The 57,671-nt window shown below is 40.0% G+C and carries 47 protein-coding genes, 1 tRNA gene and 2 pseudogenes (1 of these 50 only partly in view); 44 read left to right on the top strand and 6 right to left on the bottom strand.

The genetic code is table 11. The features are described from left to right. The 10 genes from HMPREF9625_RS02670 to HMPREF9625_RS02615 form a co-directional block, all read left to right on the top strand. On the top strand, positions 1–1,752 hold the 3' portion of the coding sequence (locus HMPREF9625_RS02670) for an efflux RND transporter permease subunit (RefSeq protein WP_009535463.1). Its footprint begins 333 nt before the window's first position; 1,752 of the gene's 2,085 nt are visible here — the last part of the coding sequence; its start codon lies beyond the left edge, outside the window; the stop codon is at positions 1,750–1,752. A 415-nt stretch (positions 1,753–2,167) separates the two neighbouring features. Further along, positions 2,168–4,144, top strand: a complete 1,977-nt coding sequence (locus HMPREF9625_RS02665) for a methyl-accepting chemotaxis protein (protein ID WP_009535462.1) — start codon at positions 2,168–2,170, stop codon at positions 4,142–4,144. Between the two features lie 331 nt (positions 4,145–4,475). After that, positions 4,476–5,045 carry an aminoacyl-tRNA hydrolase gene (gene pth / locus HMPREF9625_RS02655; protein ID WP_009535461.1) on the top strand — a complete coding sequence of 190 codons (570 nt, stop codon included), beginning with the start codon at positions 4,476–4,478 and terminating at the stop codon, positions 5,043–5,045. Positions 5,046–5,392: 347 nt separating this feature from the next. Next, positions 5,393–8,761, top strand: coding sequence for a transcription-repair coupling factor (gene mfd, locus HMPREF9625_RS02650; RefSeq protein ID WP_009535460.1), 3,369 nt, complete (start codon positions 5,393–5,395; stop codon positions 8,759–8,761). Positions 8,762–9,121: 360 nt separating this feature from the next. Next, positions 9,122–9,394, top strand: coding sequence for a non-specific DNA-binding protein Hbs (locus tag HMPREF9625_RS02645; protein WP_009535459.1), 273 nt, complete (start codon positions 9,122–9,124; stop codon positions 9,392–9,394). Between the two features lie 3 nt (positions 9,395–9,397). After that, the gene (locus HMPREF9625_RS02640) at positions 9,398–9,637 is read left to right on the top strand and encodes an RNA-binding S4 domain-containing protein (protein ID WP_009535458.1); all 240 of its coding nucleotides are present in this window, start codon (positions 9,398–9,400) and stop codon (positions 9,635–9,637) included. After that, positions 9,634–9,942 (top strand): septum formation initiator family protein, encoded by a 309-nt coding sequence (locus tag HMPREF9625_RS02635; RefSeq protein WP_009535457.1) that lies wholly within the window; start codon positions 9,634–9,636, stop codon positions 9,940–9,942. Before HMPREF9625_RS02640 ends, HMPREF9625_RS02635 begins: the two co-directional genes overlap by 4 nt. A gap of 59 nt (positions 9,943–10,001) precedes the next feature. After that, positions 10,002–11,021 carry a tRNA lysidine(34) synthetase TilS gene (tilS, locus tag HMPREF9625_RS02630; protein WP_009535456.1) on the top strand — a complete coding sequence of 340 codons (1,020 nt, stop codon included), beginning with the start codon at positions 10,002–10,004 and terminating at the stop codon, positions 11,019–11,021. A 209-nt stretch (positions 11,022–11,230) separates the two neighbouring features. Then, the gene (hpt, locus tag HMPREF9625_RS02620; RefSeq protein ID WP_009535455.1) at positions 11,231–11,761 is read left to right on the top strand and encodes a hypoxanthine phosphoribosyltransferase; all 531 of its coding nucleotides are present in this window, start codon (positions 11,231–11,233) and stop codon (positions 11,759–11,761) included. A 16-nt stretch (positions 11,762–11,777) separates the two neighbouring features. Next, the gene (locus HMPREF9625_RS02615; RefSeq protein ID WP_009535454.1) at positions 11,778–13,856 is read left to right on the top strand and encodes a glycoside hydrolase family 13 protein; all 2,079 of its coding nucleotides are present in this window, start codon (positions 11,778–11,780) and stop codon (positions 13,854–13,856) included. A 188-nt stretch (positions 13,857–14,044) separates the two neighbouring features. Here HMPREF9625_RS02615 and HMPREF9625_RS02610 read toward each other — a convergent pair whose 3' ends face one another. From HMPREF9625_RS02610 to HMPREF9625_RS02590, 5 genes are all read right to left on the bottom strand, one after another. Continuing rightward, on the bottom strand, positions 14,045–14,293 hold the full coding sequence (locus tag HMPREF9625_RS02610; protein ID WP_009535453.1) for an HPr family phosphocarrier protein: 249 nt from the start codon (positions 14,291–14,293) through the stop codon (positions 14,045–14,047). Positions 14,294–14,449: 156 nt separating this feature from the next. Then, on the bottom strand, positions 14,450–16,039 hold the full coding sequence (locus HMPREF9625_RS02605) for a D-alanyl-D-alanine carboxypeptidase family protein (RefSeq protein ID WP_009535452.1): 1,590 nt from the start codon (positions 16,037–16,039) through the stop codon (positions 14,450–14,452). A gap of 6 nt (positions 16,040–16,045) precedes the next feature. Next, positions 16,046–18,196, bottom strand: a complete 2,151-nt coding sequence (locus HMPREF9625_RS02600) for a sensor histidine kinase (protein WP_009535451.1) — start codon at positions 18,194–18,196, stop codon at positions 16,046–16,048. A gap of 1 nt (position 18,197) precedes the next feature. Then, the gene (locus HMPREF9625_RS02595; RefSeq protein WP_009535450.1) at positions 18,198–18,911 is read right to left on the bottom strand and encodes a response regulator transcription factor; all 714 of its coding nucleotides are present in this window, start codon (positions 18,909–18,911) and stop codon (positions 18,198–18,200) included. A 243-nt stretch (positions 18,912–19,154) separates the two neighbouring features. Next, a tRNA-Lys gene (locus HMPREF9625_RS02590) sits at positions 19,155–19,227 on the bottom strand. Positions 19,228–19,514: 287 nt separating this feature from the next. Here HMPREF9625_RS02590 and HMPREF9625_RS02585 point away from each other — a divergent pair. Next, positions 19,515–21,497, top strand: a complete 1,983-nt coding sequence (locus tag HMPREF9625_RS02585) for a C69 family dipeptidase (protein ID WP_009535449.1) — start codon at positions 19,515–19,517, stop codon at positions 21,495–21,497. Between the two features lie 105 nt (positions 21,498–21,602). Here HMPREF9625_RS02585 and murI read toward each other — a convergent pair whose 3' ends face one another. Further along, the gene (murI, locus tag HMPREF9625_RS02580; RefSeq protein ID WP_009538094.1) at positions 21,603–22,448 is read right to left on the bottom strand and encodes a glutamate racemase; all 846 of its coding nucleotides are present in this window, start codon (positions 22,446–22,448) and stop codon (positions 21,603–21,605) included. A gap of 112 nt (positions 22,449–22,560) precedes the next feature. On the opposite strand from murI, the gene hprK reads away from it, so the two are divergent. The 33 genes and pseudogenes from hprK (at position 22,561) to HMPREF9625_RS10995 (ending at position 57,628) form a co-directional block, all read left to right on the top strand. Next, complete coding sequence (hprK, locus tag HMPREF9625_RS02575) at positions 22,561–23,502, top strand: HPr(Ser) kinase/phosphatase (protein ID WP_009535447.1); 942 nt, start codon at positions 22,561–22,563, stop codon at positions 23,500–23,502. Continuing rightward, entirely contained in the window at positions 23,503–24,405 is a 903-nt protein-coding gene (gene murB / locus HMPREF9625_RS02570) for a UDP-N-acetylmuramate dehydrogenase (RefSeq protein ID WP_009535446.1), read from the top strand. It begins immediately after the preceding gene. A gap of 101 nt (positions 24,406–24,506) precedes the next feature. Then, positions 24,507–25,403, top strand: a complete 897-nt coding sequence (rapZ, locus tag HMPREF9625_RS02565) for an RNase adapter RapZ (RefSeq protein ID WP_009535445.1) — start codon at positions 24,507–24,509, stop codon at positions 25,401–25,403. Between the two features lie 73 nt (positions 25,404–25,476). Then, on the top strand, positions 25,477–26,172 hold the full coding sequence (gene whiA / locus HMPREF9625_RS02560; protein WP_009535444.1) for a DNA-binding protein WhiA: 696 nt from the start codon (positions 25,477–25,479) through the stop codon (positions 26,170–26,172). A gap of 48 nt (positions 26,173–26,220) precedes the next feature. Beyond that, positions 26,221–26,481 carry an HPr family phosphocarrier protein gene (locus HMPREF9625_RS02555; protein WP_009535443.1) on the top strand — a complete coding sequence of 87 codons (261 nt, stop codon included), beginning with the start codon at positions 26,221–26,223 and terminating at the stop codon, positions 26,479–26,481. A gap of 168 nt (positions 26,482–26,649) precedes the next feature. Then, positions 26,650–30,129, top strand: coding sequence for a DNA polymerase III subunit alpha (locus HMPREF9625_RS02550; RefSeq protein ID WP_009535442.1), 3,480 nt, complete (start codon positions 26,650–26,652; stop codon positions 30,127–30,129). Positions 30,130–30,286: 157 nt separating this feature from the next. Beyond that, the gene (pfkA, locus tag HMPREF9625_RS02545) at positions 30,287–31,258 is read left to right on the top strand and encodes a 6-phosphofructokinase (protein WP_009535441.1); all 972 of its coding nucleotides are present in this window, start codon (positions 30,287–30,289) and stop codon (positions 31,256–31,258) included. Between the two features lie 64 nt (positions 31,259–31,322). Next, entirely contained in the window at positions 31,323–32,444 is a 1,122-nt protein-coding gene (dusB, locus tag HMPREF9625_RS02540; protein WP_009535440.1) for a tRNA dihydrouridine synthase DusB, read from the top strand. A gap of 273 nt (positions 32,445–32,717) precedes the next feature. Continuing rightward, a complete protein-coding gene (greA, locus tag HMPREF9625_RS02535) occupies positions 32,718–33,203 on the top strand; it encodes a transcription elongation factor GreA (protein WP_009535439.1) in 486 nt (161 codons plus the stop codon). A gap of 209 nt (positions 33,204–33,412) precedes the next feature. Further along, positions 33,413–35,365 (top strand): lysine--tRNA ligase, encoded by a 1,953-nt coding sequence (gene lysS, locus HMPREF9625_RS02530; RefSeq protein ID WP_009535438.1) that lies wholly within the window; start codon positions 33,413–33,415, stop codon positions 35,363–35,365. Between the two features lie 193 nt (positions 35,366–35,558). After that, positions 35,559–35,843: a CD1845 family protein gene (locus HMPREF9625_RS11465; protein ID WP_009535437.1), complete on the top strand. Its 285-nt coding sequence runs from the start codon at positions 35,559–35,561 to the stop codon at positions 35,841–35,843. 97 nt (positions 35,844–35,940) lie between these two features. Beyond that, positions 35,941–36,705 carry a replication initiator protein A gene (locus HMPREF9625_RS02520; RefSeq protein ID WP_009535436.1) on the top strand — a complete coding sequence of 255 codons (765 nt, stop codon included), beginning with the start codon at positions 35,941–35,943 and terminating at the stop codon, positions 36,703–36,705. Then, positions 36,705–37,553 (top strand): ATP-binding protein, encoded by an 849-nt coding sequence (locus tag HMPREF9625_RS02515; protein ID WP_009535435.1) that lies wholly within the window; start codon positions 36,705–36,707, stop codon positions 37,551–37,553. Before HMPREF9625_RS02520 ends, HMPREF9625_RS02515 begins: the two co-directional genes overlap by 1 nt. Further along, positions 37,550–38,035: a PcfB family protein gene (locus HMPREF9625_RS02510; protein ID WP_009535434.1), complete on the top strand. Its 486-nt coding sequence runs from the start codon at positions 37,550–37,552 to the stop codon at positions 38,033–38,035. The genes HMPREF9625_RS02515 and HMPREF9625_RS02510 overlap by 4 nt, the downstream gene beginning before the upstream one ends. Positions 38,036–38,590: 555 nt before the next feature. After that, on the top strand, positions 38,591–39,373 hold the full coding sequence (locus HMPREF9625_RS02505) for a hypothetical protein (RefSeq protein WP_009535433.1): 783 nt from the start codon (positions 38,591–38,593) through the stop codon (positions 39,371–39,373). Positions 39,374–40,032: 659 nt separating this feature from the next. Further along, positions 40,033–40,962, top strand: a pseudogene (locus HMPREF9625_RS02500) (type IV secretory system conjugative DNA transfer family protein); the annotation flags it as partial. 97 nt (positions 40,963–41,059) lie between these two features. Then, positions 41,060–42,922 carry a recombinase family protein gene (locus tag HMPREF9625_RS02495; protein WP_009535431.1) on the top strand — a complete coding sequence of 621 codons (1,863 nt, stop codon included), beginning with the start codon at positions 41,060–41,062 and terminating at the stop codon, positions 42,920–42,922. Between the two features lie 84 nt (positions 42,923–43,006). Continuing rightward, the gene (locus tag HMPREF9625_RS02490; protein WP_009535430.1) at positions 43,007–43,600 is read left to right on the top strand and encodes a TetR/AcrR family transcriptional regulator; all 594 of its coding nucleotides are present in this window, start codon (positions 43,007–43,009) and stop codon (positions 43,598–43,600) included. A 19-nt stretch (positions 43,601–43,619) separates the two neighbouring features. Then, positions 43,620–44,207 carry an MptD family putative ECF transporter S component gene (locus HMPREF9625_RS02485; RefSeq protein WP_009525612.1) on the top strand — a complete coding sequence of 196 codons (588 nt, stop codon included), beginning with the start codon at positions 43,620–43,622 and terminating at the stop codon, positions 44,205–44,207. 19 nt (positions 44,208–44,226) lie between these two features. Further along, positions 44,227–44,928 (top strand): energy-coupling factor transporter transmembrane component T, encoded by a 702-nt coding sequence (locus HMPREF9625_RS02480; RefSeq protein ID WP_009529547.1) that lies wholly within the window; start codon positions 44,227–44,229, stop codon positions 44,926–44,928. After that, complete coding sequence (locus HMPREF9625_RS02475) at positions 44,921–46,315, top strand: ATP-binding cassette domain-containing protein (protein WP_009535429.1); 1,395 nt, start codon at positions 44,921–44,923, stop codon at positions 46,313–46,315. The genes HMPREF9625_RS02480 and HMPREF9625_RS02475 overlap by 8 nt, the downstream gene beginning before the upstream one ends. Positions 46,316–46,339: 24 nt before the next feature. Beyond that, entirely contained in the window at positions 46,340–47,701 is a 1,362-nt protein-coding gene (locus tag HMPREF9625_RS02470) for an MATE family efflux transporter (protein WP_009535428.1), read from the top strand. A 280-nt stretch (positions 47,702–47,981) separates the two neighbouring features. Further along, a complete protein-coding gene (locus HMPREF9625_RS02465) occupies positions 47,982–48,398 on the top strand; it encodes a sigma factor-like helix-turn-helix DNA-binding protein (protein WP_009531671.1) in 417 nt (138 codons plus the stop codon). 86 nt (positions 48,399–48,484) lie between these two features. After that, positions 48,485–48,859, top strand: coding sequence for a hypothetical protein (locus HMPREF9625_RS02460; RefSeq protein ID WP_009531598.1), 375 nt, complete (start codon positions 48,485–48,487; stop codon positions 48,857–48,859). 315 nt (positions 48,860–49,174) lie between these two features. Then, complete coding sequence (mobQ, locus tag HMPREF9625_RS02455) at positions 49,175–50,815, top strand: MobQ family relaxase (RefSeq protein WP_009535427.1); 1,641 nt, start codon at positions 49,175–49,177, stop codon at positions 50,813–50,815. An 80-nt stretch (positions 50,816–50,895) separates the two neighbouring features. After that, complete coding sequence (locus HMPREF9625_RS02450) at positions 50,896–51,609, top strand: hypothetical protein (protein ID WP_009538391.1); 714 nt, start codon at positions 50,896–50,898, stop codon at positions 51,607–51,609. Positions 51,610–51,784: 175 nt separating this feature from the next. After that, positions 51,785–52,900: a PDDEXK nuclease domain-containing protein gene (locus HMPREF9625_RS02445; protein WP_009535425.1), complete on the top strand. Its 1,116-nt coding sequence runs from the start codon at positions 51,785–51,787 to the stop codon at positions 52,898–52,900. Positions 52,901–52,988: 88 nt separating this feature from the next. Then, positions 52,989–53,174 carry a transposon-encoded TnpW family protein gene (locus tag HMPREF9625_RS02440; protein WP_009429691.1) on the top strand — a complete coding sequence of 62 codons (186 nt, stop codon included), beginning with the start codon at positions 52,989–52,991 and terminating at the stop codon, positions 53,172–53,174. A gap of 11 nt (positions 53,175–53,185) precedes the next feature. Next, positions 53,186–53,995: pseudogene (locus tag HMPREF9625_RS02435) on the top strand (VirD4-like conjugal transfer protein, CD1115 family); the annotation flags it as partial. A gap of 255 nt (positions 53,996–54,250) precedes the next feature. Then, a complete protein-coding gene (locus tag HMPREF9625_RS02430) occupies positions 54,251–55,492 on the top strand; it encodes a YkvI family membrane protein (RefSeq protein WP_009535423.1) in 1,242 nt (413 codons plus the stop codon). A gap of 205 nt (positions 55,493–55,697) precedes the next feature. Beyond that, the gene (locus HMPREF9625_RS02425) at positions 55,698–56,312 is read left to right on the top strand and encodes a superoxide dismutase (protein WP_009535422.1); all 615 of its coding nucleotides are present in this window, start codon (positions 55,698–55,700) and stop codon (positions 56,310–56,312) included. Positions 56,313–56,545: 233 nt separating this feature from the next. Further along, on the top strand, positions 56,546–56,746 hold the full coding sequence (locus HMPREF9625_RS02420) for a hypothetical protein (protein ID WP_009535421.1): 201 nt from the start codon (positions 56,546–56,548) through the stop codon (positions 56,744–56,746). A gap of 321 nt (positions 56,747–57,067) precedes the next feature. Further along, the gene (locus tag HMPREF9625_RS10995) at positions 57,068–57,628 is read left to right on the top strand and encodes a hypothetical protein (protein WP_009535420.1); all 561 of its coding nucleotides are present in this window, start codon (positions 57,068–57,070) and stop codon (positions 57,626–57,628) included. The last annotated feature ends 43 nt before the right edge of the window (positions 57,629–57,671 follow it).

Raw genomic sequence — 57,671 nt, 5'->3', positions numbered from 1 at the left:
ATGGAGGGAAAGACGGAGGACCTGGATTATAAGGACGGAAATGCTCTTTTTCATATCGTTTTTGTCAAGGGGGACAGTGACTTGGAGACAAAGGCCGCCGTACAGGAAATAGAGAATTTGCTGGGAGATAAGGCGGTCTATGCGGGACTTGCGGTACAAAGTAAGACCGTGGAAGAACAGGTAAGTGGGCAAATGGGCTTTATCCTCGGACTGGGAATTAGCTTCATTTTCCTGATTCTTCTTCTTATGACCAATTCCTATGGGGAACCGATTCTCTTCCTGCTGACTATCCTCGTTGCGGTAGGATTAAACAGAGGGACCAACGTCTTTCTCGGAAAAGTTTCCTTTATCACGAACAATGTGGCGGCAATTTTACAGATTGCCGTATCCATGGACTATGCCATTTTCCTCCTGCACTCCTTTGAACTTGGTCTTTCCAAGGGAATGGAGAAGGAAAAAGCCTTAAGCTTTGCGGTGGGGAAGTCATTAAATACCATTTTGGCTTCTTCTCTTACAACGGTCGGCGGTTTCCTTGCCCTGTGCGCAATGCAGTTCGGAATCGGTATGGACATGGGACTTGTACTGGCTAAGGGTGTCGTTTTAAGCCTTCTTACGGTTATCTTTTTTATGCCGGCGCTTCTTCTTAGGATGTGGAACTTTGTGGAGAAGACAAGACACAAGTCATTTCTCCCTTCCTTTCACAGCCTTTCGAATCTTGCCTACCATGTAAGCCCTCTGGTTTTAGCGTTAACGCTTCTTTTGGCGTTTCCCCTAAATATTATGCAGGGTATGAATCACTTCCGCTTCAGTAGTTCTGCGGTAGTTATGGGTGAGGGAACGAAGATTTCCGAAATGGCGGAGGAGATAGACTCTGTCTTTGGAGAAGAAAATCTTCTCATTGCGATTTATCCTTCCGGAAGAAACGATATGGAATCGGCTCTGGGAGGAACACTCAAGTCTCTTCCCTTTGTGAAGTCCGTGCAATCCTTAAGTGCGGCTCTTCCGGAGGGCGTTCCGGAGTTTATGACGCCGAAGTCCTCGCTTGATCTTGTGCGAAAGGACGGGTACAGTCGCATGGTCATCACCTTAAACCTTCCGGGAGAAAGTGAAGCCTCCTACAAGGCGGCGAATACGGTACGGCAGATTTTAAAAGACTATACGGGATCGGACAGCTATTTGGTAGGAGATACGACAGCTACGATGGATATGGAAAATATTCTCCGCGCCGATAATGCCCGGGTAAATACCATTTCGCTTATCATCATTTTCCTTGTCGTGATGCTCTCCTTTAAGTCGGCACTTTATGCTTTTGTTGCCATGGTTCCTATAGAAATGGCAATTATGACCAATATGTCTTTTTCTTATTTGGAAGGCAGTCAAATGATTTTCATCGGCTTTGTAGTGGTGTCCAGTATTCAGCTTGGCGCAACGGTGGACTATGCCATTTTGGCCCTGGACCACTTTAAAGAGGAGAGGGAAAAGAAGGAAAGAAAAGAAGCGATTTCCGCAGCAATTCGGAAGAGCCTCTCTTCCCTCCTCGTTTCCGGCTCTATTCTCACCGTAGTGGGCTATGTCATTTACTTTATTTCTTCCGTGCCGGCAATCGGACAACTTGGAAAGCTGATAGGAAGAGGGGCGCTTTGCTCTCTCTTCTATGTGGTATTTCTCCTTCCGGGACTCCTTCGCGTGCTGGACAAGGCTTTGATGCGAAAGGAAAAAATAAAGAAGAAAATAAAAACTGTAAAATCATAAAATAATGTAATTATTCACATAAAAGGGGCTGTAAAAAAATCAAAATAATAAAGGGATTCTTTGCAATATAGGTCTGAATGCGGGGTAGTCTGAGCCCGTCGGTACTTGCGAAAAACAAGAGAAACGCAGTTTTTCGCTTAGTATCCGTTACGAGGCGAAGCTAGCGAGAGCGTGCCCAAGTTCAGATCTATATTGCTTTAGAAAATTATTTTAATTTTTACAGCCCCTTTTATTTCCTTTTTTAAAAATAGGCTTAAGTAAATAAAAAATATGACGATAAACCAATAGAATTCTAATTCTTAACAAGTCTGACAGTAATATCTGCAATGTCTTTTTTACAATGGAGGACGATCTGTATTGCCTGCGGAATCTTGTTTAAAATACCATAGTTAGTCGAATTTGGAGAAGAAGTATTATGCATTTATCGTTGAAAAAAAGAATTATCTTATTTTTTTTGCTGGCAATGATGCTCATAGTAGCTTTTTTTGCGTCCTATTTTTACCATTCGACAAGAAAGATGCTTTCGGATTCCGAGCATAATCTGGAGTTGATTGTCAGCAATTCTATCACACAGGATATTCAAGACAATCTGGATTATACGGAAGCGAATGTTCGGGCAGTTGTGGAAAATGAAAAGGTACAGGAGCTTTTTGCCAATCGGGACAGAAACGGTTTATATGAGTACCTGCGTCCCTCTTATGAAAGTATGAAAGAAGAGTTTCCCCAGGCGCATTTTCACCTTCCGGATTCTACCTCCTTTCTTAGAATGAATAAACCGGAAAAGTTTGGAGACAGTTTGAAAAGCTTTCGATTTACAGTAAATGAAGCCAACAGCTCTAAAAAGACGGTAAAGGGAATCGAGAGTGGTGTTTCGGGATTCGGTTTTCGAGTAGTTATGCCCGTATTTTACAAAGGGGTACACTTGGGAAGCTTTGAGTTCGGGCGGGAAATGGAACACAGCTTTTTGGAAACTTTAAAGCAATCTTATAATGGAGACTTCAGCTTATACAAATTGGACGAAGAGGGATGTAAATTTGTATCTTCCACAGCTTCGGATGAGCCGGTAGACTTTCTTTTCCCGGAAAAGCTGAAAGAAATACAAAACGGAAACTCCATCTTCCTGACCTCGGACGACAAAAGTTATAATTACTACATTTTGCCCCTAAAGTCCTTTGACGGAAAGACTTTGGGATTTTTACAGTTTACAGAGGATAGAAGCGCGGTGGTAGAACAGGAAAAGAAGCTTATACACAGTCTTTTCGTGGTTGTCCTCATTATGCTTGCTGTTGTTCCGATTTTTGCAACGCTGTTTTTAACGATTGCCTTTCGACCGCTTCATACTTTGGTTAGAGACGCGGAAGTGATTGCCCAAGGAGACTTTACCAAAAACTTTGTAACGAATAGAAAAGACGAAATCGGCTTAATCAGTAAATCTTTGAATCACATCTCCGTCGGGCTAAGAGAGATGTTTCACGTAATTGGAGATACATCCTCGAATGTAATCAATGCTTCGGAAGAAATATCCGCTTCAGGCCAGGAAATGACTGCCTCGAACGAAGAGGTTTACCGAAATGTTCATGAAGTCAGTGAGATTGCGGCGGAGCAGCTGGCATCCGTGGATTCCGCGAAGGAGAGTGTTCAGTTTATGGTGGAGCGGATCTTCGAGCTGAATGAGAGTGTAAAAACAATTAACGCTTCCATGGATAGTGTCATCAATTCGACCAATGAAGGAACCGATGCCTCCGCACGGATTGAAGAAAAGATTTTGGATCTGCAGGAGACTTCCGAAAGAAACAATAGTAAGATAGAAAAATTAAGTGCAGGTTCGGTAAAAATCGAAGAAATCGTCCGAACCATACGGCGTATTGCCGAGGAAACCAATATCTTGGCGCTTAACGCTTCTATTGAAGCGGCTCGTGCCGGAGAAGCGGGAAGAGGCCTTGCTGTTGTAGCAAGTGAAGTTAGTAGATTGGCGGATCAATCCAAGATTGCCACAAACTCCATCGCCGTCCTGATTCGGGAAGTTCGCGAAAACATTGAAAGCGTAGTGTCTTCTTCCGTGGAAAATAATGAAAAGCTGGATGAAGGAGTTTTGGTTGTGCAGGAGTCCAAAGCAACTTTTGCTTCCATCAGCACGGAGGTGCAGACCATTGTGAAACAGGTTACGGACATCACGGAAAAAGTGAGCCGTATTCATGAGAAGATTGACATCTTACTGAGCGGATTTCAGGAAATCGTCGAGAAATCAGACAATACGATGATTCATATTGACAGCGTAAAAGAAATATCGGAGGCGCAGAAAACGGCTATGGATGAAATAGGACATTCCACTATGGCTTTGGAAAGTATGTCGGCGGAGCTCAAGGAAGCTGTATCGAAATTTAAGTACTAGAGAAATAAAGGATTGTAAAATGATTAGCTCGCATAATTGGTTTTCATGATGTACAGCTCCCAAAAGAAATACCGAGGTGAAAAGAAAAAGTTTGGGAAGAGAAAAGGGGACATGCAATATCCGCTTTTCTCTTTTTTTAATGAAGCACTTACGGAATGTGTAATGTCTTGTTTTTTTACAATGAGTATGAAGAGGAAGCAAGAATGTCTGTTTTAGGGAGACTATCGTTTGGATTGCCCTGAGAAAGAAAATATTTTATAATACTATTCTTTGAATATGGATATAGTTTACAGAAGTTGCGATAACAATAAGATTATAGAGGAAATAAAAGATGTGGTTGATAGCAGGACTCGGCAATCCGGAAAGAAAATATGACGGTACGAGACACAATGCCGGCTTTGCGGCGATAGATGCCCTTTTGGACGAACTGGGTGGAAAAGGACTGGAAAGCACGAAATTTCACGGCGCCTTTACGAAATTACGAATCGGAGCGGAGGAAGTGATTATTTTAAAGCCCCTCACCTATATGAACCTTTCCGGAGACAGTATTGCCCCTATGGCAAACTTCTACAAGATTCCTGCAGAGCAGGTTCTTGTGATTTCTGATGAAATAAGCCTCTCTCCGGGGAGTATTCGCATCCGGAAAAAAGGCTCGGCAGGGGGACATAACGGCCTAAAAAGCATCATTGCAAGACTAGGAACGGAGGACTTCCCGCGGATTCGTCTGGGAGTAGGGGATAAGGATGAAAACCGGGATTTGGCAGCCCATGTCCTCGGACATTTCTCTAAGGAAGAGGAGAAACGGATGGAAGAGGCTTATGCGGAGGTGGCCAAGGCCTGCATCTGTACCGTTACGGAGGGGATTGAAAAGGCCATGAACCTCTATAATAAAAAAATATAAATTGTTACAATATTGTATTAAAAAACAATGGAAATCTTGTTCATATTTTGCGAGTATTGAAACAGGGGCACGCTCTCGCTAACTTCGCCACGTAGTAGTACTAAGCTTCAAGCTTCGCAATGCTCGCTTTCAGCAAGTACTAACGGGCTCAGATTACCCCTTATTCCAATACCCGCAAAACTATGAAGAATTAGAAAGTTTCATGGATTTATTTATGCCCATGTCGAATCAATTTGTATTTTTTTATTAATAATCCTATTGCCAGAAAAAAGTATGAGCGAGAGCGTCTTTATGAAAGAGGATATAGGAGACGTTTCAGATCCAATTTTTTGAATTAGAGGTTCATAGTGCTAAACAATAATGAGGTCAACAAGGGAGAATCCGTATATACGAATCCGGTTGAGGAAACTTTGCTTTTTCAGTCCATGCGTGAAAGGCTGGACTTGGGAGGGCAAGTTTTTTATGCCGGAATAGTAGATAGTCTTAAACCGCTTCTTGCACTTCCTTTTGCAAAGAACTGGGCACTTTATCTTTGCAAAAACGAGGAGAGGGCGAAGGAGGTTTTGCAGGATTGTAAGGCTTTTTCGGAAAATGCCTATTATTATCCTCCGAAGGATTATCTGTTCTACAAGGCGGATACAAGGGGACATTATATCTTAAGGGAAAGGGGAGAGTGTCTCCGTCACCTCTTGGAAGAGGAAAGCGGGATTGTAGTGACCACCTTCTCTTCCCTCATGGAGAAAATGGAAGGAAAAAATGCCTTTCAAGTATCTCTTTTTACTGTGAAGATCGGGATGCATATCGAGCTTTCCGACTTGCAGGAAAAACTCTCGCAGATGGGGTACAAGAGAGTTGAGCAGATTGAGATGCGAGGGGAGTATTCTATTCGCGGAGGTATCGTGGATATCTTCTCCAACCAGATGGAAGATCCGGTTCGTATTGAGTTTTTCGGGGAAGAGGTAGACAGCATTCGTCACTTTTCTTTGGAGAGCCAGCGCTCTCTTTGGCAAATAGAAGAAGCAAAGCTCTACCCTGCAGGGGAGAGGGGCTTTTCTTCTTCTCTTAAGGCATTTTCCCTTTTGGATTATTTTCCGAAAGACGCAGTCGTTTTTCTGGATGAGCCGGCAAGGCTTTTGGAAGAGGCAGAGCGGGTAGAAGCGGAGTTTTTAAATTTTTTTGAAGCGAATACGGAGGAGGAAGAAAAGGTAGAGCTTTTTTCTCCGCAAACGCTCCTCACGGAAATTGGAGAAAGAGCCTTTGCTGCCTTCTCCACGCTCGGGACGGGACTCGATTCCTTAGTCGATGTAGCGGATGCCCGGAAATTTACAGAAAAAAGCGTAAGCAGTAAGGAAATTCCTTCTTATGGAAAACAGCCCGGTCTTTTTCAGGAGGATGTGAAACGACTTTTTAAGGAGAAATACAGGATTCTTCTCTATTCTCCCTCTGTGCTCCGTGCCTCCCGTCTTGCGGAACAGCTTCGAGAAGAAGGGATTTCCGCATACTGCCCCGATGAATTCAGCCTCCCTAAAGAGGGGGAGAAGAGTATACAGGTTTGTACAGGCTTTCTCCGGCATGGCTTTTCTCTTGAAGAAGAAAGGCTCTTTGTCCTTACGGAAGCGGAACTTTTCGGGCAGAGCCTTAGCCTAAAAAAGAAGAAAAAGAAAAAGAAGGTTGAAGGCGTGCGCATCGGTTCCTTGACGGAAATCGAAAAAGGCGACTATGTGGTGCACGAAAGCCACGGAATCGGTATTTATCAAGGAATAGAGCGTATCACAACAGACGGCGTGAGCAAGGATTTTATCAAGATTCTCTACGGAGACGGGGGAAATCTCTATTTACCTGTAACGAAGCTGGACGGCATAGAGAAGTATGCGGGAAAAGAGGCAAAAGTACCGAAGCTGAACCGCTTAAACGGCACGGAATGGCAGAAAACAAAGGCAAAAGTGCAGGGGGCGGTAAAGGAAATCGCAAGAGAGCTTTTAAGGCTATACGCGAAACGCCAAAACGAGGAAGGCTATGCCTTTTCTGAGGACACGGTATGGCAAAAGGAATTCGAGGAAGCCTTCCCCTATGAAGAGACGGGAGATCAGATTTTAGCCATTGAAGCCACGAAGGAAGACATGGAAAGCAGAAAAATCATGGATCGTCTGGTTTGTGGAGATGTGGGCTACGGAAAGACGGAGATTGCTCTTAGAGCCGCTTTTAAGGCGGTACAGGACTCGAAGCAGGTAGCTTACCTTTGCCCGACAACCATCCTTGCCCAGCAGATTTACAATAACTTCACGGAAAGAATGAAGGGCTTTCCGGTGGAGACTCGTCTCCTCTCCCGTTTTCAAAGCGGAAAGGAGCTGAAGAAGAGCCTCGAAGAGCTTTCTCACGGTAGAGCGGATATTGCGATAGGCACACACCGTCTTCTTTCGAAGGATGTACATTTTAAAAACCTGGGACTTCTCATTGTGGATGAGGAGCAACGCTTTGGCGTATCGGATAAGGAGCGGATTAAATCTTTAAAGGAAAATGTGGATGTTCTGACCCTTTCTGCAACTCCTATTCCTAGAACCCTCCATATGTCCTTAGTGGGAATTCGTGACCTTTCCGTCTTGGAAGAGCCGCCCCTTGACCGTCTGCCGATTCAAACCTATGTCATGGAGGAAAATGAAGCCTCCGTCCGGGAAGCGATAGAGCGGGAGCTTAGGCGAGACGGACAGGTTTACTATGTGCATAACAGGGTAAAGAGCATAGCGGATACGGCAATGCGCGTGCAGCATCTTGTTCCCTATGCAAGAGTTGCCTATGCTCATGGGCAGATGGGAGAGCGGGAACTTGAGAAAATCATGCTTTCCTTTATTTCCGGAGAAATTGATGTTCTGGTTTCCACAACCATTATTGAAACGGGGCTCGACATTCCAAACGCAAATACTTTGATCATTCAGGATGCGGATAAAATGGGACTTTCTCAGCTCTATCAGATTCGCGGGCGTGTAGGACGCTCGAGTCGTATTTCCTATGCATTTCTTCTGTATAAAAAGGGAAAAAGTCTTACGGAGGAATCGGAAAAGCGCTTAAAAGCCATCCGAGAATTTACGGAGTTGGGATCGGGAATTCGAATTGCCCTTAGGGATTTGGAGATTCGCGGTGCGGGAAATGTGCTCGGTGCAGAACAGCACGGACACATGGAGGCGGTGGGCTATGAGCTCTATACCAAGCTTCTTCGCCATGCAGTTTTATTGGAAAAGGGAGAAAAGACAGAGGAGGAAAGCATAGAGTGTCAGATTGATGTTGATCTCGATGCCTATATTCCGGAAAGCTATATTCCAAATGAAGAGCAGAAGCTTGAAGCTTATCAGAAGATTTCCACTATCGGAAGTGATGAGGAGGAAATAGATTTAAAGGATGAGCTGATAGACCGTTACGGGGATTTGCCGGATATGGTGGAAAATCTCTTCCGTGTAGCGATGTTAAAGCTTTCCCTCAGTAAGATCGGTGTTTTGGAATGTAAGATTAAGAGGGGTGAAATTCTGTTACAGTTTTCACCGAAAGCAAAATTGGATACCGCAAAAATTCCCGCTCTTGTACAGGATTCCAATGGGGAACTTCGTTTTCAAAATGGAGAAAAGCCTGCTCTTTTATATAAAAAGAAAAATCAAAGGGAGCTTCCGAATATTCGGGAAACAATGGATAAGGCAGGGGAAATCGCAACATTGCTTTCTCTTTGAACGTACTGACAGACAGTTCTCTTTACGCATGATAGCTTGCTGAGTTTGTACTTATTTGTCCGCTAAACAGACTTATTTTCATTTTTTAAGATAAAATTACCTTTTTTTACTTAAAAAACACAGGAAATCGGCATGAAATGTGCATGGTTCATTGACAGGAGAAAGTGGGAAAGCTATAATGCAGTCGTATAAGGGCGTTCGTCCCTATTATGAGCTGAACTATTCCTAGTTTCCGCTCCTTAACAAGAAGAGTCTGCGAGCTTTTGCAGTACTCGCAAACGAGATATCGCACGCTTTGCGAATGATACTCGTTATAAATTATAATACGCCGCCTGAGGCGGCAATCATGGAGGAAAAAAAATGAACAAGAATGAGTTGGTTTCCGCTGTAGCTAAGCAGGCAGAATTATCCAAGAAGGATGCAGGACTTGCAGTAGAGGCAGTATTTGAGGCTATTGCAGGTGCTCTTGAGAAGGGTGACAAGGTTCAGCTGATTGGCTTCGGAACATTTGATGTTTCTGAGAGAGCTGCAAGAGAAGGACACAATCCAAGAACCGGTGAGTCCATGAAGATTGCTGCTTCCAAGGCTCCGAGATTCAAGGCAGGTAAGGCTTTAAAGGAGCGTGTAAACTAAGCTATGCGCTTAGACAAATATCTTAAGGTATCTCGCCTGATAAAAAGACGGACAATAGCTAATGAAGCCTGCGATACCGGTCGAATATCTGTTAACGGCAAAGTGCAGAAAGCATCCTATGACGTGAAGATTGGAGACGTAATCGGTATCCGTTTTGGAGAAAAACAGGTGGAAGCAAAAGTTCTCTCCACCAAGGAACCAATACGAAAGGATGAAGCTGAAGAGCTATTCGAGTATCTATGAAGAAGCAAGGAAGAAAGAAAAGCGGAATGTTTGGAAACGGAGTTACCATTTTAGGACTGGTTCTGGTGGTAGCTCTCCTTGCTATTGTGATTTTTGTCAGAGGGAATACGCTACAAGAACAGAATAAAAACTATCTCGCCATGGAAGAAAGTCTCGAAGAAGAATTAAATAAAGAAAAGCAACGAGAAAAGAAACTGGATGAAGAAAGGGTTTATAGCAAAACCAAGGAATACATCATGGAAGAGGCGAGAGAGATTTTTGGTTTACAGATGCCTGATGAAATCATTGTAAAACCGGAAAATTAAGTACTTGGAAACGAAAGAGGATTCTTCTTCTTTCGTTTTTCTTTGCGAATAGAGGGAAAATGCAAAAGGGAATCGATACGGAATTATTTTTATATATAAAAAAATACAAGCTGATTCTTCCCGGAGAGCAGATTCTTCTGGCATTTTCCGGCGGTGGAGACTCCTTGTATCTTCTTTATCTTTTGAAAGAATTGCAGAAGCATATTGCATTTTCTTTGGAAGCTATGCATGTTCATCATGGGATTCGAGGTGAAAAAGCGGAACGGGATTTACAATTTTCAGAGAATAAGGCTAAAGAATGGGGAATTCCCTTTACTTCTGTACGGGTGGATGTTCCGGCTTTTTCTTCGGAGAACGGACTCGGTTTGGAAGAAGCGGGAAGAATTCTTCGTTATGAGGCCTTGGAAAAAAGAAGAGCGGAGTGGGAAGCAAAAACAGGAGTTTTGACAAAAATTGCTTTAGCACAACACATGGATGATCAAGCGGAAACGGTTATTCATAACCTTTTAAGAGGTTCCGGTATCTCCGGTTTGTCCGGAATGAAGAGGGAGGAAGGGCATCGTATCCGTCCGCTTTTATCTATAAGAAAACAAGATATTATTGGACGACTCCATGTATTGTCATTACAATACATGGAAGATGAGAGCAATGAAGATTTGCAATTTACCAGAAATTATATTCGAAACAGCCTGATTCCGGCTATGGAAAAAGTAAATACCAGGGCGGTTCAGCACCTTTCGAAAGAAGCGGAGCTGATGAACGAGCTGGAACTGTATCTGGAGAAAAAGGCTGCTGATTTTTTGCAATGCTTCGGGACAGAAGAGGAAGGGAAAATCGCGATTTCCATTTCGAATTTAAAGGAAGAGCCCGCTTTTTTACGGAGGGAAATATATCGCATGGCGGTAAGAAGACTGCAGGGAGAGATAAGAGACCTCTCGGGATCCCATCTTTATGCGTTAGACAGTTTGATATTCGCCGGAAGCGGAAAAAGAACGGAGCTTCCTAAGGGATATATAGGAGAAATTCGAAATAAGGTTCTCTATCTTCGAAAAAGAGATGGGAAAGTTCTTGATCTATGATAGATTGATTGCAGAGGCAGAAAGATATAAAACAGAAAGATATAAAACAGAAAGATATAAAACAGAAAGATATAAAACAGAAAGATATAAAACAGAATATATTTCCGGCAGATTAAGCTTGCAAACTGCGATAAAACTATATAATAGCAGTGATATGAGTGAAAGTTTTGAAGTATATACATAGTAGATTAAGTCATGGAGAAGAAAAGGTGAAAGAGAGATTGGAAGTCCTTTACTCTGAAAAAGAGATAGAGGAGAAGGTGAAGGAACTGGCAAAAATCATAGATGAGGACTATAAAGACAGACCTCTGCATCTGATTTGCATCTTAAAGGGTGCAGTTATGTTTATGTGTGAGCTGGCAAAGCGCTTGAAGAATCCGAATGTGACTATGGATTTTATGGCGGTAAGCAGCTATGGAGATGCGACGGAAAGTTCCGGCATCGTGAGGATTGTGAAGGATTTGGATGAACCTCTGGAAGGAAAAAATGTACTTCTGGTTGAAGATATTGTAGATACGGGAAGAACCCTGAGTCATTTGACTAAGTTATTGGGAGAGAGAAACCCGACTTCTTTGGAAATTTGCACTTTACTGGATAAGCCGGAAAGAAGAGAATGTGAAGTTAAAGTAAAGTACAAGGGATTTTTGATTCCGGATATTTTTATAGTGGGATACGGCATTGACTATCAGCAGCGTTACAGAGGACTTCCTTATTTGGCCGGAATTCACTTTGAGGAGTAAAGTGTAAGGAGGAATGATGGGAATCAATAGGGATGCCCTGTATAGTATAGGGAAGGGCTTCTACCGAGAACCGGAGGAGAGCCCCTCTTTTTCGACGGTTACCATACGCTTTCGGACCTTGAAGGAGGATGTGGACAGTGTATCTTTGGTTTTCATGGAAGAAGATTCCAAGCTATTCATGAAGATCGTGAGCAGTGACCGTTATTTTGATTATTACGAAATAGAGATAGAACTACAGGACAAGCCTTTTTACTACTATTTTCAGATACAAAAAGGAACGGAGTACCTGTCGTATAACCGTCTTGGTGTGACGGATGACTTGCAGCTGCAGTATGCCTTTTCCATTTTTCCGGATTTCTTTGTGCCGGATTGGGTTAAGGGTGCTGTCATGTATCAGATTTTTGTGGACCGCTTCTACAATGCCGACGGAAAGAACAATGTGGAGGACAGAGAATACATTTACCTCGCAAGGCCGGTAGAGGCCGTGGCGGATTGGAATGCAAAAGTGGAACCCTTTGATGTGCACCGCTTTTACGGAGGTGACTTGGAAGGGGTGTGGAAAAAGCTGGACTATCTGCAGTACCTTGGAGTAGAGATTTTGTATTTTAATCCTTTATTTGTTTCGCCCTCCAATCATAAATATGATACGCAGGATTACACTCACATCGATCCGCATCTTGGACGAATCGTAAAGGATGGAGGAGAAGTCCTGAAAGAGGGAGACAGGGAAAATAAGCATGCTACCCGATACAGTATTCGCAGTACGGATATAGAGAATCTGGAAGCCAGCGATGCACTCTTTAGAGACTTCGTGGAAGCTTGCCATAAAAGAGGGATGAAGGTCATTATTGATGGCGTATTCAATCACTGCGGATCCTTTCATCGCTATATGAACGCTTCCTTCTTCTATAAGACGGGAGAGGGGAATCCCTATCCTCTGGGAGCATACGAAAGCTATGACAGCCCATATAGAGAGTATTTTCATTTCCTAAAAAAAGATCCTGCGGATTGGCCGAACAATGATGCGTATGAGAAGTGGTGGGGAAATGACACCCTTCCTAAATTGAATTATGAAAATGCGCTTTCATTAGAGGAGGAGATTCTCTCTGTAGCAAGAAAATGGGTAAGCGCACCCTATTTTTGCGACGGATGGAGGCTGGACGTGGCTGCCGACCTCGGACACAGCGAGGAATACAACCATTATTTCTGGAAGAAGTTCCGTAAGGCCGTTAAGGAAGCCAATCCGAATGCGGTTATTCTTGCGGAGCATTATGGAGATCCCAGTGCCTGGCTTAGGGGCGAGGAATGGGACAGCATCATGAATTATGACGCGTTTATGGAGCCGGTAAGCTGGTTTTTAACCGGAATGGAAAAGCACTCGGACAGAGAGATGCCGGAGCTCTTTGGAGACGGAACCCTCTTCTTTAATACCATGCGCTACAATATGGCAAAGATGCCGGAGAACGCCATAGAAGCCAGTATGAATCAGCTTTCGAATCACGACCATTCCCGTTTTATGACGAGGACCAATAGAAGAGTCGGGAGAATTAAGGCGGGCTTGGATGATGCGGCAACAGGAATTGATCCAGCTTTGTTTCGTCTTGGAGCCATGCTTCTTATGACTTGGCCGGGGGCTCCGACTCTGTTCTACGGGGATGAGGTTGGTGTCTGCGGTTGGACAGAGCCGGATTGCCGTCGTCCCTATCCGTGGGGGGAGGAAGACATGGAGCTTCTGGACTATCACAGATACTTGCTTTTTCATAGAAAAAATATGCCTGCCCTCCGAAATGGTGCCCTTATGCTTTTGCAGGCAGGAAAGAATTATGTAGTCTTTGCCAGAGGAAGTGAAACGCAGGTTGCCATCATCGTGATATATACCGGAGACGGTGACTGTACTCTTTCGATTCCGGTATGGAGGGCATCCGTTACGGATAAGATGCTGATGAAACGTGTTCTGAAGACGGACTATAGAGGCTATAATGCCGGCCAGACCAGAAGATTCCCCAAAAACGGGCATATTGACTGTCGTATGTGGGCAAAGACGGGCAAGATCTATATAGTGGATTTAGTGGAAGTGAATCGGTATATGAAATGAGATTCTGTGTGCTCTAAGAGCGCGATACCTGTTTAGAAAACCCGGTTTTCATCAACAAGTTTGTCCTATAACTCAAAAAGGAGCTGTAAAAATCAAAATAATTATTCTGATTTTTTACAGCTCCTTTTTTGTTGGAGCGGTTTTTTACAGTCCCTTTACATTGCCCGAAGGGCAAAATTGGTTTCTTTTTAGGAGGCTTTGGAAGCACTCTTTACTACATACTCCCCTAACTTCTCTTCAACCAAATGCATATACTCCTTCGGAGCACTTAAATCGCATACATTGCCAATACCGAGGAAAAGTACACCCAAGAAAGACTTTGCATCGACGATGCGACTTCCGCGGCCTAAATTCAAATCAAAAGAAAAGCTGCTTGTCTTATTGACAAAATCATTGACTGCTTCTGAATCCGGAATTGAAATTTTCACTGTCTCCATCTTTATTCCTCCATTTCTCCTTAATTTTTTATCTACTCTATAATCATAATTTAAGTTATTTTTTATGTCTACGAAGCAAGATGATACTCCGATATGAAGGAATAAGCAAGAACTTTTCTCTAAAAAAAGAATAAAGCTTTTATATAAAATCCATATCTAATTTCTGTTTTTCTTTTCTCTACGCTTTTTTTCCAGCAGCAAATCTCGTCTTGCCTTTTGGTCCCGACTGAGGTCTTTGGTGTGCTTAAGCATACGTTTTCTTCTTCTTGCACGGTACAGTTCTTCTCTTCTTTGGAAGAGGTAAACGCCGATAAACCCGAGCACGACAAGGACGGATAGAGCGAGCAGGATTTTTAGAAGATTCAGAATCGGTTTTTGAATAATAATTTTTCCGGCCTTCTTGTCAAATATAACAGGAGCATTGCTCTGTCTCTCCGTGCTGCTATCGACTGTCTCTTCCGTGCTTTTTTCTTCTTTTTTCAACTCCACGGAAATTCGTTTCGGGATGCTTTCTTCTTTTTTTAGAGATGTTTGGGAAAGACTGCTCTTGTCTTTACTGCTTTCCTCGTCTTCCAAATAGATATAAGCGGTACCTACAGTGCGATCTTCAAAATGATAGACAAGTTTTGCGACTTTTCCCTCCTCCTTTTCCTCCTCTGTTAAATCATAGCTTAATTCGGAGGCGACATCCTGGAAGGGAATCTCTTTCGGAAGACAAACCTGATCTGTGCTGCCGATTGTAAAATGCAAGGCTTTTGATAAAGGAATACCGTCTACATTCCACTTGTTCTCCAAAGCAAGAAGACGATTGTCATTTTTCTCTACAGGGTAGGAATTAAAGCAGGAAAAACCGAAATCAAAGAGCTTCTTGGTATCCTTATACTGTGTGTTGTGCCCGTTTAAGATGGCGCAAATCAGGGTTGTATCCCCTCTTTTGCAAGCGGTGAGCAAGGTGTTTCCGGCAAGCATTGTATAACCCGTTTTTCCGGCAAATACACCCTCGTAATACTCCTTGTAACTTTTACGCATCATTTTGTGATGGGCATAAATGGTATTTTCCTTTGCTTCCGCATCCGGATACTTACTGATGGGAGCATGGGTGTATGCCTGTGTGGCATCAATCTGTAAAAAAATGGGATTCCGTATTGCATATTGCAGAATCTTTGCCATATCCATGGCACTGGTGTAATGCTCCTCATTGTTCAGTCCGGATGGATTGGTAAAATGAGAATCCGTGCAACCGATTTCTTTTGCCTTCTCATTCATCATCTCGGCAAATTTTGCATTGGAGCCGGCAACATATTCAGCTAGGGCGTTTGCACAGTCATTTGCAGAGTGGAGGAGCAGACAGTAAAGACAGTCCCTTACACTCAATTTATCTCCGGGAACGGCACCGATTACCGTAGAATTGACCTCCAGATTGTCCTTTGTTGCGGCAGAGGAAAAACTGATCTTTGTCTCGAGATTCTCTACATTTTCAAGTACTACTATTGCTGTTAAGACCTTGGTGATGGAAGCGGGAAAGTACTTATTGTGCTCATTTTTAGCATAAAGTACGGTACCGGAATTGGCATCCAAAAGAACAGCCCCCTCCGCCTCAATGGCTTCCGGACAAGAAGGCCAGCTGTCCGCAAAGGACAGGATTGGGGTAAAGAGGCTTAGAATGAGGATCAACACTAAAAACACTGAAATAGAAGCGAATCTGAATCTCTTTTGTTTTTTTACTTTTTTAAACAGTCTCAGCATAAAAAGCTATTCTCCTTCTTCCTTTTCCACGAGCGGGAAGAGTAGAGATACCTTATAGAGGTCTCCGTCGATATCGATAATCATCTTACCGGACATAAGCTTGGTAAGACTCTTTGCAATAGAAAGTCCTAAGCCGGAGCCTTCCGTACTGCGCGAAACATCTCCACGCACAAAACGCTCCGTAAGTTCATCCGGGGAGATATTTAGAGGGGCCTCCGAAATATTTTTCATAATGAAAGCCGCTTCTTTCTCCCGCTTTTCCAGAGTGATATAGACTCTGCTTCCAAGAAGTGCATATTTTGCACAGTTGTTAAAGAGGTTTTCCAGAACGCGGAACAGTTGTCTTCCGTCCGCCATAATCATGATATCTTCTTCCGGTACCGAAGTAAGAATAGTAAGAGAACGTTTTTCCAGCTTCTCTTGGAACTCTCCTAAGGTTTGAAGAAGTATTTCACTATAGTTAATGGGATGCAGCTCCAGACTGACATTACCGGAGCTGGCTTTGCTGGCTTCCACCAGATCTTCCGTCAGGTTCTTCAGACGGCTGGCCTTCTGTTCCAAAACTTCGATATATCCTCGTACCCTTTCATCTCCGATATTTTCCCGCTTTAACAGGTCTACATAGCTGATGATGCTGGTAAGAGGTGTCTTTAAATCATGAGAGACATTGGTAATCAGGTCCGCCTTTAAACGCTCAGCCTTAACCTGCTCATTTACCGCATCGTGCAAACCCCTACTGATGAAGTAGGTGTAGTAGTCGATGGAAACGGTAATAAAGAGTAAAAGGGTGGCAAAAAGCAGATGCAATAGGCTTCTTCTGTTAATAAAGCAATAGGCGTTGTACAGAATCAAGCCTAAAGCAAGCAAGTTGGGAAACACAAACAGCAGGTAGGAAAAGGTCTTTGATCTTGTGAACTGGCTTGCGGTGATATAGGTTTCCATGAGCTTTAGGATTCTTCTCAGATAGGAGCAATGAAAGAGCATGGATTTCTTGTACTGCCGCACCAGGGAAAGAAATAAGGGCAGGAGTAAGAGATATCGAATTGCAAACAGGCTTAAAGAACTAAAAAAAGCCGGTTCGGGGAAGTTTCCTACAACCAGCAGAAGACTTTCGAAAAAATACTTTGTAAGGATCTGCGTGAAATAAAACCAAACAATCCCAAGCATAAGAGTCAGTTCTACAGGAGTTTTATCAAAGGGGTAGAGTTGGAGGCCGTTTTTTTCTCCGCGTCCGGTGTGGGCAAGGAGCATAACAAAGCTCGTTAAAACGGCAAAGATACTGAAAATAAAGAGAAATAGTCCCACAAAGGTAAGCTGCCTTCTGGTGCTGTATTCCATATAGGCTGCTTTGTACTCATCCTCGTGCGGGAAGCGGGTATCTACTCCGGCGGAGAAAACGTAAGTTCCATCCCGATACGGGTCCCTTGCTTCCAAAAGAGGCACAAGATTGGAGGGCGCTGTTTTCAGATTGCTTTTGATTTCCAAGGTATCGGAATCGGTATAGAGGTATTTTCCCAGAGTCTGAATCTGCTTTTCGGTTATTCCTTCCGCATTGGTATAACAGGTGGAATTTCCCTCACTGGAATAGGCTATGTAAAAGGAAAAGTTGGAGCCTTTGTCAAAGTAGCGGGAGCGAATAGCATAGTATTTTGCAAGATAGCCCAAAGCTTCTTTGGCTAAGCGCCCAAGACTCATAAAGCCGTCTGCGGGCGTTGCGGGCTGATAGTCGGGAAGATAGGCACGATAAATAACCCGGACCATATGCTCCTTCTCGTCCTGCTCTTTTGTGACGGTGGCCGGACCATCTTCCAGGATTTCATTTTTTTCATTCAAATAATAGCCCATGGAGCGGGCGTATTTAATCAAATAATCCAAACTGTAGGAACGGGTGGCACCGTTTGTTTCACTCTGCGCAATGGTATGATTTAAGTCAAGAGTTCCCCTTGTTTCAAAAATGTCCCGTAAATCAATGTAATCAAAGATATCATTGACACTTTCCGAAATAGCACTGTCAAAGTCGGAGGAGGAGAGATAGTTTTTCTCCTTTAAGAAGGACACCGCGTCTCTTCCCCTTGGTGCAAAATGCAGGATGACCAAACTGCAGAGCAGAAGAAAAAGGGAGAAGAGGTGTAAGAAAGGGATGAAAAACTTTTTCATTTTATTCCTCGGTCTTTCCTTGTTTTTCGATCTTATAGCCGACTCCCCAAACGACCTTTAAGTACTTGGGCTTTCTGGAGTCAATTTCAATTTTTTCCCGAATATGACGGATATGTACGGCAACGGTATTGTCTGCACCGATGGCTTCCTCATTCCAAATGGAGGTGTAGATTTCGTCGATGGAGAATACCTTCCCGGCATTTTTAACAAGAAGAAGCAGAATATTGTATTCGATTGGAGTCAGCTTAACCTGCTCCCCGTCTACACTTACCTCTTTGGTGTCATCATTTATCAATAAACCGCCACAACTGTAAACAGCATCGCCTTTTGTCGTTTCGTTCATATTGCCAAGCTGTGTGTAGCGTCTTAGCTGAGACTTTACTCTTGCGACAAGCTCCAGGGGGTTAAAGGGCTTTGTGATGTAGTCGTCCGCACCGATGTTTAAGCCCAGAATTTTATCCGTGTCCTCACTTTTTGCACTGAGAATAATGATGGGAACGGAGCTCTTTTCCCGAATCTTTAAGGTGGTACGAATCCCGTCCAGTCCAGGCATCATTACATCCAAAATAAGGAGATCGAGAGCTTCTTTCTCCATGATTTTTAAAGCATCAAAGCCGTCATAGGCTTTGAGAACATGGAAGCCTTCACCGGTTAGGTAAATGGAAATGGCTTCCACAATCTGTTTATCATCATCACAAACCAATATATTTTGCATAAGCACTCCTTTAATATAGAGAAATACTAAAAATTTCGCCATTCTGTCATAGTATAACAAAGCTTTTAGGAAAGCGGAAGAAATGGAGAAAGTATTCAGAAAAAAATAAGAGGAATGTGATAAGTTGCCCCTGTTTCAAGACTGCAAAATATATTCAAATTTATTCTTGATAATAGCCTGATAAGTAGAAGGTGAATTAGGTAAAGAAAAAACGATGTCACTTTGTGACATCGTTTTTTGTACTGCGCCCTCAGGGACTCGAACCCTGGACAAATAGATTAAGAGTCTACTGCTCTACCAGCTGAGCTAAGGGCGCGTATGCCGTAGCACCCGTATACTATACAAAGATTCATTTTTATTGTCAAGCAAAAATTTGCAAATATTTTTTCTCCACAGTTTGCCTGTCTAAGAAGAGAAACAGACTGCTATTTTGCGGGAGAAGTCCTTTCAAAACGGCTTTCTGCAATAATATACAAGAAAGCATCGAAGTTATTTCCATATTCGTCAAATTGTATAATTTATAATACAATTACAAGAAAAGAAGCTGTGTTGTCCTGTTCTAAAGAAGAACGGGGATTTCACTTACAAGAGAAGGGAGAAAAAATGAAAAAAACTGTTTCCATGCTTTGCGGCTGCGCTCTTGCTGCGGGGATCAGTATTTCCGCCGTGTTCTCGGCTTACGCCTGCACGGGAGTGATTGTCGGAAAGGACCTTACAGAGGACGGCAGTACGATTTTCGGACGTACGGAAGATCTGGAGGTAAACCACAACAAAGCCTATAAGATTCATGAGGCCGGGGAATACAAGGCCGGAGAGACCATTAAGGATGTTTCTTCTGATCCGGAAAATGGTTATTCCTATACCTTTACCCATGATTCCTATCGCTATACCTCGGTAAGCGACACAACCCCGGAGTACGGTAACTTTGACGAGGCGGGTTTCAATGAGAAAGGTTTAATTGCGGACATGACCGTTTCCGCTACTGCAAATGACAAGGTACTTGCCGTGGATCCCTATGTGGACGGGACGGACAGCTCGGTGCCGGTCGGAATCACGGAAGCCATTATCACAACCGCCGTACTCGGAAGCTGCGACAATGCAAGATCCGCCGTCGAATTTATTGCGGAAGAAGTGGCAACGAAGGGAGCTGCGGAAGGAAACGGCCTCGTGGTAGCCGATCATAATGAACTTTGGTATATGGAAATCTATACCGGACACCAGTTTGTTGCTATGAAATATCCGAGTGACAAATACTCCGTTTTTCCGAATTCCTTCTGGTTAAATGAATGTGATTTAAGCGTGGGAGAAGAAAAGGAGCATTTCAACATTTCCAAGGACGGAATGTATATTTACTCCAAGGATATCTTTAAGGTGGCAAGTGAAGCGAAGAGCTTAAAGGGTAATGAAGAAAGCTCGTCTATTGATTTATACGCTTCCTATGCAGGAGAGCTATCCGATAGTACGGAGTCCCGCGTTTGCTCCGGCATCAAGCAGTTTAATCCGGATGCGACATTTGACGGGAAAGTTTATCCGTTCCTGCAGGAGACCAAAAAGAAAATCACTCTGGCAGATGCGATGGCCTTTACCAGAAACCGTCTGGAAAGCATTGATAAGGTAGCTGACGATATGAGTCGCGGAGATTTATATCCTATCGGAAACAGAAATACGATGGAAGCACACATATATCATCTTCCCTCTACCGCGACAGCAGAGTATCCGGGAACGATGTGGCTCGCACTGGGATCCCCTCTTACTTCTCCGTTTGTAGCGTACTATCCGAATCAGACGGCAGGGATTCAGGAAGCGGAGAATGAGGAAAATGAATTTAATGAAGACTCCGTATACTGGCTTGCCATGGATACACTTTACATGGTGGAGTACAGTCGTGACGAGTTTCAGCCTATCGTATCCGAGAAAATCAATGCTTTGGAAAGCGAAGAATTGCAAAATGCCGTAACAACGATGCTGAGTGCGGAAGAAGCTACCGCTAAAAATCAGGAAGAGGCTAAAAAGGCCTTTGATGTTTTAAAGGAAATTCATAAGGAAATCAAAGAGAAATTCCAAAACTATATCAAGGAAAATGACTACACGATTCGTTTTAGCGGAAGACGAGCAACCGCAGCCTTTAGCGGTACGGAAGTTCTTGTGCCGAAGAACAGTGCCGAGATTGGTTTAAAGCTGCAGGTTAAGCCGGGCGAAGAGGAAGGACATGGAGAGCTTCTCATTGTAGATCATTACGGAAATCCTGTAACGGAAATAAACGGAGAACTTAGCTATTCCATTCCCGCCTCCGCTTTTCCGGGAGAGACTCATTTCTTTGACGGAGAAACGGAAATCGCGAGTGAAGTGAAGGATGAGCACTATATTTTCAGTACGAAAGCCTTGACCATCAGTTATAAGAGCGAAGGAGACGCAAAAGATTCGGAAAAGGCGGAGTCTGAAAAAACGGGAGAAAGTGCAGAAAGCGGGACAAGTACGGATGCAGGGCAAGCCGGAAGCGGATTCCCGAAATCTGCAGGGATGGCAGTAGGTGCAATCGTTCTACTTGGGGTGGCTTACGCGGTAAAGAAAAAAGCCCGTCAGTAAATGACAGGCTAAACTGGCAATTAGAGAAGAAATTGAAATACCGGGTCAAAAGAAAGGGCTTATATAGACTAAAATAATAGCTTTAGTGAATGCCTTAAAAACAATCTAAATGGGCAGGCGGTAGAAAGTCTCTAAAAGACTGCTATCGCCTGTACTGCTGTATAGCTCTACGCTTGGACTTGGAATTCCTCTATCAGCTTCCTCGTGATTCTTATCACGAAGCAGACCTTTTTCTTCCAAGCGATGTCTGGTTTCTCTTGCCGTACCGGCGGCACCGTCAAAGAAAGGAACAGGATATCCCAAAGCGTCTAATATTTCCTTTTTTACAAAGGGAAAATGGGTACAACCCAGCACAATAGAAGAAATCCTTCCTTCCCTATAAGGAGAAAGTAATTCTCTTAAATAAGAGAGCATCTCATCACCATGCCCCTTTCCTTCTTCCAGAAGACGAACAATGCCCGGTGCGGGAAGGAGGATGTATTCTCCCTGTTCCTTTAAACTGTCGATTAAGTGGTGAAGCTTATCACCCTTTAGGGTGCTTTCCGTCGCCATAACAAGAATTCTTTTTTTTCCTGTTTCTTTTTCACATTTATAATTTTTTGAAATATTTTTTTCCTGAAAAAAGGCGGCCGGCTTTACTGCAGGTTCCATACCGATGATGATGTCATCCGGATAGCGCTCCCTAAGAAACCGCGCTGCGGCGGAGGTGGCTGTATTACAGGCAATTACGGTGGCCTTTACCTTCATTTTTTGCAAAAAAAGGTAAGCCTTAAGAGAAAGAGCACGGACCTCTTCTCCGGATTTTTCTCCGTAAGGTGCATTTTTTTGGTCTCCGTAGAAGATAAAATTTTCGTATGGCATTTCTTTCTGCAATTCCTTCAGGACACTGATGCCTCCGACACCTGAATCAAAAATGCCGATAGCTTCTTCTTTTTTCTCTCTACTATCCATACACGGCAGATTCCTTTCTTCTTCGCTAGAGTCTAGCATAGCTTTTCGGGGATTGCAATTTCAGTCGGGAAAACCTATACTTTAGAAACAAAAACAGGTACAGGAGGAGCTCATGAAAAGCAACGAAAAAGTTAGTGTTTCTCAGCTGATAGAGAAGGAAGGATTGAAGAATCTGACTCCTTCCATCGATACGGACAAGATTTTTATGACCATTCCCGATGTAAACAGACCTGCGTTGCAGCTTGCAGGTTTTTTTAAGCAGTTTGATTCGGAGCGTGTACAGATTATCGGAAATGTTGAGACGGCATATCTTATGACTATGGATAGGCCGATGAGAAGAGCAAGATATGCGGAAATCACAAAATATCCTATTCCCTGCATTATTTATGCCAGAGATATAGAACCGGATTCCTGTATGATTTCCGCCTGTGAGGAGGCGGGGATTCCCCTTCTTTCGAGCGAACGACCCACGACCGAGTTGGAAGGAGAAATTATCCGCTGGCTGAAGGTGAAGATGGCTCCCATGATTACCGTGCACGGAGTTCTGGTGGATGTCTACGGAGAAGGTGTTCTCATCACGGGAGACAGCGGGATTGGAAAGTCGGAGGCGGCTCTTGAATTGATTAAGAGAGGACATCGTTTGGTCAGTGATGATGTGGTGGAGATTCGAAAGGTCTCCGACGAGTCCTTGGTCGGAACGGCACCGGATGTGACAAAGCACTTTATCGAGCTTCGCGGTATCGGGATTATCGATGTGAAGCAGATGTTCGGTGTGGAATCCGTAAAGGACACCCAGACCATCAATATGGTGATTTCCCTTGCAGAATGGTCCAAGGATAAGGATTATGACCGCTTGGGCTTAAAGGATAATTATACGGAGTTTTTGGGAAATCAGATTATCAGCTACGATATACCCATTCGTCCGGGTAGAAATGTGGCCATCATCGTGGAGTGTGCCGCAATCAATAACAGAGCGAAGAAGATGGGCTACAATGCCGCACAAGTACTGTATGAGCGAGTGACGAAGAATATGAATATGCAGGAAGAGGAGTAAATGGAACATTTTCAAGGCAACTTACTAAAAGAATACACCAGCTTTTTAGTAGGAGGAAAAGCAAAGGACTTCTATATTCCCCGCTCCTTTGAAGACGTGGAAGAACTTCTCAAGAGGCTGCATACGGAAGGAAAGGACTTCTATGTCCTTGGAAAGGGATCTAATGTTTTGATCTCCGATGAAGGCCTTGACGCCCCTGTGATTCTTATTCGTGAAAATCTATCCGGAATTCACTTCCAAATCTACAAGGAGCATTTGGAAGAGAAAAATCAAGAAGATTGGGCGATTTTTACAGCCCTTGCCGGAACAAGTCTTTCCGAACTTGCAAAATATGCGGAGGAAAAGGGCTACACGGGAATGGAGCCTCTCTCCGGTATTCCCGGTACTGTAGGCGGAGCGGTCAAGATGAATGCCGGCGCCTATAACAGCGAAATCAAAGATGTTTTCCATCATGGTACATTTTGTAAAAGAAATGGAGAAATCTTCGAGCTTTCTCTTTCGGAAATGGATTTTTCTTATCGACATTCTGCGGTGGAAGACGGGATGCTCTGCCTTTCTGCAAGCTTCCTTTTAAAGAAGGGAGAACTTGCGTCCATTCGAGAGAAAATGGAGGATTTTCAAAAGAGAAGGGCGGAGAAGCAGCCTTTGGAGCTTCCCTCTGCCGGTTCCACCTTTAAAAGACCGGAGGGAGACTATGCTTCTCGCCTTATCGAAGCGGCAGGACTTAGAGGTTTTCGTATGGAGAATGCCGCCGTTTCCGAGAAGCATTGCGGTTTCGTGGTCAATCTCGGCGGAGCAAGCGCAAGAAATATTTATGAGCTTATCGAAGAAGTGAAAAGGATAGTCAAAGAAAAGGAAGGTGTACAGTTGGAAACGGAAATCAAGCTGTGGGGCAGTTTTTAGCAAAAGAAGCAGTTGTTTTCAGTAAAAGAAAGAGCTTTTTAAGTGGAAAAAAGAGTTTTTTGTAATAAAAGAGAAGTGTAATTTAGAAGAAGGAGCGGGATTTGGAAGAGAAGGAAAGACCGGTCCGAACCGAGAAGGAGGCAAAACGTTCCTGTCTTATCTTGACCGGAATGAGTGGTGCGGGAAAGACGGTGGCGCTGAAGATTCTGGAGGACTTCGGATTTAACTGTATAGATAATCTTCCGGTTGCTTTACTGGATAAGTTTTTGGAACTGGTGATGGAAAACGGGAGAGAAGAGCAGATTGCTTTGGGAATTGACAGCAGAAACATACAGGATCTGGACGGATTGGAAGAGCACCTTTCCCGATGGGAAGAGAAAATCTCCTTTCAAATCGTCTTTTTGGACGCAAAAGATGAGGTTCTGATTCAGCGCTTTAAGGAAACCAGAAGATCACACCCGCTTTCCAAGGAAGGCAGGGTAGAGACGGGAATTATATCCGAGCGAAAGAAGCTTGCATTCCTACGAAAAAAGGCGGATATCATCATCGATACCTCGAAGCTTTTGACCAAAGAGCTCAGAAGCCAGCTTTTTTCCATTTTTTTGAAGAAGAAAAAATATAAGAATCTGCAGTTAAGCATCGTCTCCTTCGGCTTTAAGTACGGGATTCCGGAGGACCTGGATTTACTCTTTGATGTACGTTTCTTACCGAATCCTTATTACGAGAAGGACTTGAAATCCCATACGGGAACGGAAGAAATTGTACAGCGCTTTGTTTATCAGGATGGGAATGCGGAGATTTTCCTGCATAAGCTAAAGGCGCTCTTGGATTTTTTGATTCCTCTCTATATCAGCGAAGGAAAGAATCAGTTGGTTATCGGCATTGCCTGTACCGGAGGAAAGCATCGTTCCGTCACGATTGCCGAAAAATTGTATCAATCCATAAAGGATATGGAGAATATCGGAGTAAGACTGGACCATAGAGATATAAATAAATAATATACACTTTATAAACACTCAAAACTGTAGGAATTTTAAAAAAACTAAAGAAAATTATAGGGCAAATCGTATAGTGGAAAATTTCAAAAGCAAAGATAATGAAGTGAAAAAACTCTCTTTTTCGAAGAGAATTAAGGCTGAACTGTTGAAAAGAGGCTTTACAGACCCCCAAAAAACAATTAAGATGAATCCAGATGATAAGGAGAAAAGCAAGGAAGAGTTGAAACAGTATTTTCTTGCAGGAGCTTCTGTAACGGATCCCATGAAAGAATATCATTTGGAATTTTTACCTGAGTCTGAAAAAGAGCTAGAACGGATAGAAGAGATTTTAGAAAGCTTTTCGATCCATCCGAAGAGAGGATTTCGGGGAAAGAATTCCATGGTGTACTTAAAGGATGCAGGAGAAATAGCGGATGTTTTGAAGATTCTCGGGGCTTTTGAAAGTCTGATGGAATTGGAAAATGCCCGTATTCTCAAGGAAGTCAGCGAGAATGTCAACCGTAGAGTTAACTTTGAAGCGGCGAACATCAATCGTACGGTAAAGGCAAGTGTTAAGCAACAAGAGGACATTCTTCTTATTAAAGAGAAAATAGGTTTAGAACGAATTGAATCTGGTTTACGAGAAGTTGCTGAACAGCGTTTACGCTATCCGGATGCATCCCTTGAGGAACTTTCCAAGGGTCTCGCGACACCAATCGGAAAGAGCGGTGTAAATCATCGGTTGCGAAAATTGGCCAGGATTGCAAAAGAGCTTCGCAATGAAGCTTAAATCGCTCTGGGATTAGGAGGCTCGTAAGCACCGGGGGAGGCACAGACTATGAGAGATAATAATATTACAGTGAATTTACCGAAGAACAAAGAGGATCATCCGGTAGCAATGCTGGTACAGATTGCAAGCCGATTTCAGTCCAGTATCTATATGTCCGAGGGGAACAGAAGAGTGAATGCCAAGTCCATTATGGGTATGATGGCATTGGGCTTGGATAATGGTACGGAACTTTATGTTTCCGCAGAAGGAGAAGACGAAGAAGCAGCCATTACGGCCATCAGTGATTACCTTTTGGGGGAAGCGATATAGAAAAACAGGCTCTTGTGAAAGAAGGGGCTTTCGGGTAAAGTATCCCGGAAGCCCTTTATTTTTATATAGGCGATTGTGATATTTTTGTACAAAATGATAAGCGATGCAGAATTACTGCATGGAAGGGTGCGTAACTTTCTTATTGGCATAGTAGAAACAGAGGCGAAAATGGCATTTACACATTTACATGTTCACAGCAGCTACAGCTTGTTGGACGGCTCAGGAAAGATCCCGGAGATGATTTCCCGGGTAAAGGAACTGGGCATGGATTCCTGCGCTTTAACGGATCACGGAGTGATGTACGGTGTCATTGACTTTTACAGAGAGGCAAAAAAACAGGGGATTCATCCTATCCTTGGTTCGGAAATCTATCTCACGGAAGATATGGCGGAGAAAAGTCTCCAAAAGGGAGAAGCGAGATACTATCATTTGGTCCTTCTTGCGGAAAATGATACCGGCTTCCATAACCTGATGAAGTTGGTATCCTTAGGTTTTACCGAAGGCTACTACTATAAACCGCGTGTGGACTATGCCGCTTTAGAAAAATACCATGAGGGCATCATCGCCCTTTCCGCCTGCCTTGCGGGAGAGGTTTCCCGAGCACTTCGCTATAACGACTATGAAAAGGCGAAGGAGGCGGCTTATCGCTACGAAAAAATTTTCGGAAAAGGAAATTTTTTCTTGGAAATGCAGGATCACGGCTATCCGGAGCAAAAGATTGTAAACCAAGGTATGCTCAGGCTCCATGAAGAGACGGGTATCCCTTTGGTTGCGACAAACGATATTCACTATACCTATAAGGAAGATGCAAAGCCGCATGATATCCTGCTCTGCCTGCAAACGGGAAAGAAGCTGCAGGACGAAGATAGAATGCGCTATCCCGGCGGCCAGTTTTATATTAAAAGCGAAGAAGAAATGGAAGAGCTCTTTCCCTTTGCGAAGGAAGCGCTGGAGAATACGGCGCGTATTGCAGAGCGTTGTCAGGTAGAGATTGAGTTTGGAAAATATCATTTACCGAAGTATCGGATTCCGGAGGACTATGACAGTTCCTATGCCTATCTAGAAGAACTTTGCTTAAAGGGGCTTACAAAACGCTACGGAGAGCTTACGGAAGAGAAGAAAGAACGACTATACTATGAGCTCGGAGTCATCCGGAATATGGGCTTTGTCGATTATTTCCTTGTGGTTTGGGACTATATTAACTTTGCAAAAACATCAGGAATCGCAGTGGGGCCGGGAAGAGGCTCTGCAGCAGGCTCTATTGTTGCCTATGCAATCGGGATAACGGATGTGGATCCTATCCGCCATCAGCTTCTTTTTGAGCGATTCTTAAATCCGGAGAGAGTCAGCATGCCGGATATCGACGTGGACTTTGAGTATGAAAGAAGACAGGAAGTCATTGATTACGTCGGAAGAAAATATGGAAAAGAGCAGGTCAGCCAGATTATTACCTTCGGAACCCTTGCGGCAAGAGGGGTTATTCGTGATGTCGGAAGAGTTCTGGATGTCCCTTATGCAAAGTGTGATCAGCTTGCAAAGCTCGTTCCCGCAGAGCTCAATATGACCTTGCAAAAGGCGCTCACGGTCAGTAAAGATTTGAAGAATCTGTATGACACGGAAGAAGAGACCAAAAACATGATCGACCTCTGCCTTCGTCTGGAAGGGCTTCCCCGCCACAGCTCCATGCATGCGGCAGGGGTGGTGATAGCCGGAGGCCCTGTTTCCGACTACGTACCCTTGGCAAAGGCGCAGGACGGTTCCATCACCACCCAGTTTACGATGACAACCATCGAAGAGCTGGGACTTTTGAAAATGGATTTTCTGGGGCTTCGTACTCTAACGGTCATTCAGGATGCCATTCGCTTCGTAGAGAAGAATCACGGAATAAAAATAGATCTTGATCATCTGAATTATGACGATAGCGAAGTCTATGCCATGCTTTCCAAGGGGGATTGCGCAGGGGTTTTCCAGTTGGAATCTTCCGGAATGGTGAATTTTATGAAGCGCCTACGTCCCTCGAACCTCGATGATATCATTGCCGGTGTGGCACTCTACCGTCCGGGACCCATGGATTTCATTCCCGACTATATTGCCGGAAAGAAGAATCCGGAGAAGGTGCACTATGACTGCAAGGAAATGGAGCCGATTTTAAAAAATACCTATGGCGTTATTGTCTACCAAGAGCAGGTTATGCAGATTGTGCGAGACCTTGCCGGCTTTACCATGGGAAATTCCGACCTGCTTCGCCGTGCCATGAGTAAGAAGAAGCTGAAGGAAATGGAAAAGGCAAGACAGAGTTTTGTTTACGGAAACAAAGAAGAGGGAATATACGGTTGTCTCTCGAAGGGGATTTCCGAGGAAGTGGCGAATCGCATCTACGATAAGATGATTGACTTTGCAAACTATGCCTTTAACAAGTCTCATGCCGTGTCCTACGCCCTCCTGTCCTATCAGACAGCTTATCTGAAACGCTACTATGCGCCGGAGTTTTATGCCGCGACCATGAGCTCCTTTATGGACAATATGGTAAAAACGGCAGAATACATAGAAGTGGCAAGAGAAGAGGGAATCTCCATCCTTCCGCCGGATATCAATGAAGCGGAGGTGGGATTTTCCGTGAAGGGCGGAGAAATCCGTTACGGTCTCTCTGCGGTAAAGGGAGTAGGACGAAGTGCCGCGGAAACCATTTTAGAGGAAAGAAAAAAAGGAAGCTTTAAGAACTTTGAAGACTTTGTGCTTCGTATGAGCGCAAGAGGCTTAAACCGAAGAGCGATGGAATCCTTTATTCATGCCGGATCTCTGGATAGCTTGGAAGGAAATCGGAGAGAGAAGCTGGTGATGCTTTCGGAAGTGCTGGAAGACCTGCAAAAAGGGAAAAAAGACATTATTCCCGGTCAGATGAGCTTGTCCGACCTTCTTGGAGAGGAGTCGGAAGAAAAGGGCGATTTTGAGCTCCTCTTTCCGGACCTTGAGGAGTTTCCTAAGGCGGAGCTTCTTCGAAATGAGAAAGATGCTTTGGGGGTCTACCTTTCCGGGCATCCTTTAGACAGTGATAAGGCTTTGATGAAAGAAGTCTGCACACGAAAGGCCAGGGATTTTTCCGAAGAAGCACAGGAAGAGCAGAAAGAGGACGGCATCCAAGACGATGAAACCTGCATCGTGGGCGGACTCCTTACGAATATCAATAAGCGGATCACGAAGAAAAATGAGATGATGGCCTTCCTTACCATAGAGGACAATACCGCCAGTATGGAAGTGGTGGCATTTCCCCGTGCCTTTGAAGCGGCAAAAGAGTTTCTGACAGAGGATTCGAAGATTTTTGTGAAGGGCAGAATTCAGAAAAAAGATGAGGGAGAGGCGAAGCTCATTGCGGAAAAGATAATTCTCTTTGCAAAAGTGCCGAAAGAAATATGGGTACAGTTTTCAGATAAGGAAGAGTATGAAAAAAGAGAAGCCGAGCTTCTGCAAATCCTTAAAGAATATAAGGGAGAAAGTGAAGTGGTACTCTATTTGAGAAAAGAAAAGGCCATAAAGCGTCTCCCGGGGGAATTCAGAATCGATTCCGGAGAAGGAACGAGAAGTCTTCTTATGGAAAAATTCGGGACGGAAAATGTGAAAGAAAAGACAAAGTCCTTGAAATTCCTATAGGAATACAGTAATATATTGAGCTTGATTGAAGTATTTCATTATATATCGAGAATTGAACACAAAGTGTATCATCGAGGCTTCATAATGAGCACAGTATAAAAAGTGTGGGAGATCTCGTTTTAAGGATATGCATTTGGAAATAGAGGAGGAGAAATTTATGGCAGCGGTGAAGACGATAGGAGTATTAACTTCCGGCGGAGATGCTCCGGGGATGAATGCCGCAATCCGCAGTGTGGTAAGATCGGCAATCCATCACGGTTTAAAGGTAAAGGGTGTCATGCGTGGCTATGCAGGGCTCATAGAGGAAGAAATTGTAGATATGGACAGTCATTCCGTATCCGATATCATCAGCCGCGGAGGAACTATTCTCTACACTGCTCGTTGTAAAGAATTTACAACTGTAGAAGGCCAAAAGAAGGGGGCTGAAATCTGTAAAAAACACGGAATTGACGGCATGGTCGTAATCGGAGGAGACGGATCCTTTATGGGAGCGGGCAAGCTTTCCGCCTTGGGAGTGAACACCATCGGTGTGCCGGGAACCATTGACCTTGATATTGCCTGTACGGATTATACTATCGGTTTTGATACATCGATTAATACCGCTATGCAGGCGATTGATAAGATTCGTGATACTTCCACTTCTCACGAGCGTTGCTCCATTATCGAAGTAATGGGTAGACGCGCCGGCTATATTGCTCTTTGGTGCGGTGTGGCAAATGGGGCTGAGGAGATTCTTCTTCCGGAGAAGTATGACGGAGATGAGCAGGCTATCATTAACCGTATTATTGAAAGCCGTAAGAAAGGGAAGAAGCACTATATCATTATCAATGCCGAGGGAATCGGACACTCTTCCTCCATGGCAAGCCGTATTGAAGCCGCTACCGGAATTGAGACCAGAGCGACCATTCTCGGACACATGCAGCGAGGCGGATCTCCGACCTGTAAGGATAGATATTATGCGTCTATCATGGGGGCAAGAGCAGTGGAATTGCTTTGTGAAGGAAAGTCCAACCGACTGGTTGCTTACAAGAAGGGCGAGTTTGTGGATTATGATATTCAGGAAGCATTGCAGATGAAGAAGGATATTGATGAAGAACAGTACCGAGTTGCACAGCTTCTTGTAAGATAAGAGGGCAATATTGTAAGAGTAAGAGAGCGATATTGTAAGATAAGAGAGCAATAAAGAGGATAGTTTGGAAGAGAAATTCAAGAATAAACTGGAAAATATCATAAAGTTGCACGGGATAGAGGGCTTCTCCTTAAGGGAGGACCTTCTTTCTCTTTGTGAAGAAGAGGAAGATGCATCGGAAACAACAGCAGAAACAACAGCAGAAACGAAACAGAAAGGGCAGCCGCTTTTTCATCCTGTTCGTATCGGAAAACTTGTACTTCCGGGAAATATCCTGATGGCACCGATGGCGGGCGTTACCGACCTTCCCTATCGGATTCTCTGTAAGGAAATGGGTGTGAGCCTTTCCTGCACGGAAATGGTTTCTGCAAAGGCTATTTTATATGGGAATAAGAATACCGATTCTCTTTTGGAAAAAGGAGAAGAACCGGGGTTTAGAGCGGTGCAGCTTTTCGGATCGGATCCCGAGATTATGGCGGAAATGGCGAAGCGGGTGGAGCCGGATTTTGATATCATTGACATCAATATGGGATGTCCCGTGCCTAAAGTAGTGCGCAATCAAGAGGGTTCCGCTCTTATGGAAAACCTTCCTCTTGTCGAGAAAATTTTATCCGCTATGGTGAAGGCGGTAGATAAACCCGTTACCGTAAAGTGTCGTCTGGGCTTTACGGACTCCCATATTAATGTATTGGACTTTGTGAAAGTAGCAGAAGGCGCGGGTGTATCCGCTATCGTGGTACATGGAAGAACAAGAGAACAGTATTACCGAGGAAAAGCAAACTGGGATTGGATTCGAAAAGCCAAGGAAGCGGTGCAGATTCCGCTCTTTGGAAACGGAGACATTTTTACGGAAGAAGATGCGATGGCGATGCTCCTATCCACGGGGGTGGACGGCATTTCCTTAGGAAGAGGTGTGCAGGGAAATCCCTTTCTGATAAGAAGGATTCGTTCCTTATTGGAAAAGGGGATGCAAGAACCGCCTCTTTCGTTGCCGGAGCGAAAGGAGATGATGCTTCGGCATCTTCGGCTTATGGAACAGATCAAGGGAGAACATCTTGCACTTCTCGAAATGAGAAAACACCTGTCTTGGTATATGGAAGGCCTTCCGGATGCGGCCAGATGGCGTAAAGAGGTCAATCAGGAGCAGGACTTAAGAGCAGTTTATAGGATGGTGCAGAGTCTATAGCATTGTAGAGTGGATTTTTTCTGAAGAATAAGGTTAAAGAAATAGATTGACTTCTTTATTCTAAATTGTTAGAATATTCCTTTGTATTGAATGCTTTACGGCTTCCGGCGTACCGGAGGCCGTATTCTTAACGAGTGCTGTTTCCTTCTTTCGGGATACACCATAACAGTTTTAAAGAGAACGGGTTTCGTCTTTTCATGAACATCGAGATTTTCTTCTCATGGATAGCGGGTTTTACTCGTTTTAATAATAAAGAAAGGTCAGGAAGATATCGTGGCAGAAGCAAAAAAGAATCTCCTCACAAGAGCCGGCTTAAACAAGCTGGAGAAGGAATTACATGATTTAAAGGTTAATCGAAGACAAGAAATCGCAGAGAAAATCAAAGAAGCCAGAGAGCAGGGAGATTTATCCGAGAACGCGGAGTACGACGCAGCTAAGGATGAGCAGAGAGATATAGAGGAGCGCATCGTGGCAATTGAGACCCTCTTGAAAAATGCGGAAGTGGTTGACGATGCGGAAGAAGGAAGTATCAATATCGGTTGCAAGGTAAAGCTCTATGACAAGGAATTTGACGAGGAGGTGGAGTACCACATTGTAGGATCCACGGAAGCGAATTCCTTACAGGGGAAGATTTCCAATGAATCTCCGGTAGGCATGGCATTACTGCACCACAAGGCAGGAGATGAGATTGTTGTAGAGACCCAGGCAGGAAATATGGAATACAAGGTTTTGTCTGTGGAACGTTATACTGAAGAATAAGATATTGAGTAGAAAGACTTCTTTGATGAATCCGGATTAAAATTCACGACAATTAAAGAAGTCTTTTTTGATGAATATGTCTAACAGTAGATGAATATGTCTGACGGTAGATGAAAATGTCTAACAGTAGATGAATATGTCTGACGGTAGATGAAAATGTCTAACAGTAGATGAATATGTCTAACAGTAGAGAACAGAAAGGGAGAGCTATGAGCGAAAAGGAAAAGAACAATGCAAATCAGCAGGACATGAACCATATTTTAAAGGCAAGATATGACAAGTTGAAAGAATTACAGGACGCTCAGGCGGACCCGTTTCTGATTACGAAAGCGGAGCAGACGCATCACTCTACAGAGATTAAAGAGAACTTTTTCGCCTTGGAAAATCAGCAGGTCGTGATTGCCGGTCGTGTTATGGCAAAACGTGTAATGGGAAAGGCCGGATTCCTCCATGTGCAGGATAGAGACGGAAAGATTCAGGTTTATGTGAGTCGGGAAAGTCTTGGAGAAGAGGAATACAAGGCCTATAAGAGGCTGGATATCGGAGATATTGTGGAGGTTTCCGGCTTTGTGTTTAAGACCCAGACAGGTGAGATTTCCATTCACGGAGAGAAGATTCTTCTGCTCTCCAAGTCCCTCTATCCGCTACCGGAGAAGTTCCACGGTTTGCAGGATACGGACACCCGTTATCGCCAGCGTTATGTGGATCTCATTATGAATGAAGACAGCCGTGATGTTTTCATGAAGCGCTCTCAGATTCTCCGCGAAATCCGTAATTTCCTTGCCGGAAGAGATTTCTTGGAAGTAGAGACACCGATGCTTGTGGAAAATGCGGGCGGTGCTGCAGCCCGTCCCTTTGAAACGCATTACAATGCCTTAAATGAGGACGTAAAGCTTCGTATTTCTCTCGAGCTTTACTTAAAGCGTCTGATTATTGGCGGTATGGAGCGTGTTTATGAGATTGGAAGAGTGTTCCGTAATGAGGGAATCGACACCCGTCATAACCCGGAATTCACTTTGATGGAGCTCTATCAGGCATATACCGACTATGACGGTATGATGGAGCTTACCGAGTCCATGTTCCGTTACCTTGCGGAAAAGGTATGTGGAACTCTTCACATCAGCTATCAGGGAACTCCTATTGACTTGGAAAGCCCCTTTAGAAGACTGACCATGACCGATGCCATTAAGGAATATGCGGGCATTGATTTTGACAAGATTCAAACCTTGGAAGAAGCGAGAGCCCTCGCAAAAGAAAAGGAAATCGCTTACGAAGAACACCATGGTATCGGGGACATCGAGAACCTCTTCTTTGAAGAGTACTGCGAAGAGAAACTGATTCAGCCGACCTTTATCATGGATCATCCCTTATCCATTTCCCCGCTCACGAAGAAGAAGCCGAGCGACCCGACGAAGGTAGAGCGTTTTGAGCTCTTTATCTACGGAAGAGAAATGGCAAATGCTTACTCCGAGCTGAATGATCCAATCGATCAGAGAGAGCGTTTCAAGGCACAGGATGCTTTGGCTGATGCGGGAGATGAGGAAGCGAACCACACCGACGAAGACTTCCTTCATGCTATGGAAATCGGTATGCCGCCAACGGGCGGAATCGGCTACGGTATTGACCGTCTTGTGATGCTTCTCACCGACTCGGCATCCATCCGTGACGTTTTACTCTTCCCCACAATGAAGTCCTTGGACAAGAAGGATGAGGGAAATAGGGCATCTAAGGGTAATGGAAACGGAATTTGCGACCAAGTTGCGACCGTTCCGGAAAAGATTGATTTTTCAAACGTGAAGATTGAACCTCTCTTCGAAGAACAGGTTGACTTTGAGACTTTCAGTAAATCTGACTTCCGTGCGGTAAAGGTAAAGGATTGCTTTGCCGTTCCAAAGAGTAAGAAGCTTTTACAGTTTACCTTGGACGACGGAACCGGTACTGACAGAACGATTCTTTCCGGCATTCATGACTTTTATGAGCCGGAAGAGCTGATTGGAAAGACATTGATTGCTATCACAAATCTTCCCCCAAGAGCAATGATGGGAGTAGAGTCCTGCGGTATGCTACTTTCCGCCATTAACCAGAAGAAGGATAGTGATGAGGAAGAATTGCACTTACTGATGGTAGATGACCATATTCCGGCAGGAGCGAAGTTATATTAGTATTTTGTTTATTGTTGAACTATTTTGAAGACAAAGAGATTATGCCTTATGGCGGATGAAGTTAACTTCATCCGCCATTTTATATAAAAAAGAATTGATGATTTGCAAAGACTTGTTTCATCCCGTGTGCTATTATAAACTTAGTAATCGAATGTAGATGAATAGATAGTTAATTAAAGAAAAGAGGTTACCTATGAGAATACTATTTAAGCTTGTCTTGTTTCCTATTAGTCTTCTATTATCGGTTTGCACTGCTTTTCTAACATTTTTGCTAAGTATAGGAGTGGCTATCTTGTATTTATTGATGATTCTTTGCATTTTTGTAGCAATAGGTTCTTTTCTATTCTTTCAGGACGGAAGAGTTGCATTGGAGGCATTAATTGTTGGCTTTATCCTCAGTCCCTATGGATTACCTATGATAGGTGCAACAATGATTGCTTTCCTGGAAGTGCTAAATCAGAGAATACGATCTTTTTAAGAAAAGAGAAGTGAATTTATATGAAGAAGGCGATAGAAAGTTCTATCGTCTTTTTTCATACCTAAAATTGTGTAAAAAAATAAAAAGGAGAGAAGATGTGGAGTTTGATTATTTTTATAACCGAGATGGTGAGCGATTTAGCTACTATATGCTTCCTAAGATTCTTGTGACTGATGGAAAGTTTCAATCCTTATCTTCAGATGCCAAGATTCTTTATGCCTGTTTACTTGAGAGAACGGCTTTATCCTTAAAAAATAAATGGATTGATCATGAGAATAGAATATACATCATTTTTACTTTGGAAGAGATTATGGAAGTCTTAGGTAGATCTAATAAAACAGCTGTAAAAGTTTTAAATGAATTAGACAGCAGTACAGGAGGACTAGGGCTTATAGAGAGAAAGAAGCAGGGTTTAGGAAAGCCAAATATCATTTATGTAAAGGATTTTCTAAGTATCTTTTCTTTCGAAGGTAAAAACTACAGTTCAGAAGTGAAGAATCTACATACAAGAAGTGAAGAAGTTACACTTCAGGAAGTGAAGAAAATACACGGAACTAATTCTAATACTAATAAACATGAGAGTAATCATCCTGATTTTAGATTTGGAAAAAAATCATATGGGATTTTCCAAAACGTTTTTTTAAGAGATGAGGATATAAGAGAATTGAAAGGAGTTCTAGTTAAGGATTTTTCAAACTATGTGGAAAGGTTGTCAGCATATCTTAAGAGTACGGGAAAGACTTACAAAGACCATAAGGCAACTATCCTTTCCTGGTTTTATAAAGATCAGGGAAATCGGAGGGGAATAAAAGCTTCCAACATTCCCAGTTTGGAAGAATACGATAAAGGAGAGCATTTATAATGAGTGAAATGAAAAGGACCTGGATTGAGGGCGTGGAGTATTCCTACGATGCAAATGAAGAATATGAAAAGGATGGACATGTTTACTGTAAGACCTGTCATGAAAGAAAAGACGGAAAGATTTTGGAGTTCTTTGGTGGGAAGATGATTTGTCGTGTATCTTGTCATTGTGACAAACAGAGAGAAGAAAAAGAAGCTAAGAGACAGAAGCAATTGGAAATAGAACGTCTCAAGAGTAGTTGTTTTAGTTCCAGAGCCGAATGGGAGTATAACTTTTTGAATTATCAAGGAGAAGAAAATCAAAGTCTTCTTATTGCCAAGAACTTTGTGAAGGATTATGAGCAAATGAAGAAAGAAAATGTTGGACTTCTTTTTTATGGCTCTGTTGGAAGCGGAAAGACTTATCTTGCCTGTTCTATTGCCAATGCTCTAATAGAGCAATATCAAGTACCTGTTAAGATTCGAAATTTTTCGCAGATTATGAATGAAATGCAAAAATGTGGTTTTGACTTTGATAAGAATGCCTATATTGAATCTTTGGTTAATACTTCCGTACTGATTTTAGATGACCTGGGAATTGAAAGGGACACAAGCTATGCAAAGGAGCAGGTGTACAACATTGTGAACAGCCGGTACTTAAGAAGAAAGCCGACCATCTTTACCACAAATCTATCTTATGACACTATTCAAAACTGCATTGAAAGTGTGGAGTATCAAAGAATTTATTCAAGAATTATAGAGATGTGCATTCCCGTCATGGTTGTGGGGCATGATTACAGGAAAAAAATTCAAAAAGAGAAGCTTTCTCGGAACAAGGAGAGGTTATTGAGCGGAGGTGAAAGAACATGATCAATGAAGAAGTATCCGATAAAACTCTTAATTTAGAAATAAAGGCAGCTAAGATCACTGCAAAACTGATTATTCAGCAGATAAAGAAATTACTAAAAGAAGCTAAAAAATTTGGGGGAATGGAGAAATTTGTCAGTGAAAAGGGTAATGAAGTGAAGCTGAAGGACTTGGTTCAGAAAGGACAACTGGAAGAGATTACCATTAAAGAAACAGAGCTTAAAAGACTAAAAAAAGAATTGAACAAATATGGTGTTAAGTTTTCTGTTATGAAAGATAAGAAGACAAAGCAGTATTCCCTATTTTTTCAAGCAAAAGATGTAAAAATTATGGACAAGTCATTTAAAAAGGTCCTGGCAGACTTGGAGAAAAAAACGGAAAGAAAGGAGTCCATCCATAAGAACCTTGAGAAGTTCAAAGCATTGGTGAAAAATGCTATTTTCAAAGATAAAATCAAGAACAAGAAAAAGGAGCAAAGCCTATGATGGAGAAGATTTTAAAAGATAGTAAAAGCTTATCCAAGATGCAGGGTTAAGAAATGGAAAAAATATGCTAATTTCTATATTTTATGGTGTGAATATTTGATTGAATGAGCTAATTATGGCTAACTAAAATATGGAAATTTGCTTTTTGTTAAAAAATATGGTAAGATATAAACAACCGATCGGGAAATTAAGAAAGTGGACAGCTATAGACGTGCCACTCTATAAATCTAACATTCTATAAATCAGAAAAATGGGACTTTCAAGAATGAGAGCAAACTAAGAGAGATAGAAAAGTCCATTTCCACATTGCAAACTGTAGGTAATATAGCTACTACTTAGGAGTTTTTCTTTATCAAGCCTTTGCTTTTCTTTAGAAGTAAAAATCAATACCAAGATTGTTATCAATAGCTGAGTATTAGATTAATTAACATAGGAAAAAAGATGATATTCCGTGAATTATGGAAATGCTAAGGGAAAGGAAAACAGATAGAGTATTAGTTTTAAAGTTAAGGTTTATATTAAAAGTTTTCAGAAAAATAAGTATAGGAGGTAAACATGAAAAAATTTGGAGAAAAAATGTTTTCAATGTTTTTGTCACTATTATTGCTTTTTAGTACAGTTGCCGGAACTAGTCGAGTATATGCAAATGAGAGTAACAAAGTTTATCCTATCACAAGTGAAATCGCAAATAACTTTGCTGAGATGAGTGAAATTGCAGCTAAAAGTTATGATGTAAAAGATGAAGGAATTAAATCTGCATATATTGAATTATCTAAAAATGAGATTGAAAACGAGGATTTTGTAGTACATGGAAATAAAAGTAATCTGAACTTTGAAGAGATCAATGTAGTGAAAATGAATTTAGATGGTTCAGAATATACAGCGGTAAATATATCGATTGCTGGTGAGTATAGTACCTTGAGTAATATCAATCTATTATTCAATAACAACAATGAATTTATTGGTTATACGGAAACTTTAATCTACAATAATCCCAAAACAAACAAGTTTCAAATTGATAATTATCAAAATGGAATACTATTAGAACATAAAGAAACCTCAATTGATTTTATGTCTAACGAAAAAATAAAAGAAGGTATACAGGGATTAAAGGAGATTAAAAATCAGACATATACAAGAAGTGTAGGATCGACAGTAGCCTGTCTTGGAGCTCTGTTAGGAATTAATGGGGCAGTAGCCTATATAATTGCTGGAACTTGCACAACAGCCTGTTCAGCCGCTCCTGTCACTGGTGCAGTGTGTGCAGCCTGTATTGGAGGAATTTGTGCCATTGGAGCAGGGGATATAGCTGGAATAGTGGCTTGTTTTAAGAGTTAGGATGGTGAGTAAAGATGAAAGAAGAATATAAAAAAGCTATCTTTGTATTAGTGGTTTGTGCCATCGGGACTATTATAATATGTTTTATACCTTCTCTTTTCCGATGATACATCCAACAATTTTACAGTATTCGCTTAACGAATAATCGAATTAAAAAGGTAGTTTATAAGAACTGGAACAAGGAAATATGTTATTGCTTTCAAAATGGGAAATAACTGGAGTAAGATAAACATTATTATATCAGTTTTCGAGAGGATATTATGTTGAGAATAATAGTAAGAGTATCATGGCTTATAACGGTTGTATTTATGTGGTTACCTAATGTGTGCAAAAATCAGTTTATGAAAGATAATGAACGACAAATAATCAAGATACTAGCTATAATTTCTGCTGTTTTGTCAGTATGCAACGTTTTTCTTGGATGAATGAGAAAATATAAATAACAAAGAAAAGGCCATTTATCTATCAAGATTTTGGCCTTTTTGAATATAAATAATATCTGTATGGAGAGAACAGAGTGAAGGAATTAGTAAGAAAAAATAATTTAGAACAGGAAGAAAAAATAAGAAAGCAAGACATCTTTGTAAAAAGGAGCGTAGCCTATGATTGAGAAGATTGTAAAGGATATCAAAGGACTGTGTAAGGTGCAGGATAAGGCAATGTTTGCAAAGCAAAATATTCCCTATCTTGCATTTTTCTATTTAGGGAATATTTTTTCTCATCATATTAGAAGCTATACCGGCGGTGATGTGATAGATAAAATCTTGCAAGGATTATTGGAGCTTAACAGAATGAGCTTTTTCCCAAGTCTTTATCTTATTGACATTATCATGGGAATAGGGACGGCAGTTTTAATCAAATTTATTGTCTATACCAAAGGCAAAAATGCAAAAAAGTTTAGACAGGGGAAAGAGTACGGATCAGCTCGCTGGGGAAATAGGAAAGACATTGAGCCGTACATGGACGAAAAATTTCAAAACAATATATTGCTTACCAAAACAGAGAGATTAAGCATGAATGGAAGACCAAGCAATCCAAAGTATGCAAGAAATAAAAATGTTCTTGTGATTGGTGGATCAGGATCCGGGAAGACAAGGTTTTATGTTAAGCCTAATCTTATGCAAATGCATTCTTCCTATTGCGTAACAGACCCGAAAGGGACGATAGTTCTTGAGTGTGGTAAAATGCTGGAAGATAATGGGTATGAAATTCGGATCTTAAATACCATTAACTTCAAAAAGAGTATGAAATACAATCCTTTTAGCTATATCCATTCAGAAAAAGATATTCTGAAATTGGTGCAGACCATTATTGCCAATACCAAAGGGGAAGGAGAAAAGGCAGGGGAAGATTTCTGGGTGAAAGCCGAAAAGCTTTATTACACGGCTCTGATTGCCTATATCTACTATGAAGCGCCGAAAGAAGAAAAGAATTTTGCAACACTGCTGGACATGATAGATGCTTCAGAAGTCAGAGAAGACGATGAAAATTATAAGAATCCGATAGATAGGCTTTTTGAGGCATTGGAAAAGAAAGAACCAAGGCATTTTGCAGTGAAGCAATATAAGAAATATAAGCTTGCAGCCGGAGTTATAGAATTAAGAAGAACACTTTATCACTATTTTAGTGAAAGATGTTTTGCTTAATTCTTTTTTTATTGAAGAATTGGAGCGAAAGGAGGTAATCGTGAGGAACTACGAGAAAATAACCGCCTTGTATGAAAGGTTAAGCCGAGATGATGAACTACAAGGTGAGAGTAATTCTATCATGAATCAGAAGAAAATCTTGGAAGAATACGCAAAGAAAAATCATTTGGAGAACATCGTTCATTTTACCGATGACGGAATCAGCGGGACGCAGTTCGATCGTCCGGGATTTATGGCAATGATGAACGGAGTCAATCAAGGAAATATCGGTTGTATCATCGTAAAGGATATGAGTAGACTTGGCAGAGATTACCTCAAAGTCGGTCAATGTATGGAGATACTAAGACAAAAAGGAGTTAGGCTCATTGCCATTAACGACAATGTAGATAGCTTTTACAAAGACGATGATTTTACTCCTTTTCGAAACATTATGAATGAGTGGTATGCAAGAGATACCTCAAGGAAAATCAAGTCCACATTCAAAGCCAAAGGCGAAAGCGGAAAGCATACAGGAAGCAGTCCACCCTATGGATATATCAAAGACAAGGACGATAAAAATCAGTGGATTATCGACGAGAAAGCAGCAGAAGTTGTCCGAAGAATATTCCATCTGACAATGGACGGAAAAGGACCCTATGCCATAGCAAGGATATTGGAAGCCGATAAGATAGATATACCCGCCTATCATCAGCAGAAATTGGGATATGGACTACATCAAAGCAAAGTCTTTGAATATCCGTATCGTTGGTGCAGTTCCACGATTGCAAGTATCTTAAAGAAACAAGAATACTTAGGGCATACCGTCAACTTCAAAACCAGAAAGCATTTCAAAGATAAGAAAAGTAAATATGTATCTGAAGATAACTGGCTCATCTTTGAAAACACCCACGAACCGATTATCGACCAAGAAACCTTTGATAATGTGCAGAGAATACGAGGAAATGTGAAACGCTATCCTGACGGTTGGGGCGAATACCATCCCCTTACAGGACTGATGTATTGTGCGGATTGTGGCAGTAAAATGTATGTTCACAGAACGAGCAACTACAAGAATGTCCCCTATTATACTTGCAGTGCCTACACAAAAGTACCTTGTGGAACACTTTGCCCATCTGCTCACAGGATAAAAGCGGAAGTGGTCTTAAATCTCATTCAAAGCACCCTACAAGACATTAAGAAAAGCCTTGATGAAGATAACGAAGCCTTTCTCCGTTCCATTCAAAACGAAATGGAAGAAAGCGAAAAAATGGAAATGGAAAAGAAAAAGACAAGGCTCACAGATAGTAAAAACAGACTTCAGGAACTGGAACGCTTAATGTGTCGAATATACGAAGATATGATACTGGAGAAGATACCGAATACCCGATATGAAATCTTAAATAATCAGTATGAAACAGAGCAAAGAGAACTCAGCAAAGAAATCGATGGGTTGGAAAAAGCCATCAAGCGATACGAAAAAGAAACCGACAGAGCCAAGAAGTTTATCCGGTTGATTGAACGCTATGATAACTTTGACGAACTGACACCTACCATCATCAACGAGTTTGTAGAAAAAATCTTAATTCACGAACGAGATCGAAAAGGCAGTCAAACCGCCAATCAGAAAGTCGAAATCTACTTCAACTTTATCGGTAACTATGAACCGCCAAAAGAAGAATTGTCCGAAGAAGAAATGCAGAAATTAAGGGAGGAGGAAGAAAAAGAACGAGTAAGAAAAGACAGGCTTCATCAAAACTACCTCAAGCGTAAAGCAAACGGCAAGCAAAAAGAGTATGAGGATAGATATAAGGCAAGGCGAGAGGAGAAAAAACAGGAAAAGCTAAAGAGTTTGAAAAGAACAGGGATACCGGTAAGTGAATATATTAAAAACATTAAAAAAACAAAAATGATATACAATAGTTAGTTGACATTAACTATCATATAGCATATAATAAAAACCGACGACATTGTCGGTTTTTATTTGTTGAGTAGAAAAGAGGTCTTTATTTTGAAGGAAGAAAAACAAAAAGTAGGACAAATCAAAAAAAAGAAAATTAGAGAAGCTGCAAAAAAATGTTTTTTAACAAAAGGCTTTCAAAACACAACGATGGAAGATGTCATTACAGAGATAGGTATGAGTAGAGGGGGCGTTTATCATCATTATGCAAGTACAAATGAAATGCTTAAAGACTTAATGCTTGATGGTAATGATTACAGAAACAGCTTGATAAATGAGTATTTGGAAAATAATCTAGGCAAAGATAAATATCAGCAAATGGGTGATATTTTGGTTGATAAGTCACTGGCTGATACAGATTTGATGAGATTATATACGCTCCTTTTACAGGCAAAAAAATATAATGAGGATTTGGAAAAGTTGTATCAAGAATTGAAACTTAATACGACTAATGAGCTAAGTTTAATCGCCAAGCAGCTTGGAATTAAAGCAGATATATTTGGTGACGGTTTTTTAGTGAATTATATCAATGGATTGATATTAAGTTCAGAAATTTTAGGTGCGAGAAAGTCTTATAGCGAGCATAAACGATATATAAAAGAAACAATGATAAATTATATTGTTGATGTAGAAAAGAAAAATTAAAACAATTAGGAGGTTTCAAATGAGCAAACGATTAGAGGTAAAGGATTTAATCAATATAGGATTATTTTCCGTATTAGGATTCATATTTATGATGATTGGATCATTTTTAGCAATGGTTCCGGTTTTAATGCCGGTTGTCCCATTTGCACAGGGAGTTTTGGTAGGACCTGTAAATATGCTATATTCTACCAAGATTAAAAAAAGAGGAATGATTTTTATTCAATCATTATTGATTGCATTGATATATGTTGCTATGGGACATGGACCGTGGGCATTATTAACGGCTGTTATCGCCGGTATTATTGCTGAAATAATTTTGAAATCAGGAGAATATACCAATGTAAAGAAAGCAAGATTGGCATTTTCAATTGCTCCTCTTTGCACGTTAGGAAATTGGCTTCCAATTTTTATATCAAGAAATGAATATATTAAGCAAATGTTAGAACAAGGATACGATCAAGAGTTCATTGATAAGATGCTTAGTGTTATGCCAAATTGGATTATTGTTGTAATGGCAATAGTAGGAATTATCGGTGCATATATAGGTTGTAGCATTGGAATGGCATTTCTAAAAAAACACTTCAAAAAAACCGGTATGGAAAAATAAGATTTCATGGAGAGTTAGGATGATAATCAAACTTGATTTTCGTACAAAACTTTTTATGACGATAGTTCTTTCATATGTGATGGTATTAGGCAATATTCAAACAAAGTATTTCGTGCAAGCCATTTTAATATCTACAATTCCGATAATACTTTTAATTAACGCAAAATATATAAGAGTAGCTATTATTGGAGTGGCTACTCTTTTGTTTGTTTATGCTGCTGATAAATTTCTGATAGGGCTTAATTACAATCCTGTGGTTGCAATTTTATTGATAATAGTGATGGTTATTAAAAAAATTCTCCCCGCATTTTTGATGGGGAGATATACCATACTTACATCAAATGTTGGAGAAAGCATTTACTCATTAAAAAAAATGAAATGTCCAGATGAAATAGCCATTCCCTTGACGGTAATGGTACGTTTCTTTTATGCTGCAAGGATTGATTATAGTAATATAAAAAAAGCTATGCGTTTGAGAGGATTGACGCTTAAAAGGTTAATAAAGAGTCCAATTTTATTATTTGAATATAGATTAGTGCCATTATTGATGTGCTTATCAAAGGCAGCAGATGATTTGACGGTATCAGCTATGACGAAAGGGTTGGCTGTAAATCAAAAGAGAACAAGTATTAGTGAAACATATATGGGACTTGTTGACTTTATGTTTTTCTTAATAATGGCATGGATAATCTATCTATATATAAGGGGAAAATATGCTTGAATTACAAAATTTAACAGTGGGTTTTGACGGTGAAAGCATATTGAAAAATATAAATATGATTTTCAAACCCGGTGAAGTAACCGTCATTACAGGACATTCAGGAACAGGAAAAAGTAGCTTGCTAAAAGTTATCAATGGAATCATTCCGGAATACAATAATGCAGAATTAGAAGGAGATATTGTATTTAACGGAAAATCATTGTTTGGCTTGACAATATTGGAACGATCTAAATTTATATCTACAGTGTTTCAAAATCCTAAAACACAATTTTATTGTATCAATTCAACCGATGAACTGGCTTTTCAGTTGGAAAATAGAAACATAGACAAAGATTTGATTTTAGATAAAATTCAGTATTATTCAGCGGTTTTAGGTACAAAGGAATTATTAGATAGGAATATCTTTGAACTATCTGGAGGCGAAAAGCAGTTGATTGCAGTAACAGCTTGTGGGATTTCTGAAAATGAAATTATCTTGTTGGATGAACCCTCATCTTCCTTAGATCAGGTTGCAATAGAGCATTTACAGAATGCCATTATGGAACTGAAAAAAAGAAAGAAAATTATCATCATTGTGGAGCATAGATTGTTTTATCTGAAAGATATGCTTGATAAATTGTGTGTGATAGAAAATGGAACTTATAAAGAATACACAAAAGAGCAGTTTTGTGATGATTTCTTTGAACAGGTTTCTGAAAAACACAATCTAAGGAGTTTTAATGCGATTTCTAAAAACAATTTTTTAAGCAGGAAATATAAGCAAGTAGAAGTGTTAAAGAAAAATTCTTCAGATCTTGATTGTAAAGCATTGTCTTGTTTGAATTTCAAAAAAAAATATGAAAGAAAGGAAATCTTTGACTTCAGTATTGCCTTTGAATCCGGTATCAATTTCATCATTGGTCAAAATGGTGTTGGGAAAAGCACTTTTATCAATTTGCTGATGGGGCTGACAAGAGGAACAGGAGAGGTGTTTTATAACGGAGTAAAAGTAAAAAAACGATGTGAAAATATTTTTGCGATTATGCAAGATGTTAATTATCAACTTTTTACAGAATCTGTATGGCAAGAAATTTCAACTATTACTAAAGAGGATGAATTAAAAAATGAAATTTTGAGGATGGTAGACTTATTTGATAAAAAAGAAATGCACCCAAATTCATTATCAGGAGGTGAAAAACAACGATTATTACTTGCTATGTCAATGCTGAGCAGGAAGCCCATCGTAATTTTCGATGAACCGACAAGCGGACTATGTAAAAGGCAGATGGATATTTTGATTGTATTTCTTAATAAAATGACCGAACAAGGAAAGATAATTATCATAATCACACACGATTATGAATTTATAGATAGATGTAACGGAAAAGTATATGAGTTTGTGAAATAAATATAGGTAAAGGAGAATGATACGATGAAAGAAGATATGAAAACACAACTATTAACAAAAAGTCCTAAAGAACTGTTATTTAAGTTGGCAATTCCCGGAATAATCGGGATGATTGTCATAGGATTGTATCCATTTATGGATGGTGTGTTTGCAGGATGGCTCATTGGTGATTATGCTATGTCAGCCATTAGTGTATCCATGTCTTTAACAATAATCAATGGTGGAATATCGGCATTGATTGGCGTTGGAAGTGCCTCAATATTATCAAGAGCAATCGGAAAGGGCGATAAAGAAACGACAGATAAAATATTCGGGAATTTTTGTTACTGGGTAATATTTTTCTCTGTAATTATCACAATATTTGGCTTGATTTTTGCACCTCATTTTTTAGATTTGGTAGGTGCTAAAGGAAATATTAAAGAACTCGGTGTGAGATATTTAAGAGTAGTTTTCTTTGGCTCTATATTTGTGAATTTTGCTCAAGCGGGAAATATGACAATGCGTGGCGAAGGTGCATTAAAGCAATCTATGATGATTATGGGAGCGGGAGCTATATTAAACATTATTTTAGATCCTATTTTTATGAAGTTGATGGGTGAATATGCGATTGAAGGTGCAGCTATTGCCACTGTTATATCTCAAATTGTACAAGCAATATTGACATTCCACTATTTTTCAAAGAAAAGTGCTTTTGTGGGTATCCATAAAATTCAAAAATACAAGGCAATTTATAGCGAAATGTTTAGTATAGGAAGTTCGGCAATGATGATGCAAATTTTATTTGCAGTACAGCAAACATTTTTGTTTAAGCAAGCCTTTGCGTATGGAGGAGATGATTGGGGAATTTTGATGTCTGCTACAATGCGATTATATATGTTTTCCTTTATTCCACTGTGGGGTATGAGTCAAGGCTTACAACCTGTTATTGGAGCTAATTTCGGAGCAAAACAATACGGAAGAGTAAAAGATACGATGAAGATTTTTATGTATGGTGCAACAATTCTTGCAGCAGCTTCATGGATACCATCAATGTTTTGTTCAGAAAAATTACTATCATTATTCAGTGTGAGAAGGGAGATTATTGAAGTTGGTGTTGTAAATTTTAAGATGTTTTATTCTACATTCATCTTATATGGAATTATGATTATGACACTTACATTTTTCCAATCCATAGGAGATGGAAAAAAAGCAGGCATGATTGTAATGCTTAGACAGTTAGTTTTATTTATTCCTGCAATATTACTATTTCCAAAGGTGTTTGGAGCGTCAGCAGTTTGGTGGACAGAACCTATCGTAGACTTTAGTATGATTATGTTAGGACTGTTTTTAATGCTTAATGGACTTAGGAAGATGGGAAAACAACAAATTACAAACAGTTTTAGGTAGCTTAAAAGACAAAAATAAAAAATTAGAAAGGTTTGATGTATGAATATTGTTTAACTATAAGGGATGGGTGATTAAAATGGAAAAATCTTTATATACAAAAGAAATAGATAACAAAAATTTCTATTTGCCTTATAGTTGTCTATTCTCTCAAACAATTAAATACATCTAAAGAAAAGGTAAACTCTTTTCAATTCGGAGGACATTTTACGCCAAAGTGTAGAAGTCCTCCTTTTTTATTCTCAAAAAGCAAAATCAGAGAACAGAAAAGGAGGAATACACAATGGATAAAAAGGATTACTACCTTTATGTCAAAGGAAAAGCGGTTAAGGTCAGTGAAGAAGTATATAAAGCCTATTGGAAGATAACGGAGCATGAAAAATATCTTCAGAGAAAGGATTGGAAGTATGGAGTGATTCCATTTTCAACACTGGATTATGACGGACACTTTGTAGACAATATCATAGATGAAAGAGTAGACTTAGAAAAAATTGTAGAAGTCAAAATGCAAATTGAAGAATTAAACAAGGCATTAGCTACACTCACAAAAAAAGAAAGAGAGCTGATAGAAGCCATCTTCTATAAAGAAGAAAGTCTCAGGTCGATTGGCAAAAAAGAAAAAGTAAGCTATCAAGCAATCGGAAAAAGGAGGGATAAGATTTTAGAAAAACTAAGAAAACTTTTAGAAGATAAATTCTAAAAAATGCTGAAAGGTTAAGTATCAAAGAAAGGTACTTAGCCTTTCTTTGTTTGGAACACAACAATATTGAAATGGAGGAATGAAAAATGAAAGAGTTAGAAAATGTAATGAGCCAGTTGGAAAAAGAAACTAAGAAAAAAGAACAGGCGGAAAACAAAATCAAGCAACTAAGACAAAAGAAATCACAGCTAAAAAGAAAGGCGGACACGAAACGAAAAGTAGAAAAAGGTGGAGTATTTGAAGCCTTTGAAAGAGAAATTACAGGTATGCAAGAAGATACAAATAACGATTTAATCTATGCCTTTTTAGATTATGTACTTTCCGATAATCGAAATAGAGAAAAGCTAAAAGAACTTACAGAAATTCATTTAAGAAAAAAAGAAATCTCCTTAGAAGAAAATTCAAATCATGGAGAAGAAAACGGAAATGATGATTTTGAAGAACCGACTGATGAAGAATAAGAAAAACAGAAAATGTATTAGGAATTGAGATGGAGCAAAGTGAGAAACATTTTAACACTTTGCTTTTTTGTGGATTTGAAAAATCTACAAAAAGCAAAGTTCACAGGGGTTTAAGGGGGAGTAGCCCCCTTGAACAAATAAAAATGCTTTAGCGTTTTTGTTTCCTTAGCGGAGCTATAAGCTTTCCGCAGGAACGCAAAGCACCGTAGTCAAACGGTGTATCTTTGCGCCCTTTGAAAAAGGGAGCGAAGATACTACCTGAACATTAGGATAGTAAAATTCCAAAATTGAAAACAGATAAAGGAGAAAAAGACAATGGAAATCAAAAGTTTGCATACCCATGTAGATATTGTTACAAGGTCAAAGGGACATAGCGTAATTGCAAAAGCTGCATATAATGCAAGAGATAAATTACAAGATGAATACTATGGAAAAACACATGACTATTCTAAAAAAGAAGACCTTGTATTTTCAAAAATCTTTCTGCCGGAACATATCCCAAAAGAGTTTTCAAACAGAGAATACCTATGGAATAGTGTTGAAAAAATCGAAAAAAGTAAAAACTCACAACTTGCAAGAAATCTACTCTTTACACTTCCAAGAGAATTAAGTGAGGAAGATAGGATAAAGTTAATCAGTGAATTTATAGAAGAAAACTTTACTTCTAAAGGTATGATAGCAGACTGTAATATTCATAATCCTATGGCAAGCGATCATGAAGAACAACCACACGCCCATATATTACTTACCCTAAGAGAAATTGATAGTGAGGGAAAATGGAAACCGAAATGCAGAAAAGAATATATCCTTGATGAAAACGGAGAAAAGATAAAACTGAAAAGCGGAAACTATAAATCAAGAAAAGTAAATCTGAATGATTGGAACGAACCGGACAAAGCAAAAGAGTGGAGAGAAAACTTTTCAAAGAAAGCAAACGAATATTTAGCAAGGAACAACATAGATAAAAGGATAGATCCACGCACCTTTGAAGAACAAGGTAGAGAAGAACTCCCGCAAATCCATTTAGGAACAAGCAGCTACCAAATGGAGAAAAAAGGCATACAGACAGAAAGAGGAAATCAAAACAGAAAAATCATTGCCTTGAACTTAGAATTTAAGAAGTTAAAAGCAGAACTATCAAAACTTACATCTTGGATAGGTTCGTTACTTGGGAGTCTGCAAGTAAAATATTATGAATACAAACAGGAGAAGAAAGAAGAATATGAGAACAAAGCGGAACTCTTTAATCTCTATGAGTACATTTCCATCTATTACGATATACAGGGAGAAAAAGCAAGAAAGCTAAACCCCTATGCAAGCAATAAAAAGATAGGTACAGACCTAAGACGATTTTCAAAAGCAAGGATATATCTAAAGGACAATAACCTTAAAACCATAGCAGACCTACAAGAAAAGATAAGCACATTACAATCCAAAAATAAAAAGATTAGTCAAGATATTAAGGTAAAAACCGCAAGGATAGAAAGCTTAAATAAATGCTTTGCCTATGCGGACATCATCAAGGATAACAAACAAGTCTTTGAAGAATGGAACAGTAAATCTCTATTCAAAGATAGTTTTTACAATTCTCATAAAGATGAAATTGACAAGTACAAAAGAGCAAGGGCAATTCTTGAAAAGATAACAGGCTTATCGGCTATCAAGATAAAGGACTGGCAAAAAGAAATCCAAAGTCTTGAAAGTGAAATATTAAAACTCAATATACAATCTCAAAAAGTCAAAGAAGAATACGAAAGTATCAATCATATCAAGTATGCCGTAAAAACCGTCAATGAAGATTATGGCATAGACTTATCTATTGAGATTGACAAGGCAATCAAGCGAGGAGAAAAACCGAGTGTCATTGCTCAGATTAAGAAGTATCAGGAGCAACAGGAAGCTTATGAAAAACGAAAGGAGAACACAAAGGACTATTACAGGAAAGAGGAAAGATGAAGCCCCGAAATGGGATAACATCAAAAACGAAGGGTGTCGTAAATCACGACATCCTTAAAAAACTAAGAGAGGAGAGAAAAATGGCAGATAAAAGAATGTTTTCACTAAAGATAGTGGATAGCGACTTATTTTTAGACATGCCTTTAAGTAGTCAATGCCTATATTTTCATCTATCAATGAGGGCAGATGATGACGGCTTTGTAAATAACCCTAAGAAAATCATCAAGATTATCGGAGCGAATGAAGATGACCTGAAAATACTTATTGCCAAAGGCTTTGTGATTATCTTTGAACAAGGAATCATCGTCATTACCCATTGGAAAATCAATAACTTTATCCGTAAAGACAGGTATAAACCGACCTTATATGAAAATGAGGTGCAGAGCCTATCCCAAACTAAAAACGGAATGTATATCAAAGAGGTTGGTTGTCATTTGGTTGACCAAAGGTTGACAAGTGGTCAACCCAGTATAGATAAGGGTAGATTAGATAAGGTTAGTATAGAAAAGGGGAGAGTAGAAAGTACCCCGCCCCCCAATTCAAAAACCTATGGAGAATATAAAAATATCCGATTAACCGAAGAAGAATACCGAAAGCTGAAAGATAAGCTGCAAGGTCATACCGATATGATGATTGGAAAGCTTTCAAGATATATCAAGAGTACCGGAAAGACCTATCAAGACCACTATGTAACTATCCTTAACTGGTATGAGCAAGACAAGGATAAACTATCACAGAAAAAGACCGGCAAGATTCCAACTTTTGAAGATTATGACAAGGGGGAACATTTATAGCTATCATATAAGGCGGTGTAAAGGCATTTTTAGAGCGTTAAGACTAAAAAAGGTATCAAAGTATGCCTAAGATAAAAATTAAGCTTTAAAACTCAACTTGAAGGAAATTAGAAGATGAAAAATATTGATAAGTTTGGTATAATTAAATATTATTATGAGTGAGGAGGTATGACCTTTGGATAATAAAGAGCTGTCTATCACAAGTGATAGTGAGTATAAAAAGCTATTGTCAGAGTTAAAAGAGAAAGTAAGAAGTAGCCAACTTAAAGCTGCAATAAAGGTAAATTATGAGTTGTTAGATTTATATTGGACTTTGGGAGAATACATTGTAAAAAATCAAGAACAACATTCATGGGGAGATGCCTTTATAAAATCGTTAGCTAAAGATTTACAAAAAGAATTTCCTGATATGAAAGGTTTTTCTGAAACAAATATTAAGTATATCAGAAGATGGTATTCATTTTATATAAAAGGGCTACAAGGTGTAGCCGAAATAGAAAATAACGACAGCAATTCAAAAGGACTACAGCCTGTAGCCCAATTTGATGAAAGAGTTATCAACCATATTAAACAGATACCTTGGGGACATAATCAAAGGATAATAAATAAGTGCAAGACCATTGATGAAGCCATATATTATGTTGATAAAACTATTGAGAACGGATGGAGTAGGAATGTACTTGTACATCAAATTGAAAGTGGATTATATGGCAGGGAAGGAAAATCTATAACAAACTTTGAAAAAAGGTTACCCGCTCTGCAATCAGATCTTGCAAGACAGACATTAAAAGATCCATATAATTTTGATTTTCTTACCATTCGTGAAGGATATGATGAAAGGGAACTTCAAAAAGAACTGGTTGACAAGATTTCTGATTTTTTACTTGAACTTGGCGAGGGATTTGCCTACATAGGCAAAGAATATCACATAAATATAAATGGGGATGATTTTTATATTGATTTACTGTTTTACAATTTGAAACTCCATTCTTACATTGTTATAGAACTGAAAGCGGAGAAGTTTAAGCCGGAACATTTAGGACAGCTTAATTTCTATGTAACAGCAGTGAATAGAGAGCTAAAAACTGATAGAGATAATGCTACGATTGGACTTCTTATTTGCAAAGATAAAAACGATGTCGTTTGTGAATACTCATTAGAACAAATATCGCAACCTATAGGTATCAGCAAATATGAGATTACTAAATTACTTGAAGCAGAATATAAGAGCAGTTTGCCGAGTATTGAAGAAATAGAGAAAAAGATCAAAGAAATAGATACGGATAATTAAAAAGATCAAAGAAATGAATAAATATTGGCTAATGACGATTGGAAAAAATCACTAATCGTCATTTTTTATTGCAAAGAAAGGAGAAAATATGCAAGAAAAAAGAAATGAACAAACTACAGGAACAAAGACGATAAAGAAGATTGGAAAGACCACTTATGAGGTGATTGTCCATTTTAATGATAAAAGCAGTGAAACTATGCAAGATAAACTAAAAAGGATAATGTTGAGGGAATTTCGGAGAAAATCGGACGAAAAAAAAGATGATTTTGATTAAAAAGTCCTTGACAAGTAGCAACAGGAAAAACAGCAAAGTCCATTCTTATCTCTTGTGGAGCAAGACTTGCCCCCTTCGATATTCAAGAACTAAGGGACTTAATGAGCGAAGATGAATTGGAGCTGGATTGCATTGGAGATAGAAAAACAGCACTATTTGTCATTATCTCTGATACAGATGATACCTTTAACTTTGTGGTTTCAATTATGTACTCTCAGCTTTTTAATCTTCTATGTGACAAGGCAGATGATGTCTATGGAGGACGATTACCTGTTCATGTCAGGTTTCTCCTAGATGAGTTTGCAAATATCGGCTTAATCCCAAAGTTTGAGAAGCTTATAGCCACAATTCGTTCCAGAGAAATTTCTGCAAGTATTATTCTACAGGCACAATCTCAGCTGAAAGCTATTTACAAGGATAATGCGGATACGATTATTGGAAACTGCGATAGTACTTTATTCCTGGGAGGGAAGGAAAAGACTACATTAAAAGAACTTTCAGAAACTTTGGGAAAGGAAACTATTGACTTATACAATATCTCGGAAACCAAGTCCAATCAGAACAGCTTTGCCATGAACTATCAAAAGACCGGAAAAGATCTAATGAGCCAAGACGAGATAACAGTGATGGACGGTGGAAAATGTATCTTTCAGCTTAGAGGTGTCAGACCTTTTTTCTCGGATAAGTATGATATAACAAAGCATAAAAACTATAGCTTATTAGAGGACTATGATAAGAAAAATAGGTTTGACGTGGAAAACTATATTAATAGGAGAGGGGAGGCTAGACTAAATAGAGAGATATCTGTTATAAGACTGTGATTTTGATTAATACAATAGGAATGGAACAGAAAACGAAGCAAGATCATAATGCCTTATCTCGCTTTGTTTGTTCTTTTCGATGTATTGATGAGATTATTTTTTCTAGATGTTTTGTTGATGCCTTTTATAAGAGATGTGGAGTAATAGTTTGGAAGTATTTTAGAATATGTATTCTAATTTTGACATAGATATAGATATTATGTATGCTTAATACATAAATTATGGTTTGTATTTATAAAGGTAAGGAGATAAAAGGTGTTAAAAAGAATTTTAAATATATCATTGGCTTATGTGGGAGTTGTTATTGGAGCCGGATTATCTTCCGGACAAGATTTGATGCAATACTTCGTTAGCTTTGGTAAGTGGGGGATTATAGGAACCATAGTTCTTGGTATCATAAGTGTAGTTTTTGGCAAAATCATCATTACATTAGGAAGCTATTATCGATCTAATGATCACTTTGAAGTTTTATCTCAAATTGCAGGACCGATTACGAATAAAATTCTTGATATTGCTTTAATCATTTCCTGCTTTGTAGTTGGATTTGTCATGATTGCAGGCGCAGGATCAAACCTTAATCAGCAGTTTGGCCTGCCATTCTGGGCAGGAGGATTGATATGTGCTGCTTTAGTAATCCTTGTGAGCTTTCTTGATTTTGACAAGATTACAAGTGTGCTCGGGATATTTACTCCTTTAGTATTTGTGATGATTATAATCATAGCATTTTATACTTTCATTGGTAAAAGCTTTGACTTTGAAGAATTAGAAGCTATTTCAGCTACTATTCCTTCCCCGATGCCAAATGTATGGGTTTCTTTATTAAACTATTTTGCACTCACTGCTATGACGGGTGTGTCTATGGCTTTTGTATTAGGTGGATCCATTATGAGAATTGGAGTTGCCGAAAAAAGTGGTCTTTTAGGTGGATTCGTAGTTAGTATAATTATTACTGTTGCTACCTGTATTTTATATGCAAATGTTAAGCTCGTTTCCACTGTTGATATTCCTATGCTAGCGATTGCAGAACAGATTCACCCGGTATTTTCACTGGTATATGCTCTTACTATTTTTGGTCTTATATTTAATACCGCCTTCAGTTTATTCTATGCCTTAGCAAAACGCTTTTCTTCCGATAAGCCCAAGCGTTTCTATCCTATTCTGATTGGTGCAGTAGTGATAGGTTATGGATTATCCTTTATGGGCTTTAAATCGTTAGTATCTGTTATGTATCCGCTTTTAGGATATATTGGCTTTTTAATGTTATTTATCTTAGCTATTGCATGGGTAAAAGAAAGGTCAAATATAAAAGGGGAGAAGCACCTGAGACGGAAAATGATTCAACTTATCACTAAAAAGTATGATGACAATCAAGAATATACCAAGGGGGATAGAGAAGAATTTCATCAGCTGGGCGAAGATTCAATTGTTGATACGCAGAGTATTAAGAGTGATATTAAGGATCTTGTTAAAGAAAAATTTAACGATAATACAAGATAAATGATGGATAGTTTTGTGTATTGAGGATAGTTTTTTCTTAGATTAATGTAATGTTCATACACTTTGCCCATAAACTTTGTTATACTAGAATCATAAATTAGTTTTTTCATACCGTAGTAATAGCCAAGGAGAAATAGAACTTGACTTAAATCTACAATATGAGAAAAAGAACACTTGAGTGATTGAGACATCTAAAGGAGGATTTATGTTTGAACAGGTAAAATTAGGCTATGCTTTTGATGCTTTGGAGCCCCACATTGATACATTAACTATGGAGACTCATTATGGAAAACACCATGCAGCATATACGAAGAACTTTAATGAAGCAGTGGATAAAGCAGGTCTTAGCGATAAATCTGTAGAAGAGATTCTATCTTCTCTATCTTCTGTATCTGATGAAGCCTTAAGAAACACTTTACAGAACAATGGTGGCGGGTATTACAACCATAATTTGTATTTTTCTATTCTGAGTCCGAAGAAAGACACAAAACCCAGTCCGGCCTTGGAAGAAGCTATTAAGAGGGATTTCGGTTCTCTTGATAAGCTGATAGAGACTTTGCAGAATCTGGCTTTAGGACAGTTTGGATCAGGTTGGGCATTCCTTTCTGTGGATCAGGAAGGAAAGCTGTATGCCACAAAGGCGGCAAATCAGAATAATCCCTTTATGGAAGAGGGAAAGCATAGCCCAATATTAGCTTTAGATGTATGGGAACATGCCTATTATTTAAAGTATAAGAATTTAAGAGGAGATTATATAAAGAATTTCTTTGAAGTTTTGGATTGGGAGAAGGTAAGCAAAAATTACGAAAATAGCAGATAAGATTCAATTGGACTGCGTTATCAAATTGTTCAACGTTTGCAACAAAAGTTTGGAATTCAGTTTGTTCTACAACAGTTAGTGCAGGTGTTCCAAACACTCCAACAGCTACAGTTCAAAGTATAAAATCTTATAATAATTTGTATTCTACTGGGGTAGGCATTCCATATTTTGGAACTGTATATTATGGAAATCCTCCTGTAGCAAGTTCAGTTTATTAAGCAGGAGAATATTATATGAAATTAAAAGTTGTAGCAAAAGTTTTCGGTTCTTTGATTCCTGTTATTATTGGGTCATATTTGTTAGTTAAAGATTATATAGCAAGGGCAAATCATCCTGAGTGGAGTGTTTCACCAATTGTAATGTGGGTGAAATTTGGCGTAGGTTTGATTGTTAGCATCATCTTGCTCTTTGTTGTTTTTAGACAAAAGAATTAAACAGTTTTTGTGTTTTAAAATAATACAAATAGAAAAAATAAAGTTAAAAGCTATATTATAGCGTAGCGACTAAGATTGCACTCTTAGTCGCTTTTTTATTTCCAGTAAACATCGCTCGCAAAACGTACGGTATTTCATGGGAAAGGAGAATTTTTAAATAATGGTAGAATAAAGATGGAATAACAAAAACTAAACAACTTATAAATTTGATACATTTATATCAATGTGTTACTATAATTCAAAAGGAATAACTTGTGTTACTTAGAAAATTAGTTGCAGTTGAATACCAGAATATTATAAATAATATATAAGGAGATTAACATGAAGAAAAAATTAGCTTTATTATTATGCACAAGTTTATCATTAACACTTTTTGCTTGCAGAGGGAATAACTCACATGCAAACTCTGCTACATCAAACATAGCTTCAGCAAAAAATAGCGGTTCATCAGAAAATGATATTTCCAGTGTTAAACTTGCCGAGCTCTTAGAACAAATGTGTAGAGATACCAAGGTTCCTGCTCATGAGATTTTTGAGTTAAATAAGGAGAACTTTGAATTATACAGCTTTATCAAGTGGACAGATGGCCTAGAGGCTGCTTGCTCAGAGGGACAGATATCTACTGATGCACATTCATTGGTGCTTATCAGGGCAAATGGAACTGATACCAAGGCTATGGCAGAAGCAATTGCTGCTAAGGCCGATCCAAGAAAATGGATCTGTGTAGGGGCGGAAATAAGTAAGGTATTGTATACGAACAACTATGTTCTTATGGTGATGACCTATAAGGATGCCTATGAAGGAATTAAGGAAAATTTTGAAAAGATAATAGGTGAAGAAGCTAAGGTTGTTGAGATGAAGAATTCCGGAAATCTTGGATAATGAAAGAGTAGAATTTTAAAAATAGTTGATGATGAGTTCACAT

Origin of the sequence: Oribacterium parvum ACB1 (assembly GCF_000238055.2) — a bacterium.
Classification (GTDB): domain Bacteria; phylum Bacillota; class Clostridia; order Lachnospirales; family Lachnospiraceae; genus Oribacterium; species Oribacterium parvum.
The sequence above is the reverse complement of the archived record's forward strand: the minus strand, read 5'-3'. Positions and strand labels throughout refer to the sequence as shown.

Excerpts from the sequence above, each read along its gene's own strand:
- HMPREF9625_RS02665 (WP_009535462.1), top strand. The coding sequence starts at position 2,168 with ATGCATTTATCGTTGAAAAAAAGAATTATCTTATTTTTTTTGCTGGCA.
- pth (WP_009535461.1), top strand. The coding sequence starts at position 4,476 with ATGTGGTTGATAGCAGGACTCGGCAATCCGGAAAGAAAATATGACGGT.
- HMPREF9625_RS02645 (WP_009535459.1), top strand. The coding sequence starts at position 9,122 with ATGAACAAGAATGAGTTGGTTTCCGCTGTAGCTAAGCAGGCAGAATTA.
- HMPREF9625_RS02640 (WP_009535458.1), top strand. The coding sequence starts at position 9,398 with ATGCGCTTAGACAAATATCTTAAGGTATCTCGCCTGATAAAAAGACGG.
- HMPREF9625_RS02635 (WP_009535457.1), top strand. The coding sequence starts at position 9,634 with ATGAAGAAGCAAGGAAGAAAGAAAAGCGGAATGTTTGGAAACGGAGTT.
- tilS (WP_009535456.1), top strand. The coding sequence starts at position 10,002 with ATGCAAAAGGGAATCGATACGGAATTATTTTTATATATAAAAAAATAC.
- HMPREF9625_RS02615 (WP_009535454.1), top strand. The coding sequence starts at position 11,778 with ATGGGAATCAATAGGGATGCCCTGTATAGTATAGGGAAGGGCTTCTAC.
- HMPREF9625_RS02610 (WP_009535453.1), bottom strand. The coding sequence starts at position 14,293 with ATGGAGACAGTGAAAATTTCAATTCCGGATTCAGAAGCAGTCAATGAT.
- HMPREF9625_RS02605 (WP_009535452.1), bottom strand. The coding sequence starts at position 16,039 with ATGCTGAGACTGTTTAAAAAAGTAAAAAAACAAAAGAGATTCAGATTC.
- HMPREF9625_RS02600 (WP_009535451.1), bottom strand. The coding sequence starts at position 18,196 with ATGAAAAAGTTTTTCATCCCTTTCTTACACCTCTTCTCCCTTTTTCTT.
- HMPREF9625_RS02595 (WP_009535450.1), bottom strand. The coding sequence starts at position 18,911 with ATGCAAAATATATTGGTTTGTGATGATGATAAACAGATTGTGGAAGCC.
- HMPREF9625_RS02585 (WP_009535449.1), top strand. The coding sequence starts at position 19,515 with ATGAAAAAAACTGTTTCCATGCTTTGCGGCTGCGCTCTTGCTGCGGGG.
- murI (WP_009538094.1), bottom strand. The coding sequence starts at position 22,448 with ATGGATAGTAGAGAGAAAAAAGAAGAAGCTATCGGCATTTTTGATTCA.
- hprK (WP_009535447.1), top strand. The coding sequence starts at position 22,561 with ATGAAAAGCAACGAAAAAGTTAGTGTTTCTCAGCTGATAGAGAAGGAA.
- murB (WP_009535446.1), top strand. The coding sequence starts at position 23,503 with ATGGAACATTTTCAAGGCAACTTACTAAAAGAATACACCAGCTTTTTA.
- HMPREF9625_RS02555 (WP_009535443.1), top strand. The coding sequence starts at position 26,221 with ATGAGAGATAATAATATTACAGTGAATTTACCGAAGAACAAAGAGGAT.
- HMPREF9625_RS02550 (WP_009535442.1), top strand. The coding sequence starts at position 26,650 with ATGGCATTTACACATTTACATGTTCACAGCAGCTACAGCTTGTTGGAC.
- pfkA (WP_009535441.1), top strand. The coding sequence starts at position 30,287 with ATGGCAGCGGTGAAGACGATAGGAGTATTAACTTCCGGCGGAGATGCT.
- lysS (WP_009535438.1), top strand. The coding sequence starts at position 33,413 with ATGAGCGAAAAGGAAAAGAACAATGCAAATCAGCAGGACATGAACCAT.
- HMPREF9625_RS11465 (WP_009535437.1), top strand. The coding sequence starts at position 35,559 with ATGAGAATACTATTTAAGCTTGTCTTGTTTCCTATTAGTCTTCTATTA.
- HMPREF9625_RS02515 (WP_009535435.1), top strand. The coding sequence starts at position 36,705 with ATGAGTGAAATGAAAAGGACCTGGATTGAGGGCGTGGAGTATTCCTAC.
- HMPREF9625_RS02510 (WP_009535434.1), top strand. The coding sequence starts at position 37,550 with ATGATCAATGAAGAAGTATCCGATAAAACTCTTAATTTAGAAATAAAG.
- HMPREF9625_RS02505 (WP_009535433.1), top strand. The coding sequence starts at position 38,591 with ATGAAAAAATTTGGAGAAAAAATGTTTTCAATGTTTTTGTCACTATTA.
- HMPREF9625_RS02485 (WP_009525612.1), top strand. The coding sequence starts at position 43,620 with ATGAGCAAACGATTAGAGGTAAAGGATTTAATCAATATAGGATTATTT.
- HMPREF9625_RS02480 (WP_009529547.1), top strand. The coding sequence starts at position 44,227 with ATGATAATCAAACTTGATTTTCGTACAAAACTTTTTATGACGATAGTT.
- HMPREF9625_RS02475 (WP_009535429.1), top strand. The coding sequence starts at position 44,921 with ATGCTTGAATTACAAAATTTAACAGTGGGTTTTGACGGTGAAAGCATA.
- HMPREF9625_RS02470 (WP_009535428.1), top strand. The coding sequence starts at position 46,340 with ATGAAAGAAGATATGAAAACACAACTATTAACAAAAAGTCCTAAAGAA.
- HMPREF9625_RS02465 (WP_009531671.1), top strand. The coding sequence starts at position 47,982 with ATGGATAAAAAGGATTACTACCTTTATGTCAAAGGAAAAGCGGTTAAG.
- HMPREF9625_RS02460 (WP_009531598.1), top strand. The coding sequence starts at position 48,485 with ATGAAAGAGTTAGAAAATGTAATGAGCCAGTTGGAAAAAGAAACTAAG.
- mobQ (WP_009535427.1), top strand. The coding sequence starts at position 49,175 with ATGGAAATCAAAAGTTTGCATACCCATGTAGATATTGTTACAAGGTCA.
- HMPREF9625_RS02450 (WP_009538391.1), top strand. The coding sequence starts at position 50,896 with ATGGCAGATAAAAGAATGTTTTCACTAAAGATAGTGGATAGCGACTTA.
- HMPREF9625_RS02440 (WP_009429691.1), top strand. The coding sequence starts at position 52,989 with ATGCAAGAAAAAAGAAATGAACAAACTACAGGAACAAAGACGATAAAG.
- HMPREF9625_RS02425 (WP_009535422.1), top strand. The coding sequence starts at position 55,698 with ATGTTTGAACAGGTAAAATTAGGCTATGCTTTTGATGCTTTGGAGCCC.
- HMPREF9625_RS02420 (WP_009535421.1), top strand. The coding sequence starts at position 56,546 with ATGAAATTAAAAGTTGTAGCAAAAGTTTTCGGTTCTTTGATTCCTGTT.
- HMPREF9625_RS10995 (WP_009535420.1), top strand. The coding sequence starts at position 57,068 with ATGAAGAAAAAATTAGCTTTATTATTATGCACAAGTTTATCATTAACA.